General features: G+C 36.3%; 51 protein-coding genes and 1 tRNA gene (1 of these 52 running past the window's edge). 39 read left to right on the forward strand and 13 right to left on the reverse strand.

Features of this window, described 5'->3' with window-relative positions:
• The first annotated feature begins 372 nt into the window (after positions 1-372).
• Positions 373-831, forward strand: a complete 459-nt coding sequence (gene lysM / locus QWY87_RS04545) for a peptidoglycan-binding protein LysM (protein WP_290288772.1) — start codon at positions 373-375, stop codon at positions 829-831.
• A gap of 207 nt (positions 832-1038) precedes the next feature.
• Positions 1039-2127: an amidohydrolase family protein gene (locus QWY87_RS04550; protein ID WP_290288773.1), complete on the forward strand. Its 1089-nt coding sequence runs from the start codon at positions 1039-1041 to the stop codon at positions 2125-2127.
• A 10-nt stretch (positions 2128-2137) separates the two neighbouring features.
• Here the strand turns inward: QWY87_RS04550 and QWY87_RS04555 are convergent, their stop codons facing one another.
• Both QWY87_RS04555 and QWY87_RS04560 read right to left on the reverse strand, forming a co-directional pair.
• Complete coding sequence (locus QWY87_RS04555; RefSeq protein ID WP_290288777.1) at positions 2138-5509, reverse strand: T9SS type A sorting domain-containing protein; 3372 nt, start codon at positions 5507-5509, stop codon at positions 2138-2140.
• Positions 5510-5590: 81 nt separating this feature from the next.
• Positions 5591-6172, reverse strand: a complete 582-nt coding sequence (locus QWY87_RS04560) for a hypothetical protein (RefSeq protein WP_290288780.1) — start codon at positions 6170-6172, stop codon at positions 5591-5593.
• 114 nt (positions 6173-6286) lie between these two features.
• On the opposite strand from QWY87_RS04560, the gene QWY87_RS04565 reads away from it, so the two are divergent.
• The 3 genes from QWY87_RS04565 to QWY87_RS04575 are packed head-to-tail and all read left to right on the forward strand — an operon-like array spanning position 6287 to position 8350.
• Positions 6287-7228 carry an NAD-dependent epimerase/dehydratase family protein gene (locus QWY87_RS04565; RefSeq protein ID WP_290288782.1) on the forward strand — a complete coding sequence of 314 codons (942 nt, stop codon included), beginning with the start codon at positions 6287-6289 and terminating at the stop codon, positions 7226-7228.
• 47 nt (positions 7229-7275) lie between these two features.
• Positions 7276-7881, forward strand: coding sequence for a thioredoxin family protein (locus QWY87_RS04570; protein WP_290288784.1), 606 nt, complete (start codon positions 7276-7278; stop codon positions 7879-7881).
• Between the two features lies 1 nt (position 7882).
• Positions 7883-8350: an ABC transporter ATPase gene (locus QWY87_RS04575; RefSeq protein ID WP_290288786.1), complete on the forward strand. Its 468-nt coding sequence runs from the start codon at positions 7883-7885 to the stop codon at positions 8348-8350.
• Here QWY87_RS04575 and truB read toward each other — a convergent pair.
• The 5 genes from truB to mce all read right to left on the reverse strand — a co-directional run bounded on the left by truB (position 8347) and on the right by mce (position 11504).
• Positions 8347-9048, reverse strand: coding sequence for a tRNA pseudouridine(55) synthase TruB (truB, locus tag QWY87_RS04580; RefSeq protein ID WP_290288789.1), 702 nt, complete (start codon positions 9046-9048; stop codon positions 8347-8349). The two genes, QWY87_RS04575 and truB, sit on opposite strands and share 4 nt — an antisense overlap.
• Entirely contained in the window at positions 9048-9845 is a 798-nt protein-coding gene (gene uppP / locus QWY87_RS04585; protein ID WP_290288792.1) for an undecaprenyl-diphosphatase UppP, read from the reverse strand. The genes truB and uppP overlap by 1 nt, the downstream gene beginning before the upstream one ends.
• 32 nt (positions 9846-9877) lie before the next feature.
• A complete protein-coding gene (locus QWY87_RS04590) occupies positions 9878-10141 on the reverse strand; it encodes a DUF3098 domain-containing protein (RefSeq protein ID WP_290288795.1) in 264 nt (87 codons plus the stop codon).
• Between the two features lies 1 nt (position 10142).
• A complete protein-coding gene (locus tag QWY87_RS04595; protein ID WP_290288797.1) occupies positions 10143-11021 on the reverse strand; it encodes a cell division protein FtsX in 879 nt (292 codons plus the stop codon).
• A gap of 78 nt (positions 11022-11099) precedes the next feature.
• A complete protein-coding gene (mce, locus tag QWY87_RS04600; protein ID WP_290288799.1) occupies positions 11100-11504 on the reverse strand; it encodes a methylmalonyl-CoA epimerase in 405 nt (134 codons plus the stop codon).
• Positions 11505-11594: 90 nt separating this feature from the next.
• Here mce and rbfA point away from each other — a divergent pair, with 90 nt between their 5' ends.
• Complete coding sequence (gene rbfA / locus QWY87_RS04605) at positions 11595-11978, forward strand: 30S ribosome-binding factor RbfA (protein ID WP_290288801.1); 384 nt, start codon at positions 11595-11597, stop codon at positions 11976-11978.
• A 6-nt stretch (positions 11979-11984) separates the two neighbouring features.
• Complete coding sequence (locus tag QWY87_RS04610; protein ID WP_290288804.1) at positions 11985-13184, forward strand: ABC transporter permease; 1200 nt, start codon at positions 11985-11987, stop codon at positions 13182-13184.
• Between the two features lie 16 nt (positions 13185-13200).
• On the opposite strand, the gene dusB is transcribed toward QWY87_RS04610, so the two are convergent.
• Positions 13201-14184, reverse strand: a complete 984-nt coding sequence (gene dusB / locus QWY87_RS04615; RefSeq protein ID WP_290288806.1) for a tRNA dihydrouridine synthase DusB — start codon at positions 14182-14184, stop codon at positions 13201-13203.
• A gap of 163 nt (positions 14185-14347) precedes the next feature.
• On the opposite strand from dusB, the gene QWY87_RS04620 reads away from it, so the two are divergent.
• The 3 genes from QWY87_RS04620 to lepA all read left to right on the forward strand — a co-directional run bounded on the left by QWY87_RS04620 (position 14348) and on the right by lepA (position 18314).
• Entirely contained in the window at positions 14348-15454 is a 1107-nt protein-coding gene (locus tag QWY87_RS04620) for a TolB family protein (RefSeq protein WP_290288808.1), read from the forward strand.
• Between the two features lie 10 nt (positions 15455-15464).
• Positions 15465-16445 carry a Gfo/Idh/MocA family protein gene (locus QWY87_RS04625; RefSeq protein WP_290288810.1) on the forward strand — a complete coding sequence of 327 codons (981 nt, stop codon included), beginning with the start codon at positions 15465-15467 and terminating at the stop codon, positions 16443-16445.
• Between the two features lie 72 nt (positions 16446-16517).
• A complete protein-coding gene (gene lepA, locus QWY87_RS04630) occupies positions 16518-18314 on the forward strand; it encodes a translation elongation factor 4 (RefSeq protein WP_290288812.1) in 1797 nt (598 codons plus the stop codon).
• On the opposite strand, the gene QWY87_RS04635 is transcribed toward lepA, so the two are convergent.
• The 4 genes from QWY87_RS04635 to QWY87_RS04650 all read right to left on the reverse strand — a co-directional run bounded on the left by QWY87_RS04635 (position 18315) and on the right by QWY87_RS04650 (position 24707).
• Positions 18315-20078, reverse strand: a complete 1764-nt coding sequence (locus tag QWY87_RS04635) for a mechanosensitive ion channel family protein (protein WP_290288815.1) — start codon at positions 20076-20078, stop codon at positions 18315-18317.
• A 112-nt stretch (positions 20079-20190) separates the two neighbouring features.
• Complete coding sequence (locus QWY87_RS04640; protein ID WP_290288817.1) at positions 20191-20565, reverse strand: hypothetical protein; 375 nt, start codon at positions 20563-20565, stop codon at positions 20191-20193.
• A 60-nt stretch (positions 20566-20625) separates the two neighbouring features.
• Positions 20626-24156, reverse strand: a complete 3531-nt coding sequence (gene nifJ, locus QWY87_RS04645) for a pyruvate:ferredoxin (flavodoxin) oxidoreductase (protein WP_290288820.1) — start codon at positions 24154-24156, stop codon at positions 20626-20628.
• A gap of 200 nt (positions 24157-24356) precedes the next feature.
• Positions 24357-24707, reverse strand: a complete 351-nt coding sequence (locus tag QWY87_RS04650) for a 4Fe-4S dicluster domain-containing protein (protein ID WP_290288823.1) — start codon at positions 24705-24707, stop codon at positions 24357-24359.
• A 232-nt stretch (positions 24708-24939) separates the two neighbouring features.
• On the opposite strand from QWY87_RS04650, the gene QWY87_RS04655 reads away from it, so the two are divergent.
• From QWY87_RS04655 to QWY87_RS04765, 23 genes are all read left to right on the forward strand, one after another.
• Complete coding sequence (locus tag QWY87_RS04655; protein WP_290288825.1) at positions 24940-26805, forward strand: 2-oxoacid:acceptor oxidoreductase subunit alpha; 1866 nt, start codon at positions 24940-24942, stop codon at positions 26803-26805.
• Position 26806: 1 nt separating this feature from the next.
• Positions 26807-27820 carry a 2-oxoacid:ferredoxin oxidoreductase subunit beta gene (locus QWY87_RS04660; RefSeq protein ID WP_290288827.1) on the forward strand — a complete coding sequence of 338 codons (1014 nt, stop codon included), beginning with the start codon at positions 26807-26809 and terminating at the stop codon, positions 27818-27820.
• 87 nt (positions 27821-27907) lie between these two features.
• Positions 27908-28258, forward strand: a complete 351-nt coding sequence (locus QWY87_RS04665; protein ID WP_290288829.1) for an NADH-quinone oxidoreductase subunit A — start codon at positions 27908-27910, stop codon at positions 28256-28258.
• Complete coding sequence (locus QWY87_RS04670) at positions 28249-28848, forward strand: NADH-quinone oxidoreductase subunit B (RefSeq protein WP_290288831.1); 600 nt, start codon at positions 28249-28251, stop codon at positions 28846-28848. The genes QWY87_RS04665 and QWY87_RS04670 overlap by 10 nt, the downstream gene beginning before the upstream one ends.
• A 20-nt stretch (positions 28849-28868) precedes the next feature.
• Positions 28869-29330 carry an NADH-quinone oxidoreductase subunit C gene (locus QWY87_RS04675; RefSeq protein WP_290288834.1) on the forward strand — a complete coding sequence of 154 codons (462 nt, stop codon included), beginning with the start codon at positions 28869-28871 and terminating at the stop codon, positions 29328-29330.
• Between the two features lie 8 nt (positions 29331-29338).
• Complete coding sequence (locus QWY87_RS04680) at positions 29339-30460, forward strand: NADH-quinone oxidoreductase subunit D (protein WP_290288836.1); 1122 nt, start codon at positions 29339-29341, stop codon at positions 30458-30460.
• Between the two features lie 19 nt (positions 30461-30479).
• Positions 30480-31544, forward strand: coding sequence for an NADH-quinone oxidoreductase subunit NuoH (nuoH, locus tag QWY87_RS04685; protein ID WP_290288838.1), 1065 nt, complete (start codon positions 30480-30482; stop codon positions 31542-31544).
• Between the two features lie 19 nt (positions 31545-31563).
• Positions 31564-32040 (forward strand): 4Fe-4S binding protein, encoded by a 477-nt coding sequence (locus tag QWY87_RS04690; protein WP_290288840.1) that lies wholly within the window; start codon positions 31564-31566, stop codon positions 32038-32040.
• A gap of 4 nt (positions 32041-32044) precedes the next feature.
• The gene (locus QWY87_RS04695) at positions 32045-32551 is read left to right on the forward strand and encodes an NADH-quinone oxidoreductase subunit J family protein (protein WP_290288842.1); all 507 of its coding nucleotides are present in this window, start codon (positions 32045-32047) and stop codon (positions 32549-32551) included.
• A gap of 11 nt (positions 32552-32562) precedes the next feature.
• Positions 32563-32880, forward strand: coding sequence for an NADH-quinone oxidoreductase subunit NuoK (gene nuoK, locus QWY87_RS04700; protein ID WP_290288844.1), 318 nt, complete (start codon positions 32563-32565; stop codon positions 32878-32880).
• A 19-nt stretch (positions 32881-32899) separates the two neighbouring features.
• Entirely contained in the window at positions 32900-34819 is a 1920-nt protein-coding gene (gene nuoL / locus QWY87_RS04705; RefSeq protein WP_290288846.1) for an NADH-quinone oxidoreductase subunit L, read from the forward strand.
• A gap of 7 nt (positions 34820-34826) precedes the next feature.
• Complete coding sequence (locus QWY87_RS04710) at positions 34827-36314, forward strand: complex I subunit 4 family protein (protein ID WP_290288848.1); 1488 nt, start codon at positions 34827-34829, stop codon at positions 36312-36314.
• Positions 36315-36382: 68 nt separating this feature from the next.
• Positions 36383-37798, forward strand: a complete 1416-nt coding sequence (locus QWY87_RS04715; protein WP_290288851.1) for an NADH-quinone oxidoreductase subunit N — start codon at positions 36383-36385, stop codon at positions 37796-37798.
• Between the two features lie 4 nt (positions 37799-37802).
• A complete protein-coding gene (locus QWY87_RS04720) occupies positions 37803-38129 on the forward strand; it encodes a hypothetical protein (protein WP_290288853.1) in 327 nt (108 codons plus the stop codon).
• A 229-nt stretch (positions 38130-38358) separates the two neighbouring features.
• Positions 38359-40545: a prolyl oligopeptidase family serine peptidase gene (locus QWY87_RS04725; protein WP_290288855.1), complete on the forward strand. Its 2187-nt coding sequence runs from the start codon at positions 38359-38361 to the stop codon at positions 40543-40545.
• A gap of 260 nt (positions 40546-40805) precedes the next feature.
• Positions 40806-41609 (forward strand): glycogen synthase, encoded by an 804-nt coding sequence (locus QWY87_RS04730; protein WP_290288858.1) that lies wholly within the window; start codon positions 40806-40808, stop codon positions 41607-41609.
• Positions 41610-42812, forward strand: coding sequence for a glycogen synthase (gene glgA / locus QWY87_RS04735; protein ID WP_290288862.1), 1203 nt, complete (start codon positions 41610-41612; stop codon positions 42810-42812).
• Positions 42812-43465, forward strand: coding sequence for a glycogen synthase (locus QWY87_RS04740; protein WP_290288864.1), 654 nt, complete (start codon positions 42812-42814; stop codon positions 43463-43465). The genes glgA and QWY87_RS04740 overlap by 1 nt, the downstream gene beginning before the upstream one ends.
• 2 nt (positions 43466-43467) lie before the next feature.
• Positions 43468-44733, forward strand: coding sequence for a glucose-1-phosphate adenylyltransferase (locus tag QWY87_RS04745; protein ID WP_290288866.1), 1266 nt, complete (start codon positions 43468-43470; stop codon positions 44731-44733).
• Positions 44734-44750: 17 nt separating this feature from the next.
• A complete protein-coding gene (locus QWY87_RS04750) occupies positions 44751-46688 on the forward strand; it encodes an alpha-1,4-glucan--maltose-1-phosphate maltosyltransferase (protein WP_290288871.1) in 1938 nt (645 codons plus the stop codon).
• 3 nt (positions 46689-46691) lie between these two features.
• Positions 46692-48320, forward strand: a complete 1629-nt coding sequence (locus QWY87_RS04755; protein WP_290288873.1) for a trehalose synthase — start codon at positions 46692-46694, stop codon at positions 48318-48320.
• 4 nt (positions 48321-48324) lie between these two features.
• A complete protein-coding gene (gene glgB, locus QWY87_RS04760; protein ID WP_290288875.1) occupies positions 48325-50235 on the forward strand; it encodes a 1,4-alpha-glucan branching protein GlgB in 1911 nt (636 codons plus the stop codon).
• A gap of 161 nt (positions 50236-50396) precedes the next feature.
• Positions 50397-52802 carry a glycoside hydrolase family 31 protein gene (locus QWY87_RS04765; protein ID WP_290288878.1) on the forward strand — a complete coding sequence of 802 codons (2406 nt, stop codon included), beginning with the start codon at positions 50397-50399 and terminating at the stop codon, positions 52800-52802.
• Positions 52803-52969: 167 nt separating this feature from the next.
• Here the strand turns inward: QWY87_RS04765 and QWY87_RS04770 are convergent, their stop codons facing one another.
• Positions 52970-53308: a DUF6249 domain-containing protein gene (locus tag QWY87_RS04770; protein ID WP_290288880.1), complete on the reverse strand. Its 339-nt coding sequence runs from the start codon at positions 53306-53308 to the stop codon at positions 52970-52972.
• Between the two features lie 137 nt (positions 53309-53445).
• On the opposite strand from QWY87_RS04770, the gene QWY87_RS04775 reads away from it, so the two are divergent.
• The 6 genes from QWY87_RS04775 to QWY87_RS04800 form a co-directional block, all read left to right on the forward strand.
• Positions 53446-54021 (forward strand): RNA polymerase sigma factor, encoded by a 576-nt coding sequence (locus tag QWY87_RS04775; protein WP_290288883.1) that lies wholly within the window; start codon positions 53446-53448, stop codon positions 54019-54021.
• Complete coding sequence (locus QWY87_RS04780) at positions 54018-54509, forward strand: hypothetical protein (RefSeq protein ID WP_290288885.1); 492 nt, start codon at positions 54018-54020, stop codon at positions 54507-54509. The genes QWY87_RS04775 and QWY87_RS04780 overlap by 4 nt, the downstream gene beginning before the upstream one ends.
• Before the next feature lie 145 nt (positions 54510-54654).
• A tRNA-Asn gene (locus QWY87_RS04785) sits at positions 54655-54728 on the forward strand.
• Positions 54729-54980: 252 nt separating this feature from the next.
• Positions 54981-56009, forward strand: a complete 1029-nt coding sequence (locus QWY87_RS04790) for a sugar phosphate isomerase/epimerase family protein (protein ID WP_290288888.1) — start codon at positions 54981-54983, stop codon at positions 56007-56009.
• Positions 56010-56140: 131 nt separating this feature from the next.
• Entirely contained in the window at positions 56141-56908 is a 768-nt protein-coding gene (locus QWY87_RS04795; protein ID WP_290288891.1) for a DUF6174 domain-containing protein, read from the forward strand.
• A 410-nt stretch (positions 56909-57318) separates the two neighbouring features.
• On the forward strand, positions 57319-57671 hold the beginning of the coding sequence (locus QWY87_RS04800; protein WP_290288894.1) for a TPR end-of-group domain-containing protein. Its footprint extends 1222 nt past the window's final position; only the first 353 of its 1575 coding nucleotides appear in the window; its start codon is at positions 57319-57321; its stop codon lies off the right edge, out of view.

Consider the following 57671-nt stretch of genomic DNA (forward strand, 5'->3'; position numbering starts at 1 on the left):
GCTGATGGTACTGCCCCTGGGTGGGAGAGTAAGTCGTTGCCTTTCTTCTAAACCTCTAACATATATATGTTAGAGGTTTTTTTATGCCCTGAAGCCAAGAACCCTGAGGTGATCGCAGGTGAGGTGATGAGTTCCGATCACCTCACCTGCGAACGCCTCGCAAGTGAACCCTTCAGCTCCGAAGCCTTCACCTCCGAGCGGCTCGCAAGTGATTTACAAAAAAAAATATCAAATTGATTTTGTTTTATGTTAACTTTATGCTTGGTTTAAAATTCACCTTTATCAATAGGTTAAAGGAGTATTAACTACTAAAGCTCAAGGCCTATATTTAAGGTATCAGAGGCATAATTTATTAATTTAAAAAATATACAAATGGGATTAATTTCATTCTTAAAAGGAGCAGGAGAAAAAGTTTTTGGTAAAAGCGACGAGACCCTTGAAAAGGAAAAAGCTGAGGCAATTGTAAAGCATATTAATAAGTATGGTTTGAATGTAAAGGATTTAGCCGTTACAGTAGAAGGTGAAACGGTAACATTAAATGGAGAAGTTTCGAGTGTTTTGGAAAGAAATAGAGTTGTGGTGGTAACAGGGAATGTTGCGGGAATAAGTTCAGTGAATGATAACCTTGTTCTAAATGTGCCTGAACCTGAAGTGGTTGAGCCTGAAAAGCAGTATTACACTGTTGTAAGCGGAGATTATTTATCTAAAATATCAAAAAGGGTTTATGGTGATGCGATGAAATACAACATTATTTTTGAAGCAAATAAACCAATGCTCACAGACCCTGATAAAATATATCCAGGACAGGTTTTGGTTATTCCAGCATTATAAACTGGCTGAACTTTTATTTTTTTAATGAGAAGCTAAGTGAATTTATTTTTATGGTTTTAAGGAATCAAATAAAAATGAAATATACTAGGACTTCATTATTGCCTTATTTGAGTACAATCTAATTTGATTCATTAAGACACGTTCGATGGGAATTCTTTTCTGATCGGTGGTGTCTTATACTTTTGAAAGCCCAATAAAACAAACTTTATGCATTTTAAACACTCTATTTTTTTCTTTTTAGCACTAATCACCTTTAGTTCTTCTTGTGCTCAAGAACTGACTTTTGAAGAATACAACCCAACTTCTACTCTTGTAGTACCAGGAAACGTAATATTGAAAGCCAAGTTTCCCTTTATTGATATTCATGGACACCAATACAGAATGCCGGAGCAAGATCTTGGCCCGGTGGTAGCCGCTATGGATACATTGAACATGGGCATAATGGTGAACCTGAGCGGAAGATCAGGTGATCAGCTGATTCAGTCTGTCAAGAATATTAAGGATCATTACCCAAATCGATTTGTTGTTTTTGCTAATATTGATTTTGAAGGCGTTGGCACTGATAATTGGACAGAGAAAACAGTGAATCAATTAGAGAAGGACATTAATAATGGTGCCAGAGGCTTAAAAATTTATAAGAGCCTTGGAATGCGATATAAGGATACTGATGGAAATAGAGTGGCTATAGATGATAAAAGGTTAGATGCTATTTGGGCAAAATGTGGTGAAATGGGTGTGCCTGTTCTTATTCATGCAGCCGATCCAAAATCATTTTGGGATGACTTTGATGGTGATAACGAACGCTGGTTAGAATTAAAGACGCATCCAAGGAGAAAAAGAAGTGATTCAGATCCGGCCTCTTGGGAACAGATCATAAAAGAACAACATCAAATGTTTAAGAAACACCCGAAAACAATTTTTGTAAATGCCCACATGGGATGGTACGCCAATAATTTAGGAAAGCTAAGTGAATTGATGGACGACATGCCGAATATGAATGTTGAAATAGGAGCAATCATTGCTGAATTAGGAAGGCAACCAAGAGCAGCTAAGCGTTTTTTTGAAAAGTACCAGGATAGAATTCTATTTGGGAAAGATAGCTGGAAACCAGAAGAATTCCCAACTTACTTTAGAGTGTTAGAATCTGATGATGAATATTTTCCATATCATAAGAAGTATCATGCTTTTTGGGCGATGTATGGTTTAGATCTTTCAGATGAAGTTTTGAAAAAAGTGTATTATAAAAATGCCTTAAGAATTGTTCCAGGATTGGATAGTAGTTTGTTTCCTGAGTAATTTTAAAAGTCTATTGTTTTAAAATCGCAGTAGAAATAATTTTAGATCCTTCATTAATTTTTAAAAAATAAAGGCCGGATGGCTTCTTTGTAAGATCCAGCGCAAAGTTTGTAACAGTGATATCATCTACTTCATAAATTAACCTTCCTGTTACATCATACACACTAAGCTGCATAGAATCAAAACCAGGCCGTTGAATGTAGAAGACCGATGAAGATGGATTTGGATATAACTTGAAGTTGTTTTTGGCAAAATCATCTGTTGCCAGAATTGCACTGGCAGCTATGCTAAAATTATCAATAGCTACCCCTTCACCATTTTCTGCTTGATCTGAAGCAAACACAAATCTGAAAATGATATTAGGTTGATCACCCAATCCTTCCAGGTTAAAGCTGTATTCTTTAGCTGTTAAATCTGATCCGGTCCATTGTTTACCCACAGTAATCGTCCTTTGTGGATCTATGAAGTTACTGTTATACCAGTTAGGGTCATCTGCTGTCCCTAGAATTTGCCAGGTATGACCTTTGTCAATAGTGTATTCCATGTAAAGAACATCCCAGTTTAATTCAATGTCATAAACCATATCAAAAGTAAGCATCGGATTTTCAAGTCTGCTAAGGTCATAGCAAGGTGATATTAAATAGCTTGTTGTTTCATCTGAATAGTTTCCATTGGCATTGGTCACATAAACTTGATTAAATTTATCCTTAAATTTTTGACTGGTAGCTTCTGTTCTTTCCCAAAGCCCATTTGAATCGCCTAAAGTTATTTCAAGCCATTCATCTTCATTGACATCACCAAAGGTGTTTACATATTGACCTTCACCTAAATTATTGGAAGTAAAAGAGGCATAAAGTCTATTGTTGTCATTGAATGCATCATTTGTAACTGTCGTTTCAACGCTAAGGCTATGATTTCCTAAGCTCACTTGACTATTGTTTGGTAATTCAATTTCTTTGACTTCATCAGGCCCGATTTCTCCTTCAAATAAATATTCAAAGGGTGAATCATCAACCATATATGCAATTGAAACTGAGTTCAATGTATTAAGCCCATTGTTTTTGACGGTTACAACCGGGGTTATTCCGCCACATTGAACAGAATTATTTGTATTGATACTGAGTAAGCTGATATCAGTATTTGCCTTAGCGACTTCAATCGGAGATTGAAAGACCCCTCGGCCATAAGTTCCTACGCTTATTAATTTGTCCTCTATATTTATTTCAATGTCGTAAACAGGTGCATTAGGCAGGCCTTTATCAAAGGCTTCCCACTCGGTCATGTTATCATTCATATGATAAACGCCAATATTGGTACCTAAATAGATATCATTATGCAGGCTTTGGTTTTGATGCTTAATGACCAATTTAGAATCTTCGGGAAGGTTTGCAGAGATGTTTTCCCAGTTTATTCCTCCATCCTCAGATTTAAAGACACTTCCGTCGCTTCCGGCGGTTGTCAGGTAAATTATGTTTTCGTTCTGATGATTGATCTCCAGAGAACTGATTAAGGATGTAAAACTCACGGCTAATTTCTCAAATGAGACACCGTTGTCATCACTTTTATACAATTTGTTGACACGTGAAGCGAACATGATACTATTATTGGATGGAGCAATTGATAGATTGTCAAGATCACCGCCAAAATCATCCGAGGAAACGCTTTCCCACGAATTGTTCACGAGGCGATAAACTCGGGAGTATCCTGCATAAAGATTTCCTCTTCGGTCTGCAACCAAAGGAGTAACCCAATTCCCTCCGCTGTCATCATTTTCATTATCCACTTCTTCTTTTGGAGCCTCAGTGATCGTTCCTCCTTCTGTTTTACCTCCATTATAGGTGATATTTAAACTTCCTCCGTATTGGCTAAAGCCATAGAATACATTTTCATCGTTAGGGTCAACCACGCAATCCATACCATCTCCACTATGATATTGATGCCATGTTTCATCACTGTAGGCAAAACCTCCGTTGTCTTGGAGACCACCAACAATTCGACCTGCATTACTTCTTGCCGTTGATATCTTATAATATTGACTGATACTTAAACTTTCTGAAAGATCTGTAAACGAATTCGCGTCGTTTGAAGAGCTGTAAATACCACCATCAGTACCGGCAAATAACCGCCCGTTGAAGTATCTTAAAAAATGAATATCAGCATGGGTGTAAGCAGGATCCGAGGGGTCCCACCATCTGTTTTTTTGGATAAAGGTATCTCCTCCATCTCTTGATTTCCATATGTCAAGTGTTCCGACAATAACAATATTTTCATTTACAGGGCTGACCGTTAAAGCCATATCATACCAGGCTTGTTGACTTCCACCAAATATGTCTTCCAAGACGGCAGTTTTTTTAAAGCTTTCACCGGAATCGTCAGATTTGTATAATCCTTGAAAAGTATTATCAACATTTGCACTTAGGATATAAATGATTTCTGAATTCGCGTCGCTGACATCAATAGCAAATCGCCCGGAAGTTTGAGGGAGTTCGCTGCTAATTACCTCAAAGGTGTTACCTCCATTTGTCGATTTATAAAATTTAGAGCGACTCACGGCGTAAACCGTGTTTGGATCACCAGGTTTTAATTTGAAATCAACAATATTATTTGATAATTGCTTGGTCCAACTGACTGATGCATCAAGACTTTTAAACAAACCTTTGTTGGTACTTACCCAAATAATATCAGAATCTTCTGGATGAATGTAGATTTCATTGGCAACCGCATTGGTTTCTGAGAAATCTAATCCGGTTTTCGACCAAGACGATCCCTTGTCAACTGATTTTAATACGCCTACACTATAGGTGTCACGGGCATCGTCATCACCGGTTGCAATGTATATAATATCCGAATTGTTTTTATCAATGGCTATTCCCGAAACACCAATCTGCGGTATTTCATCTGAAAGAGGCGTCCAGTTTATTCCTGAATCTGTAGAGCGCCAAAGACCTCCAGCCGGAGCACCAACATAATAGGTTTCCGCATCATTTGGATCAATGATAAATGTGTTTACCCTTCCTTGTCCATATTTTACATTGGTTGTATAGGGGCCAATCGATTTCCAGTCGCTTATTTTACTTTGTGTCAAGTTATTTTTCTGTTTCCAGGAATTCCAAATCATTTGGGGCGTAACCAAGGACCCGTTTTTTGAAAGCTGATTTCGCCAATGGTTTTCCCATCTCTTGAATGGTTTAAATCCACTGCCTTTCTTATTACGGTCTTTTCCTACCCAATATGCGTTAAAAGATTCGCTTAAGTTTGCTAAAGAATTGTCTTGTGAAATTTTTCGTTGATCAGATACATCTATCCATGGAGCAGCCTCATTGTACTGTCCGGTGACATTATAAAAAACAAAAAGTAAAAAAAGGGAAGTTACTTTTCTCATTCAAGGGGAATTATAGCAGCATTTTGTTTTCCAAATATACAAAAATTTACCCGCTATGAATGGCCAGGTTAAGTGAGCATATTAGTCGATGCTATCTACTTTAACAATTGTGTCTGAGGAATCAATAGAAGGTGATTCAAGAACCTCATCAACAAACTTACTGATCTCACTATTTAGCGCATCTTGGAGATTCATATTGTTTATTTTTAAGTTTAATGCTGAAAAGGCATTGATCATATTATTATTCTCCTGCTTTACAGATTCTTCCGTAATAGTCGGTATGCTTGACATATCAGCCAAACGAAGCGTTTCACTATACAATACATTGAGTCTTATTTTAACTTCTGGAATATTCAGTTTTTCAACCCGGATAGAATCCTTTAGTTGTTGCGCGAGTACAGATAGTTCAACACTGTTCAAAAGCGCTTCACTTACTGTTATTTCCTGATATTGGGTAATCAGATCTTCAAAATTTTGATATTCAGGCCAGGTTGTAACCAGTTCTTTTGCCTTAGCGTTTAAAGCTATAATCGGTTTATCAGATTTGATTGTGATGAACCTTTCTTCCTTGATGGAAGTTTCATCTTGTTCACTTTTCTCTTTGTTATTACAGGAGATGAGTACAAGAATCAGCATAAAGTATCCGATGATAATCTTTGGCATATGACAAGTTTTGACAGCTCAAAAATAAGCATTAATCTTAAAGGATATCAAACAAGTTGCATAGTTTTTCTATTTCAGAACTCCTATCTTTGCCAAGGATTTTAATTAAGAATAATGGCTTCGAAAATTTTAATTATTGGGTCGAGTGGACAAATAGGAACCGAGCTGGTTTTAAAACTCCGCCAGATATATGGAAATGATAATGTAATCGCTTCAGATATCCGGAAAGGGAATTATGAAGTAATGGAATCTGGACCATTCGAGTTTCTCGATGTCACGAACAGGAGTGATATCAAAGAGGTTCTTGATAAGCACAAGATCACAGAAGTGTATTTAATGGTGGCTATTCTATCTGTAATTGCTGAACAGAATCCACAGAAAGCCTGGGAATTGAACATGGCGTCTCTTTTTAATATTTTGGAGCTTGCTAAAGATGGAATAATAAAAAAAGTATTTTGGCCAAGTTCTATAGCCGTATTTGGCCCTGATACGCCAAAAACAAACACACCTCAAGATACTATTATTAAGCCTTCAACTGTATATGGCATCAGTAAACTGGCAGGTGAGAACTGGTGTGCATACTATAAAAGTAAATATGGCGTAGATGTTAGAAGTCTTCGGTATCCGGGTTTGATAAGTTATAAAACTACACCTGGAGGAGGCACCACTGACTATGCTGTTGAGATCTTTTATGAGGCCATCAAGAGAAAATCATACACATGCTTCCTCGAAGAGGGTACGGTTTTACCAATGATGTATATGGATGATGCAATAAATGCCACCATATCACTTATGGAGGCTGCATTACGCGATGATTATATTTCTTACAATATTGGAGCTTTTAGTTTTTCTCCTAAAGAACTTGGAGCAGCAATTAAAAAACAAATTCCTGAATTTACAATGGGGTATAAGCCTGATTCACGCCAACAAATTGCTGAAACCTGGCCTGAAAGTATAGACGATACTCAGGCAAAAAAAGATTGGGGTTGGGAGGCTAAAACTGACCTTGATCAAATGGTGATTACAATGTTACAGGGGTTACACTATACTATCTAGTTAGGTTTTATATTTGTTACGTCTAAACAGACTTAAATAGAATAAGAATGAAGAAGATTATAGAACAAAGTTTAAAAACAGCACATAGCTATACGGCTTATAAAGAAATGATTCTGCAATTGCTGAAGGAAGGAAAATCTACAGGGATAAATCAAAATGACGACCTGTTTCATTTTACTAAGTTGAATAATCAAAGGATGAAACGCCTTGATAAGCAAACTAAACTGAATGAAGTTGCCTTTACAAAAGCACAGAAAATTAATAAGGACTTTACCTGGATGGTGTTAACTGAAAGCTGGTGTGGAGATGCCGCTCAAACCTTACCTGTCATAAACAAATTTGCAGAAGCAAATGATAAAATTGACTTAAAGGTGGTCTTGAGAGATGAGAATGAAGAACTAATGAATCAGTTTTTGACCAATGGAAATAAATCAATCCCAAAATTGATCGTTGTAGATAATGCTTCGAAGGAAGTTGTAGGCTCATGGGGCCCACGTTCGGCAAAAGCAGCAAAAATGGTAAGTGATTATAAGCAAGAACACGGAAAAATTGATGCCAAATTGAAGACTGATTTACAAAATTGGTATAATGAAGATAAAGGAATCCATATTGAAAAAGAAATGGTAGATCTTATTGAAGATTTGATAGGTTAATATGCTAGTAGCCAGTAAAGATTTAACTAGTGAAGCCAAGGTCATGATTTATCCGGGAAGCCGCAAATTCTTCGCGAATGAAATGCCAGTACTTAGAGAACAATTAGATTCGTTCTGTTCCAATTTAGAAGGAATTGATATTTGTTGTAAGATTGAATATGACAGGTTTTTAATTTTTATGATCTCTGAAGCAACCGCTCTGGATCTTGACAAGCAGAATTTACTTGTTGATTTTGTACTGAGTTTGGAGAAAAAATTTGAGATCACTTTATTGGATAAAGTAAATGTTTGTTTTAAACAAGGACAATATGTTCAGTTGAAAGAGATTCCAGCGTTTAAATTATTGATTAAAAACAAAGGTGTGTCTAAGAAAACGGTTGTTTTTGACAATATGATCAATACAAAATTTGAATATGATGAGTCATGGGAGGTTCCGGCAGGTGAAAGCTGGTTATCTCATTTTTTCTAGCTCATGGTTTCATTACCTAACTGCTCCAAAAAAGATTTCAATGTGGATGCTGACTCAATTTTGAAAGATCCGCTCTTCGTTCTTCTTAATGATGATAAATGACCTCCTGAGTTTAGTTTCTCACCAAAATCATTGGCAATTGATCTGATATAAGTCCCCTTGCTACATTCAATTCTAAAGCTAATTACGGGCATTGCAATATCAGTAATTTCAAAAGCAAAAATTTCAACTTCCCTTGCATTAATTTCGACCTGTTCTCCTTTACGAGCCAGGTGATAAAGGCGTACGCCATCTTTTTTTAGAGCAGAATACAGAGGTGGTTTTTGCTGAATCTTACCAACAAATGATGCTGCCGTTTCCAGAAGGTTTTGTTTAGTTATGTGTTCTGTTGGATAGGATTGGTCTATTTCAGTTTCAAGATCGAATGATGGTGTGGTGCCTCCCAGGGTAATCGTACCCGTATATTCTTTTCCTTCGGCCTGATATTCAATGATTTTTTTTGTTTGCTTTCCGGTACAAACAATTAATATGCCGGTGGCCAATGGATCTAAGGTTCCGGCATGACCCACTTTAATTTTCTTTATTTTAAATTTTTTACGAATCGCCCAGCGAATTTTATTGACAACTTGAAAGGAAGTCCAGTTAAGAGGTTTGTCAATAACGAGAACTTGCCCGTTTTTAAAATCTTCAATATTCATCACATATAGAAATAGGAATAGCCTATAGCCAGTGTACCAACTATAAAACAATAGGCTGAAAAATAGTATAATTTACTGTTCTTAACCAAAGAAATCATCCAATTGCAAGCTATAAGACCTGAAATAAATGCAGCAATAAATCCTACAATCATGACGCCGAAATTTTCATCACTAAAGTTGATGGCTCCTCCCATAATATCTTTAGCAACTTTGCCAAAGATCAAAGGAACTACCATTAAAAAAGAAAACCTTGCGGCCTTGGTGCGATCGACACCGAGAAGAACTGATGTTGAAATCGTTGCACCTGATCTTGAAATACCAGGAAGCATGGCTATAGCCTGTGATATTCCAATAATAAAAGCATTTTTATAGGAAACGTTTTTGTTTGTATTTTTTGCTTTGTCTGCTAAAAACAATAATAGACCCGTAATGAGTAACATGAAGCCTACCAGTAAAACATTGCCATTAAAAAAAGCTTCAAGTTCCTCTTCAAACAACAATCCAATTATAACTGCAGGAATCATTGAGATGATAATCTTTGCCGAGAATTCAAACTCATCATTATTTTTGAATTGTAACAGTCCTTTAAAAATATCAACTAAGTCTTTTCTAAAAATTACAAGCGTACTCAAAGCTGTGGCAAAGTGAAGCACAACAGTAAAAGTTAAGCTTTCCTGCGGAACAGTTTCATTGCCAAATATGACTTTAGCCAATTCAAGGTGTCCGCTAGATGATACAGGTAAAAATTCAGTAAGACCTTGAACAATACCAAGGATAATAGCTTCTATATAACTCATGTTTTATTGGAATGAATAAGAGTTGAACATTCTTACTTTTTTTCTTGTCCGGGATTGGCCATGATGGCGTAGACTTCAATGGCTAAACCGATAAGTACAACTGTTGGGGCCAACCTAATTCTTTGAAAATTGTAGATTTCTTCATTGAATACAGTTGGGTCATCACTTCCACCACCTAACATAAGAGCAAAACCAATCAATATTACCACAACTCCGGCGATCATAATCAGATAGTTCTTTTTCCCAAAAAGGAATTCTCCTTCTGTTTTGAGTTGATCTTTTTTCTTTGTGCCCATTTTAATAATATAATTCGTCTGTTCTTAAATTTAAAAATCTTTGTGTTGCCAAAAAGGTGCTTATCCAGGTAATCAATATGCCCATTCCAAAAATAATTCCAAACAAAGAGGCCATTTCAATTCGATCGTCAACCATACCAAATTCGGGGAATGTTTTATTCATATAGTACAGAAGAATAGCGAGTTGAAATATGGCAAAAATCGCGCCAATTATACCGAGTTTTACGCTGTTCCATATAAATGGTTTTCTTATAAATCGCTTCGAAGCGCCCACCATCTGCATGGTTTTTATCGTGAATCTTTTTGAATACACAGAAAGTCTTATCGAACTGTTGATCAAGACCACTACTACTAAAGTGGCTAATCCACAGAACACAAGAATGAATAGACTTATTCGTTTTACATTTTTTGTAAGCAAATCAATCAAGGGTTTGTCGTAAGAAACGGAAGAAACAAATTGATTTTTCTTATAAATACCCTCTATTTCCTGCATTTTTTCAGGGGAGACAAAGTCGGCTTTTACATAAATGTCTATGGAGTTTTCAAGCGGGTTATATCCTAGAAAATCCATAAAATCTTCACCATTTTCTTTTTTGTAAATCTCTGCCGCGTCTTCTTTAGATATAAATTTGGTGCTTTTTGTAAAGGCTTTTTCGTCAATTGAGACCTGAAGATTCAAGATTTTATCGCGAGACACCTCGTTTTTAAGATACAAGGTGATCGCCGCACTTTCTTTAAAATAATTAGATACTTTTTTTGTGTTCAAAACAAGAAGACCTAAAACACCAATTAAAAACAATACCAGTGAAATACTGATAACGACAGATACATAAGAATATCGAAGTCTTCTTTTCTGGTATTTCTCAAAGGATGTACTCATAAAATTTCCAAGCTTTTAGCGAATTGCAAGGTAATTATTTCTGAATAAAGGGCAAATAAAAATTAGAAGTCCTGAACATTATTTTTCTATTTCCTGACAGAGCTCTATCAACACTCCGTTACTGCTCTTAGGATGAAGAAAAGCGATGAGCTTGTTGTCAGCACCTTTTTTTGCTTTTTCATGAATCATTGTAAATCCTTCTTTTTTAAGCCTTAGAATTTCTTCTTCAATGTTTTCAACTTCAAAAGCTATATGATGAATTCCTTCTCCTTTTTTTTCAATAAATTTTGAAATTGGACTTTCTGTTGACAAGCCTTCAAGTAATTCGATTTTATTAGGACCAACTTTAAAAAATGACGTTTGAACGCCTTCACTTTCTACTGCCTCCATTTTATAAGGTGCTGCCCCCAATAGACTAGTGAAAAGTTTGTTGGATGCTTCAAGGTTTTTTACGGCAATTCCTATATGTTCTATTTTATTCATTTGAAAGGATCTTAGGTTCTCAAAAATAAAGATTTTATACTAATTAAGTTTTGATGCTCCATTAAGTCTAATAATACTATTTTTGTACCCATGGAAACAAACAGACAGAAAAAAATTGCAGGCGTAATCCAAAAAGACTTGGTTGACATTTTGCAAGGAGCAGCAAGAGATGGTATGAAAGGCGTTGTTATTTCAGTAACTAAAGTTCATGTAACTTCTGATTTGGGACAAGCCAAAGCTTATTTGAGTATTTTTCCATCCGATAAGAAGGAAGAAATCATGGAAGGAATTACAGCAAATACTGTTATGATCAGACATGCTTTAGCGTTAAGGACCAAGAATCAATTGAGAAGAATGCCAGAGATGATGTTTTTCATTGATGATTCTTTGGATTATATAGAAGACATTGATAAAGCACTTAAGGGAGAAGACAATCCTATCAAGGATAATATTAGCGGAAAAAAGAAAAAATAGATCATATTGAATTTTCCGCTTTACATAGCAAGACGTTACCTACTTTCAAAAAGCAGTAATAATGCTATAAATATTATTACTTTAATCGCAACTCTAGGTGTTATCGTTAGTACCATAGCCTTATTTGTGGTGCTCTCTGTTTTTTCAGGATTAAAAGATTTTAGTCTAAGTTTTATAAGAACATCAGATCCTGATTTGAAAATCACTTCAACCCGTGGTAAATCTTTTTATTTTAATGATTCAATCGAACAGGCTCTGGTAAAGGATAAAATTGCTGCTTATACAAAGGTAATTGAAGAAAGAGTGTTTTTGAGTTATGGAGAGAAATCTCATGTGGCCAGTATCAAAGGCGTGGATTCTAATTATTTAAATGTCAATCGCCTGGATACCGCAATTTATTATGGCAACTGGGTAAATTATGATCACAAATATACAGTAGTAGTCGGGAGTGCTATTTCAACTTCCCTGTCAATAGCATCATATGATTTTACAGAAACCTTAAAAATTTATGTTCCCAAGCCAGGAAAGGGATACATAACCAATCCGAAAACCGCTTTTAATCAGGTTGGGGCGCAAACCATTGGGATTTACAGACTCACAGATGATATTGATAAAAAGTATGTGTATAGCAACCTAAGTCTGGCCCAAGACCTTTTAAACTACAAGACTGATCAATTATCCGCTATTGAAATAAAAGTTAATCCTGATTATGATGTAAAAGAAGTACAGCAAGATTTGGAATTAAGTTTGGGAGAACGATTTGAAGTAAGAACAAGACAGCAATTAAACTCTGTTTTTTACAAAATGTTAAATACAGAAAACCTGGTGTCTTATTTGGTATTCACTTTGATTCTGGTTATTGCTTTATTCAATGTTATCGGTGCCATAGTCATGATGATCATTGACAAAAGAGAAAACCTAAAAACCTTATTTCATTTAGGGTCTTCAATAAGAGAAATCAGAAAAATATTTGTGTTTCAAGGCTTCTTGTTAACTGTATTTGGCTTGTTTGTGGGCTTATTGGTGTCTATTCCGTTTGTCTTATTACAGAAAAAATACGGCTTCATAATGATCACTCAATCCCTTGCATATCCAGTTGAATTCAGGCTTGTAAATGTGCTTGTCGTTATCATTACGCTCTTATTTTTAGGATTTCTGGCTGCTAAAATTGCCAGCGCAAGAATTTCAAAGAAATTGGTGGAGTAGGGATTTGAACCCCTCACTACTCATTACCAAACTTCTCTAACACCTCATCAAACACTTCAAAAACCTCTTCTTTGCTATCTCCGGTGACCATACGAAGTCTATAATCTTTAAAATGTGGAATTCCTTTAAAATAATTGGTGTAATGTCGGCGCGTTTCATAGAGTCCGGCGTGATCTCCGTTCCAGGCGATGGCCATTTCTAAATGTCTTCTAGCGGTTTTTACTCTTTCTGGAATTCCAGGTGAAGGCAAATGTTCACCAGTCTTAAAAAAATGCTTTACATCAGCAAAAAACCAAGGGTTTCCTATACTGGCTCTGCCGATCATGGCTCCGTCAAGACCGAATTTATCCCGCATCAACATGGCTTTTTCAGCAGAATTAACATCCCCGTTTCCGAACACAGGAATATGCATTCTGGGATTATTCTTGACTTCAGCAATAGGTTCCCAAATCGCGTCACCTTTGTACATCTGTGCCCTGGTTCTCCCATGAATAGCAATGGCCTGAATACCAACATCCTGCAATTTTTCAGCCACATCTTGTATATAAACACTTTCATCATCCCAGCCAAGACGCGTTTTAACAGTGATTGGAAGTTTTGTGTGTTTTACCATGGCCTCACTTAATGAAACCATTAAAGGAATATCCTTAAGAATACCCGCGCCTGCTCCTTTACTAACTACTTTTTTTACAGGGCAACCAAAATTTATATCGATAAAGTCGGGTTGAGACCTCTCAACAATTTCCACCGTTTTCAACATGGACTCGAGATTGGCACCAAATATTTGAATACCTACTGGCCGTTCTTTATCATAAATATCAAGTTTTTGCATGCTTTTGGCCGCATCTCTGATAAGCCCTTCGGACGAAATAAATTCGGTATAAACCACATCTGCTCCCTGTTCTTTGCACAAAGCGCGGAAAGGAGGATCACTCACATCTTCCATCGGGGCCAGTAAAAGTGGGAAATCTCCTAATTCAATGTTACCTATTTTTGCCAAACTTAATTTTTAGGCTGCAAAATTACATAAATTTTTAATCATTTAATGAGTAGTCTTGGTATTGCCCTTCATTTGAATTATCGATAAATTTTTATAGCAATTGTTGATTTTTGTTTGAAACTTTTTTAAAAAACGTAAATTTGAATTGACTTTAACCAATCCTATGAAAAACAGAATTTTTATACTTGTTATTTTTATGCTTGTTTTAGCATGTAAATCGTCTCATGACAACAGTAGCTATGATGGTAAATCTGGTGCTACCATTTGGGTAAACACCTTACACTATCCACAAGAAAAGCATTTGAAAAACATCAAACAAATTACATTTGGAGGTGATAATGCTGAAGCCTATTGGAGTTTTGACAGCTCGAAATTAGTTTTTCAAGCCAATAATAAAGTCTGGGGCCTGGAATGTGATCAAATTTTTGTGATGGATGCATCTAAACCTTTAGACAGTTTAGAGATCCCACAATTGATAAGTACCGGAACAGGGAGAACAACATGTAGTTATTTTTTACCAGGAAACGAAACAATAGTTTATTCATCAACTCATTTGGCTAGCAAGGATTGTCCTGAAGTGCCGAATAAAGAAGATTATGGCAATAAGTATATATGGCCAGTCTATAAAGGCTATGATATTTTTGTGGCTGATACAAAAGGAAATCAATTAGAGCAATTGACTTTTGGGGATGGCTATGATGCAGAACCCACGGTGTCACCAAATGGAGATAGAATTGTATTTACCTCAACGCGAACTGGTGATCTGGAATTATTTACTATGAATATTGATGGTAGTGATGTAAGGCAAGTCACTAATGAATTAGGATATGACGGAGGTGCGTTTTTCTCACCAGATGGGACTAAATTGATTTTTCGATCCTCTCGTCCAAAAACAGAAGAAGAGATTAAAGAATATAAAGATTTATTAGCTGAAGGATTGGTTCAACCCACAAATATGGAGTTATATGTCTGTAATGTTGACGGGAGTGACTTAACAAAAATTACGGATTTAGGAAATGCTAACTGGGCACCGTTTTTTCATCCTTCTGGTAAGAAAGTAATTTTTTCGAGTAACCATGCTTCGAAAAGAAGCTTCAATTTGTTTATGATCAACCTTGACGGATCAGGTCTAGAGCAAATAACTTATGACACGGTTTTTGACGCTTTCCCGATGTTTTCACCGGATGGTAAAAAGATCGTATTCTCTTCAAATAGAAATAATAATGGGACCCGTGATACAAATTTATTTGTAGCCGATTGGGTCGACTAAAACATTTATAATGGATAAAAAATATAACTGGGCTATTTTAGGTTGCGGAAAAATTGCTAGAAAATTTGTTGCTGATCTTTCTTTGTTGCCCAATGCAAATCTTTATGCCGCGGCTTCAAGAAGTTTGGATAATGCTAAAGAGTTTGCTGAAGAACTAGGTTTCGAGAAAGCTTATGGTTCGTATCAAGAAATGGTTGAAGATCCTAATGTAGATATTGTTTATATCGCTACCCCACATGCCAAGCATCTCGAACATAGCTTACTGTGCTTACATAACAAAAAAGCAGTGCTTTGTGAAAAAGCTTTTGCCATGAACACAAAGGAAGTAGATCAAATGATTGAGGCTTCAAAAAGCAATAACACTTTCTTGATGGAAGCTTTCTGGACCATTTTTTCAGCAAAATTCATTAAAGTTTTAGAATTGGCAAAAGATAAAGACTTGGGTCAATTGCGATTTGTGAAGTCTGATTTTATGTTCAAGGCTGACTTTGACCCAGATAAAAGGTTGTACAATATAGATTTAGGAGCAGGCTCTTTATTAGACATAGGGATTTATCCCATCTTCAGATCCTTGATGCTATTAGGAAAGCCTACATCCATAAAAACCATGGCGAATATTCGCTCAACAGGAGTAGAAGATAGTATTAGTATGCTTTTTGCCTATGAGAATGGCGCTATGGCTGTACTTACTTCAAGTTTTGAAAGCTCCTGTAATAATGAGACAGAACTCTGTTTTGAAAATGGGTTTATTAAATTTATTAGGGAACCTGAATTTCCGATTCTTATCGAAAAAAATGGTGTTCAAGAAGAAATCCATATAGAACAGCCAAAAGGAATGGGCTATGAGCTTGAAGCGATACATGTTATGGAATGCCTTGATCAAGGCCTTACTCAAAGTCCGTTATTACCTTTATCTACAAGCCGTGACTTAATGGAAATTTTAGACTGGGTTAGAAAGGATGCCGGCATCGTATTTCCTAAGCATGATTAATCGAAAAAATTAGGTTTTGCCAACCAACTAAATGGTTATATTTGCGGCATTATTGAAGATAGGTAGACAAGGATGAAGAACATACGAAACTTTTGTATTATTGCGCATATTGATCATGGTAAAAGTACCTTGGCGGATAGGTTGTTGGAATTTACCAACACCATCACTGATAGGGAAAAACAAGATCAGTTACTGGATAGTATGGATCTGGAAAGAGAGAGGGGTATCACTATTAAAAGTCATGCCATTCAAATGGATTATGAATTTGAGGGAGAGCAATATGTTCTTAATTTAATTGACACGCCTGGTCATGTTGATTTTTCGTACGAAGTGTCAAGATCTATTGCGTCTTGTGAAGGAGCCCTATTGATAGTTGATGCTGCTCAAAGTATACAGGCCCAGACTATTTCTAATTTATATCTGGCTCTTGATAATGACCTGGAGATTATACCGGTTTTAAACAAGGTTGACCTTCCAAGTGCCAATCCCGAAGAAGTTACTGATGATATTGTTGATCTTTTAGGCTGCGACCCGGAGGAAGTTATTCACGCCAGTGGTAAAACTGGTTTTGGGGTTGAAAGCATTTTAAAGGCTATTATTGATAGAGTTCCAGCACCGGGTGGAAATCCTGACGGACCGCTTCAGGCCTTGATCTTTGATTCTGTATACAATTCTTATAGAGGCGTGGAAACCTATTTTAGAGTTATTAACGGGGAAATAAAAAAAGGTCAAAGGATAAAGTTTGTAGCCACAGGAAACGAATATTTTGCGGATGAAGTAGGAACGCTGAAACTGACCCAGGAACCTAAGAAAAGCATAAAAGCAGGAGACGTTGGTTATTTGATCACTGGGATCAAAACAGCCAGTGAAGTTAAAGTGGGGGATACAATCACTGATGCATTGAATCCTACCCAAGAAATGATTGAAGGCTTCGAAGATGTAAAACCAATGGTTTTTGCAGGAATATATCCCGTAGATACAGATGAATACGAAGAATTAAGGTCTTCTATGGAGAAGTTGCAACTTAATGATGCTTCCTTGGTTTTTGTTCCTGAAAGTTCTGCAGCCTTAGGATTTGGTTTTAGATGTGGATTTTTAGGAATGTTACATTTAGAAATTATTCAGGAAAGACTTGAAAGAGAATTTGATATGACCGTGATCACTACGGTACCAAACGTATCTTATCATGCCTTTACAAATAAAAGACCGGATGACATGATCTTGGTAAACAACCCAACAGATCTGCCGGAACCTTCTACCTTGAATAGAGTAGAAGAGCCTTTTATCAAAGCAAGTATTATTACCAAATCAGATTTTGTAGGACCGGTAATGAGTCTTTGTATAGAAAAGCGTGGAGAAATAACAAACCAGACCTACCTGACCACAGAAAGAGTTGAATTAAGTTTTGACATGCCGCTTTCTGAAATCGTATTTGATTTTTATGACAGATTAAAGACTGTTTCAAAAGGATATGCTTCTTTTGATTACCATCCTATCGGATTCAGGTCTTCTAAACTTGTAAGGGTAGATATACTCTTGAACGGACAGCCTGTTGATGCATTATCTGCTCTATTACATGACAGTACAGCCTATGGAATAGGAAAGAAAATGTGTGAAAAGTTACGTCAACTGATTCCAAGACAACAATTTGACATTCCAATTCAGGCAGCTATTGGTGCGAAAATCATTGCAAGGGAAACGATCAAAGCCTTGAGAAAGGATGTTACCGCCAAGTGTTATGGTGGTGATATATCCCGAAAGAGAAAATTACTTGAAAAGCAGAAAAAAGGTAAAAAACGTATGCGCTTGGTGGGTAATGTTGAGATTCCACAACAAGCATTTATGGCAGTCTTAAAACTAAACGACTAATTAGTTGTTAAAAAGATCAGGATTTGAACCTTTCTTAGCATCTGAACCACTTTTCTTTACTGTTTTTTTCTGAACCTTTATGGCTTGATTTTGGCCGGTAAGATGGTCTACGATTTTATCCAGCGGACTTTTTGATTCAGGGTTTAACTGACTCGGAACAGTGGTTAAATTACCATCCCTTGCCGCAATATACTGCGGTGACAATATCTCTACTCCAGCTATGTTAAATACATCTTGTATGTTCTTGTGCATATCTGAATAGATCAAAGCCATTTTTTTGGCCTCCTTACTATAGGCATTTATTTCATAGGCTACATAATTGTCATCTAGACTTGTCTGTAAAACGAATGGAGCGGGTTCTTTTTCAATATGAAGACTCTTTAAAGCAGCTTCGATCAATAATTTTTCAACTTCCTCCCAGGGCACATCATATCCTATGGTTACAGAGGTATGCAATACAAGACCAGCTTTTTCCGCATTTGCCGAATAGTTTATTAAATGATTGTTAATGATATTGGCATTTGGGATGGTCACATCTTCGTTTTTGATGGTCCGTATTCTTGTAACGAGCAAAGTTTTCTCAACCACATCTCCAATAGTATCTTGAATTTTTACCCGATCACCAATTTGGTATGGGCGCATATACGTAATCACAACCCCTGCTATGATATTGGCGATTGCCGAAGTAGACCCAAAAGAAACAATGGCACCAATAAAAATAGAAACCCCTCTAAAAGCTGGAGAGGCTGAGCCAGGAAGGTGAGGATAAATCAAAACAAGTGCAAAGGCCCAGATTAATAAACTTATTATTTTTTGTGTTGTGCCCGCCCAGTCTTTGGGGAAGCCCTGAATAATGAATTTTTCAGCTTCTATATCTTCAACAATATCCCGTTGCACGCGAATCACATACCTTGTTATAAAAATAATAACAGTGATAAATATGAGATTCGGTAAAAAATCTATAAAACCAAAAATAACGAACTTCACAGGTTTTGAAATATATCCGTAAAATAAGTTGACAATATCTTCGGTCCATGGGAAAAAACTGAACATGAAGGGCAAATAAGTAAGTAGTAGAAAGAGGATTATGGTAAATCGCGAAACATTAGAAATAAAAACAAAGATATTGGCAGTTGTTTTCGGAATAAAGTACCTCAGAATATTTTTTTTCTTCTTGAGAAATTTCTTTTCAAACTTTGACAGATGAAGATTGAGTTTTCCATATGACCAGTTTATTAATTTTATAATTAGGATTAAGACCACTAGTGAAGCCAAAAAATAACCTATTCTAATGAGCCATTCGCGGGTTGATAAATTATATTTTTCGTCCTCTTTTAAAGCTTCCTTTAGTTTTTGTACTTGGCTGTCAGCCAATGCATTTAAAGAAACATTATTGGATCTGGCATCGTTCTCAGTTACAATAAAGGCAATTTCATCATTATACATTACACTGACGAATGATGCTTCTTTCTTTGTGTAAATTGTATCAACACCTTTCTCATAGCTCTTGGATAGTGACTCTAGTCGCTGGGAAATTTGTCCGGCCCGATAGCTGACAGGGTACTCCATAGGAGAGTGTCGAATTAAAAACAGGGTGTCGCCAGATAAAGTTACAGGTGCAAATTCATTAGATAACGTATCGCTCTTTTTTGTATTTAAGGGTTTGTCCTCAGAAATTAAAGAATCTGAAGTCTTAATTTGAGCAAGACTAAATGTAGTGTAAAGGCAAAATATGAGTGTAAATGCAATTTGAGGGGGACGCATAAAATTTCAGGTTTGATACGCTAATATACTAGAAAAAAATGTATTTACCTGAAGTCCTTTATTTTACAAAATGCAGATTGGATAAATGATGTGTTTAAAAATAAACAGCAGATTAAATGATGCCCATACCTCGCAATAGGTTATCGAGTTGATCGGCCTTCTCAAAACAGGAATTTACTTTTTTTGGGTCCTCACAAAATGTGTGATTCTGATGATCTGAACTGCAATCAATAACTGAAAGGTCGATCTGATTGAATCTTTTGTCTAAGAGGCGACACCTTTCAAGAAGTAAATCAAGTGATTCTTCATTTTTAGTTTCATATCCTCTATTAGACAAGTACCCTTTTAAATAATTTTCAATAGCTAACAGGGTATTTTTGCAAACCAAAAAGGAGACTATATCTTCCTGTGGCTTATAGAGCTCTTCATTCGCCTTTCTTAGCTGTCCATCTGCTTTTTCAAATTGATTTTTAGCTTTTTTATCCATGGTTTGAAAAATAAAAACCCCGTAGAATATTTAAATTTTACGGGGTTTGGTTTAACAAAATTATAAGCTTTTAAATAGTTCTAAACGTTCCCATTTAGATTCAACTTCTTCCTGTGCCTGAACCAATAACTCACCAGCCAAAGAAGCATTTTCTTTAACAACTCTCGTGAATCGAGCTTCATTGTACATGAAATCTTCCAATGGCGCTGAAGGCGCTTTTGAGTCAAGTCTGAATTTTTTACCTTTTGGTTTTGAAGGATCAAACCTGAACAATGGCCAATACCCAGTGTTAACAGCTTTAGTTTGCTGCGTAACACCATGTTTTAGATCATATCCGTGCTCACCACAATGTGAGTAAGCAACGATTAATGATGGTCCGTTAAATTCAGCTGCTTCTTTAATAGCTTTTAAAGTTTGAACATCTTTAGCACCCATTGCAATTTGTGCTACATAAACTGTACCGTATGAAATGGCTTGCATAGATAGACTCTTTTTAGGTGTTTTCTTACCAGCTATAGAGAATTTTGCGCTTGCCCCAAGAGGCGTTGCTTTAGATGTCTGACCACCGGTATTTGAATAAACTTCAGTATCCATCACAAGGATATTGATATTTTCACCTGAAGCCAGTACGTGATCTACACCACCGTATCCTATATCATAGGCCCAACCATCTCCACCAAAGATCCAAACAGCTTTTTTACGAAGGTATTCGGTAAGTTGGTTCAATTTTTTGGCCTCTTCATTATTGTCAAGGATGTTTAAAGTTGCTTTAAGTTTATCTATATCTGCAAATTTTTTGGCTTTTTCAGTCTCATCTGCCTCTGGATTTAATAATATATCTGACACCAATTCGCTGCCAACTAATAACTCCATTGATTTCAATAAGCCCACTGCGATCTCTTGTTTTTTGCTAAGAGCCAGTTGCATTCCTAAACCAAATTCTGCATTATCTTCGAATAAAGAATTCGCCCAGGCTGGACCTCTACCAAACTCATTGGTTCTGTAAGGCGTTGTAGGAAGGTTACCTCCATAAATTGAACTACAACCCGTAGCGTTTGCAATCATGATACTGTCACCGTATAATTGTGTGATCAGTTTTATATAAGGTGTTTCACCACAACCAGAGCAGGCTCCGGAAAATTCAAATAAAGGTTGTAAGAATTGAGCTCCTTTCACATTTGAAGTACTAAGCTCTGTTCTTGCATAATCAGGAAGATCAATAAAGAAATCCCAATTTGAATTTTCAACTACATCATGATCAAGTTTCTTACGCATATTGATCGATTTGAAACCAGGAACTAACTTGCTTTCAGCCGGACAAACCTCTACACATAGGTCACATCCCGTACAATCTTCTGGAGATACTTGAAGTACATAGGCATCATCTTTTGCAAATGGTCTACCCTTGGCACCAACATGTTTAAGTGTTAATGGCGCTTCGTAGAGTTCTTCTTTTGAAACTACTTTTGCTCTAATGGCAGCGTGAGGACAAATAGCAACACATTTATTACATTGTGTACAGATGTCTGCCTCATCCCAAATAGGGATAAAATGCGCAATACCACTTTTTTCATATTGAGTTGTTCCAGTTGGGAAAGTACCATCAACTGGGAAAGCACTAACTGGTAATTCATCACCTCTACCGGCTAGAATGGTTTCTAATACTTCTGTTACAAAGCCATCAGGAGCATTCGTCATAGCAGAAACAAATTGTTTGTCACTGGTAACTTGATCTGGGTATTCAACTTTTTGCAAGTTTTCCAGAGATTTATCAACAGCTTCAAAGTTCATTTGTACAATCTTATCTCCTTTATGAGAGTATGATTTTACAATGGCATCCTTAATCTTTTGAATGGCCTCTTTTTTAGGAAGAACACCTGATATAGCAAAGAAGCACGTCTGTAATATAGTATTTGTACGCTTACCTAAATTAGCATCTTGTGCTACTTTAGAAGCATCCACTATATAGAAGTTTACTTCATTCTCTATAAGGTGTTTTTGCATTTCTTCAGGAAGTTGTTCCCAGATTTCATCCTTTGAATAAGGAGAATTCAATAGGAAAGTTCCACCTTTTTTCAAATCATTGATCATATCATATTTTTCAATGAAGTTGAACTGATGACTTGCAATAAAATCAGCCTTTTCAATCAAGTAAGATGAATGAATTGGTTCAGGTCCAAATCTTAAATGCGATATGGTCTGAGCTCCGGCTTTTTTAGAATCATAAACAAAATATCCCTGAACAAAATTATCAGTTGTTTCTCCAATAATTTTAATCGAGTTTTTATTACCACCTACTGTACCATCAGATCCTAATCCGTAGAACATACAGTTAAAAGTGGTTCTTTTTACCTCAAAAATTGGGTCAGCCATTAAGCTGGTATGTGTTACATCATCAATAATACCAACAGTAAAGTGGTTTTTTGGTTTATCTTTTAATAGTTCATCATAGACTCCTTTAACCATTTTTGGAGTAAATTCCTTAGAAGATAGGCCATAACGTCCTCCAACAATACTTGGAATTTCGTTACCACTCTCCATATAAGCAGTTAGAACGTCCATGTATAGGGGTTCTCCGATGCTTCCAGGTTCTTTTGTTCTGTCTAAAACAGCAATTTTTTTAACCGTTTTTGGAATTTTATCGATAAAATCTTTTACAGAAAATGGTCTGTATAATCTAACGAACAGGGCACCTACTTTTTCACCTTCGGCTACCATTTTCTCCATAGCTTCATATACTGGTCCTTCACCAGATCCCATTATAACTGTAACTCTTTCTGCTTCAGGATGGCCTATATAGTTAAACAGGTCATATCGTCTGCCGGTATGGCTGTAGAATTCATCCATTACTTCCTGAACAATTTCAGGAACTTTGTCATAGAAAGTGTTAGCAGCTTCTCTAGCTTGAAAGAAAACATCAGGGTTCTGAGAAGTTCCTCTTATTACTGGATTATCAGGATCCAGTGAGTTTTTTTTATGCGCCATGATACGGTCTTCTGGCATCATTGCTTGAATGATATCATCAGGAATAGCATCAATTTTTGAGATTTCATGCGAAGTTCTAAACCCGTCAAAAATATTCATAAAAGGTATTCTTGATCTAAGGGTTGCCACTTGAGTGATAAGCGCAAAATCCTGAGCTTCTTGAACTGATCCTCCAAAAAGCATGGCAAAACCTGTTTGTCTTGCAGACATTACATCGCTATGATCACCAAAAATAGATAAGGCGTGGGTTGCAACTGTTCTCGCAGCTACATGAATCACTGTAGGTAGCAATTCACCGGCCATTTTATACATATTTGGAATCATCAAGAGGAGTCCTTGAGAAGCCGTAAACGTTGTGGTTAACGCACCAGCTTGTAAAGCTCCGTGAACTGCACCTGCAGCTCCACCTTCACTTTGCATTTCAACAATGCGAGGAATATTATTCCAGATATTTTTTTGCTCTTTAGAACTGTAGAGGTCTACATGTTCACCCATAGGTGATGCAGGAGTTATTGGATAAATCGCGCATACTTCATTGGTCTTATGTGCTACTCTGGCCACCGCCTCATTCGCATCACAAATTATTTTTTCGAATTGTTTTTTCATTTTATAGATAGTTTATAATATGAGATAAGTTTATTACTGCATTAATCATTATCAAGCGAATACGATTAACAGTGGTAAAATTATAGTTTAGCTAAGAATTAAATTATGATATAAGTCATAGGCCTATTTTGGCAAGTTTGGAGCAAAAAAAAAGAGTATTTGATATCAAATACTCTTTTAATTTTAAGAAATAAGTTTTTTTATTCTCCGTGCATCCAAACCTTTTTTTCAAGAAGCGCTTCTTCTGTCTCAACATGCTCCTCATCAGGAACACAACAGTCAACCGGGCAAACCGATGCACATTGTGGTTCATCATGAAAACCTTTACATTCTGTACATTTATCAGTAACGATAAAATAAAATTCATCACTAACTGCTTCATTTTCAGCATCTGCATCAACTGTTCTTCCATCAGGAGTAGTCACTTCACCACTTAAGGAGGTTTCATCTGAGTATGACCATTCACTATCTGGTTCATATATTGCGTTATTTGGGCATTCCGCAACGCAAGCATCACAGTTTATACATTCGTCTGTTATAATTATAGCCATTTTATTTAGATTTTAAAATTCTGCAACAAAGTTAAAGAAATAAAATTTTATAAAATTCAGTAGAACGAAAATTTAGAATTATTCCAAATAAGAGATTCTCAGAACGTTGAATGTAATAAAAATGACAGATTGATAAAAGTCATATTATAAAAGATCTAGGCTACTTACTTTTAGCCATTAAATAAATAGGGTAATCTAAAATTTTAGTAAATTTATCAAAAATATGCATAAGATGGCTGTTAATAAAATGGATGACGCAATACATGAAGTAGAATCATTAAGTGCGGTAGTAATCAGATTCGTTGGTGATTCTGGTGATGGAATGCAGTTAACTGGTACACAGTTTACTGACACGTCAGCCATGTTTGGCAATGACGTGGCAACTTTCCCCAATTATCCGGCAGAGATCAGGGCGCCTCAGGGAAGCCTTTACGGTGTTTCCGGATTTCAGGTTCATATAGGTAGTATTGAAATCAGTACACCTGGTGATGACCTCGATCTGCTGGTAGCTATGAACCCCGCTGGATTAAAAACAAATTTGCATGCATTGAAACCAGGACATACGCTTATTGTCGATGTTGATGCATTTTCAAAAAAGAACCTTCAAAAGGCTGAGTACGAAAGTAATCCATTAGAAGATGGAAGCCTTGAAAACTATAGAGTAATTGAAGTTTCTATGACCTCTATGACCAAGGAGTCTATTAAAGATTTGGGTCTTGATAATAAAAGTATTACAAGAAGTAAGAATATGTTCGCGTTGGGCATGGTTTACTGGATGTATAATCGTGAAATGAGTCATACCTTAAATTTCTTTGAGGAGAAGTTTAAGTATAAACCAGAGATTGCAGAAGCGAATACAAAGGTTCTGAAAGCAGGGTTTTATTATGCCGAAACGCTGGAATTGATTCCGAATGCATATCAAATCGCTCCATCGACAATGCCTAAAGGAACCTACCGTATTATAAACGGTAATATGGCCACTGCCTGGGGGTTTCTTGCAGCTGCGGAGAAGTCTGGACTTGAGTTATTTCTGGGGTCTTATCCAATTACACCGGCAACGGATATATTACATGAACTGGTTAAACACAAGAATTTTGGAGTTAAAGCCTTTCAGGCAGAAGATGAGATCGCTGGTGTTACTTCTTCAATTGGTGCCTCTTTTGCAGGTGACCTTGCCATTACCACTACTTCCGGACCGGGTCTTGCCCTTAAAGGAGAAGCTATCGGACTGGCATTGATGACAGAATTACCTTTGGTTATTGTGAACGTTCAGAGAGGTGGACCTTCAACAGGTTTACCAACCAAAACAGAACAATCAGATCTCTTACAAGCCATGTATGGCAGAAATGGGGAGTCACCGGTTATTGTTATCGCAGCAAGTACACCTTCTGATTGTTTTGATTATGCTTATATAGCAGCTAAATTGACCCTTGAGCATATGACACCGGTCATACTGCTTACTGACGGATACATTGCCAATGGTTCAGAACCTTGGCGGATCAAGTCTATCAGCGAGATGCCTGATATAAAAACAAGTTTAGTAAATAAAGGTTCCGATAGTTGGCATCCTTATGATCGTGACAACGAAACCTTATCGAGAAATTGGGCCATACCGGGTACCCCTGGTTTAGAACACAGGGTTGGTGGATTAGAGAAAGATAAGATCTCAGGAAATGTGTCTTATGTTCCTGATAATCATGAATATATGACTAATATCAGGGCTGAAAAAGTAAAACGGGTTGAAAATTATATTCCAGACTTAAAAGCGGAATACAATGAAGAAGGTGATCTTTTGGTGATCGGATGGGGTGGTACTTATGGAAGTTTGCACTCTGCTGTTCGAAAATTAGATGCCAAGGGTTTCAAAGTTGGGCATGCCCATTTTCATTATATCAATCCTTTCCCAAAAAACACGGCTGAGGTGTTATCTAAATTCAAGAAAATAGTAGTTTGTGAATTGAATAAAGGGCAATTATCGTTTGTGTTAAAAGGCAGATACCCTGAAAATGAATTTTTACAATACAATAAAGTGATGGGCTTACCATTTTCAGTGATCGATTTGGTAGAGAAATTCAAGAACATAATTAAAGAAGACTAAGATGCAAGATACTATAGAAAAAAAATATACATTCAAGGATTTTTCCAGTGACCAAGAGGTTAGATGGTGTCCTGGTTGCGATGATTATGTAATCTTAAGATCAATGCAAAAAGCACTTCCTGAGATGGGTGTAAATAAGGAAGATGTCGTTTTTATTTCAGGAATTGGGTGTTCATCCAGATTCCCTTATTATATAGATTCTTACGGAATGCATAGTATCCATGGAAGGGCAGCTGCCATATCCAGCGGGGTTAAATTAGCAAATCCGGACCTTAGTGTCTGGATGATTACAGGAGATGGTGATAGTTTGGCCATCGGAGGGAATCATTTTATACATGTGTTAAGAAGAAATCTGGACCTGAATATCATTTTGTTCAATAATGAAATTTACGGCTTGACAAAAGGGCAGTTTTCACCAACTTCTTTAATTGGTCAAAAGACAAAATCTTCTCCTTATGGGAATACTCAGCCTCCGTTTCATCCCGGTGAACTGGCTCTTGGAGCGCAAGCTAGGTTTTTTGCAAGATTGGGAGGTAACAGCCCTAAAGAAATGACCAGTCTTTTCATAGAGGCAGAGAAATTCAAAGGAACCTCATTGATTGAGATTCTACAAAATTGTGTCATTTTTAATGATGGTTGTTTTACTCAGTTTACAGATAAGAAGGTTAAGGAAGACAAACAGTTATTCCTGGAACACGGTAAACCGATGATTTTTGGAAAAGAAAAGGATAAGGGACTTGTTCTGAATGGCCTTAAGCTCGAAGTAGTAACAATAGGTGAGAATGGAGTTACTCAAGAGGATATTTTGGTTCATGATGCCAAATGTGAAGATAATACTTTACATCAGATGCTTGTTAAATTGCAATATCCTTTAGCTACCGGAATTATCAGAAGTTTTGAAGATACTACTTTTGAACAACGAGAAGAGATGCTCAACGCAGAGGTAAAATCAAAGTCGCAATTTTCGAAGGTTGACGAACTGTTTTTCTCCGGAGAAACCTATGAAGTAAAATAAATTAAAGTATTGTGTAAAGGGTGACATTGATCACCCTTTTTTTTTAAACCACGAGATACATTTGTGTACTAATTAAGAATATCAATTATGGGTTACGAAGCGATTTTAGTATTTTTTATTGCGGGCGTTTTTTTAATTGTGTTAGCTAATTTCTTATCAAATCTGATTTCTCATAAATCGGAAAATGCAGCAAAAAAAGAGCCTTATGAATGTGGAGTTGAAACAATAGGACCCACTTGGGTACAATTCAAGGTAGGATATTATTTATTCGCAATCCTTTTTCTATTGTTTGACATTGAGATCGCATTTCTGGTACCTTGGGCAGTGGTTTTTAAAGAAGTAGGAACAGTGGCCTTAGTTGAAATAATGGTGTTTTTATTTATTTTAGGTTTAGGACTTTTATATGCATACAAAAAAAGAGCCTTAAAATGGGAGTAGAAAAGAAAAGATATTTAAGTCAGTTAGAAGCTGAAGGTTTAAAAGAAGTTGTTCCGGATAGTTTTCCGGGCAAAGTTATCCCTGCGGGAAATGGAGGAAATATTGTGGTGACCACTCTAGATTCCGTTGTTAACTGGGGTCGATCCAATTCATTGTGGCCATTGTATTTTGGTACCAGTTGTTGTGCCATAGAGATGATGCAGACAGGAGCTCCAAAACACGATTTTTCGCGATTTGGCTTTGAAGTAGCCAGACCTTCCGCCAGACAAGCCGATCTAATCATCATTGCTGGAACTATTGTCAATAAAATGGGACCGGTATTAAGAAGATTGTATGATCAAATGGCTGAACCTAAATATGTTATTGCAATGGGAGCATGTGCCATTTCCGGTGGTCCGTTCTATTATAATTCCTATTCTGTAATTAAAGGTGCCGATCATGTAATTCCGGTAGATGTTTATGTACCTGGATGCCCACCAAGGCCGGAATCATTATTGGAAGGGATGATCATGTTACAGGAAAAAATCAAGAAAGAGAACATGAAGGAAAAGATCAATCCAATTGACGGTTTTGATGAAGGAAATATTTAGCATCTAAGCAAAGAGATACCATGAAAAACGAAGAATTACAAAATATTATTAATGGCTTAGGAGAAAATCTGGAATTCACGGAAGAAGGAACTGAATATTTAACGCTAACCGTTTCTAAAGAACAACTTCATGCCGTTTGCAGTAAATTAAAAACAGAACCCCAACTAAAATTTGATTATGCTTTTTGTATCACAGGAATGGACTGGGGTGAAGAATTAGGTGTTATTTATCACCTGGAGTCCACCGAGTTTAAACATGCGATGGTTGTAAAAGTGAAGACTGAAGACAGGGAGAATCCAACGCTGGATTCTGTTTGTGATATATGGAGAACAGCCGAATTTCACGAAATGGAAGTCTATGATTTTTTTGGTATAAAATTCAATAATCATCCAAAATTAAAACGCCTTTTCTTAACTCCGGATTGGGTGGGCTGGCCATTGAGAAAAGATTATGTAGATGAAGCTAATATGATTGTTAAATAAGGATTTTCATGACCAATCAAGAATTAAAAACCAAAATAAAAACGGAAGAATATTTCGTTAATATGGGTCCTCAACACCCTGCAGCTCATGGTGTTTTACGTTTGATATTAACCATTGATGGAGAAATAATCAAAAACGTTGAGCCGGACCTCGGTTATATACATCGCTCGATAGAGAAAATGTGCGAGAGAGATAGTTATCAGCAAATCGTTCACCTCACAGACAGGATGGATTATTTGTCTTCTCATATCAATAATGAAGCTGTTTGCTTGGCGGTAGAAAAAGGGTTGGAAATAGAGGTTCCTGATCGTGTAAAAGTGATTCGTACGATTATTGGTGAACTTACGCGTATCGCATCTCATTGTTTATGGTGGGGTGTTATGGGAATGGACCTAGGAGCATTAACTACCTATTTCTATGCTTTTAGAGATCGCGAGTTGATCAACGATATTTTTGAAGAAACCTGCGGTGCCAGACTGACCATGAATTACAATATTCCTGGTGGACTCATGTTTGATATTCATCCGAATTTTATAAATCGAACCAAAGAATTTATCAAGCATTTTAAAACTAAAATTCCTGAATACGACCGTTTGTTAACTGGAAATGTAATTTTTGAAAAAAGAACGAAAGGGGTTGGAATTCTAACAAAAGAAGATGCTATTTCATTTGGCGTATCAGGTCCGGTTGCCAGAGGATCCGGTTATTCAAATGATGTGAGAATACACCATCCATACAGCGCATATGACCGCGTTGAATTTAAAGAAGCATTATTGACATCAGGAGATACCTACGCGAGATATCAAGTAAGGATAATGGAAATGTGGGAGTCGATGTCAATTATTGAACAATTGATTGATAATATCCCGGAAGGAGAAACCAAAGTGACAACAAAAGCAGTAATTAAATTACCAAAAGGGGAATTTTATCAGCGTGTAGAAACAGCAAGAGGAGAATTAGGGGTTTATATAAACAGCACCGGAACTAAAAATCCGTACAGACTTAAATTCCGTTCACCGGGATTTTCAAATTTATCCGTTTTAAACCATATTTCAAAAGGAGGTAAAATAGCTGATTTAGTAGCTACTATGGCTTCATTTGATTTTGTAATCCCAGATATAGATCGCTAATAAGACTAATTTTTTAATGATGAATTTACCATTAAACATAACAACAACAGTAAGTGATTGGATTTACTCGATCATGCCTGAAAGTGCAGCGACGGTTACAATTTGGGTGTTAATTGCAGCAGCTTATCTAGCCTTATTTGCAGTGGCAGGATTGTATTTAGTATTGTTAGAACGCAAAGTAGCCGCTTGGTTTCAGTTGAGGTTAGGACCAAACAGAGTTGGACCCGGCGGTATGTTTCAAACCATGGCAGATGCCTTAAAACTGGTTTCTAAGGAATTAACAAGTACTGAAAGGGTTGACAAATTTCTATTCAATTTAGCTCCTTATTTTGTAATTGTTTCTTCCCTGATTGCAATAAGTGTTTTTCCTTTTTCAAGACAATTTCAAGCCTTTGATATCAATATTGGGGTGTTCTTTTTATTGGCAGTCTCTTCAATTGGTGTGATAGGAATTTTATTGGGAGGATGGGCAAGTAATAATAAATTTGCTTTGATAGGTGCCATGCGAAGTGGTTTGCAAACCATTAGTTACGAATTATCGGTAGGGATGTCAATATTAACTATGGTTTTATTGACAGGGTCTTTACAATTGTCTGAAATTATCGAGGTGCAAAGAACTGGTGGCTGGTTAATCGTACAGGGTCATATTCCTGCGATCATCGCTTTTATGGTTTTTATGATAGCCGGAACGGCCGAAACCAATAGAGCACCTTTTGATCTGGTAGAAGCAGAATCTGAATTAGGAGCAGGTTTTCACACAGAATATTCGGGGATGAAATTTGCCTATTTCTTTTTAGCAGAATTTATCAATATGTTTATTATTGCTTCAATAGCGGTCGTATTATTTTTTGGTGGATGGTTATCTCCTTTCGGAATCACAGATAATATTGCATGGTTCCCTGAATCTATTTGGTTTTTGATAAAAGTATTGATTATTATCTTTTTGATGATGTGGTTTAGGTGGACTTTCCCAAGATTGCGGGTAGACCAATTATTAACCCTGGAATGGAAGTATTTATTGCCAATAAACTTGGTGAATATAGTAATAATGGCAATTGTGATTTGGTTGAATTGGATAATTTAATAAATGATAAAGAACGATAATGAGTTACTTTTCAGATATATATAACGGAATAAAAACCTTACTAACCGGAATGAGTGTTACTGGAGGTTATTTTATTCGTGCACGAAAGGGTAGTATAACACAACAATATCCCGATAACAGAGATACATTGAAAATGTTCGATCGGTTTAGAGGTGAAGTTGTAATGCCACATGACGATAATAATGAACACTATTGCACCGGATGCCAGAAATGTGAAATAGCATGCCCTAACGGTACAATTGAGATAGTTTGGGACAGACAGGTTGATCCGGCAACGGGGAAAAAGAAAAAAATGATCGATAAGCACATCTACCATTTGTCTATGTGTACCATGTGTGGTTTATGTATCGAAGCTTGTCCGACCGATGCTATTGTATGGGCCCAGAATTACGAAAATTCTGTTTATGACAGAAGCAAGCTAACAAAAGTATTGAACCAACCTGGCTCAAAGGTACAAGCAGGAATCGAAGATTAATCTTATGGAAAGAATTATATTTTATCTTATAGCCTTGATCATGATCGTTTTCGCGATTAAAGCTGTTTCAAGTAGAAAAATGCTAAGAGCAGTGATCTACCTTTTATTCGTATTGATGGGAATTGCAGGCATCTATTTTATGGTAGATTATTCCTTTATGGCAGCAATACAACTTGCTGTATACGCGGGAGGTGTGATTGTTTTGATCATTTTCTCTGTATTGCTAGTGCATCATATCGAATTGAGACTTGAGGTTTCAAAATTATCCCAACGCATTTTGGCAGGATTGTTAAGCCTTTCGGGACTCACGCTCACTTTATATGCGGTTTTTACCTATGAATTCAAACCTGTTGAGAACTATAATAGCATTGAAGTACGTGATATAGGGCTTGGAATGCTGAGCTATAAGGAGGGCGGTTTTATACTTCCGTTTGAAGTAATCAGTGTATTAATTGTAGCTGTTATGATAGGTGCGATTGTTATTGCTAAAGGAAAAAGATTAGAACAGTAAAACGAAGCTAAATGATACAAGGAATAAGTATATATGAGATTTTAACTTTGACTTCCATCATATTTTTTATTGGATTGTACGGTTTTCTCACAAGAAAGAATCTGATCACGATGTTGCTGTCAATTGAATTGATTCTCAATGCCTCAGCCATCAATTTTGTAGTGATCAATACCTATTTATATCCTGATGTACTTCAGGGCGTATTCTTCTCGATTTTTATTGTGGCAGTTGCAGCAGCTGAAACTGCCCTGGCCGTTGCAATTATAATCAATCTTTACAAACTGATTACTTCCGTTGAAGTAGAAGACACGGAAACAATGAAATATTGAATAATGAAATAATGTAATTATGGATTTTAGCTATACAATTTTAATTCCACTTATTCCACTGGCAGTATTTTTGCTCCTGGGGATCAATTACAATAGAATAAAGCCTGCGGTATCCGGTTGGATAGGATCTTTGGGGCTTTTTACAACACTAGGTTTGTCATATTATACTGCTTATCAGTATTTCTTTGTGGTAGGAAAAGTTGGTGATGTGTACCAAACTTTTACTGAAAAATGGCGTTGGATGAACTTTACAGATACGCTCTACATAGATATGGGTGTCATGATTGATCAGATCTCCGTGATGATGCTTGTTGTTGTGTCAACGATTTCATTTATGGTGCACCTTTACAGCCGAGGATATATGAAAGGCGACCCGGGTTATACCAAGTTTTTCGCTTTTCTGTCACTGTTTACTTTTTCTATGATGGGATTGGTAATGGCTGTAAACCTATTTCAGATCTATATCTTTTGGGAATTAGTTGGGGTATCATCCTTTTTACTCATTGGCTATTATTATACAAAACCTTCAGCTGTTTCAGCAGCCAAGAAAGCTTTTATTGTGACGAGATTTGCCGATCTTGGATTTTTGATAGGAATTCTGATCATCGGGTATTATGGAGGATCTTATGATTTTGCAACCTTAAATGATCTTGAAGGTACTGTGATTACCAATTGGGCTTCAACCTCTTTTATGGGCTTGTCTGTTTTTACCTGGGGTTTACTTTTGATTTTTATGGGCGGTGCCGGGAAATCGGCCATGTTTCCTTTACATATCTGGCTTCCTGATGCTATGGAAGGGCCTACGCCCGTATCAGCGCTTATTCATGCGGCAACCATGGTTGTGGCAGGTGTATATCTTGTAGCGAGATTATTCCCATTATATTATTTTGTTGAAAACGGTTATGCTTTAAATGTCGTAGCTTGGGTAGGTGCGTTTTCAGCACTTTTTGCGGCCATTATCGCCCTGACTCAAAATGATATTAAGAGGGTACTGGCATTTTCAACCATGTCTCAGATCGGTTATATGATGCTGGCGCTTGGTGTTTCGGGCTACTATGGTCATGACGGCCTTGGTTATATGGCGTCTATGTTTCATTTGTTTACGCATGCCATGTTCAAAGGCTTACTTTTCTTAGGGGCCGGTTCCATTATTCATGCGATCCACAGTAATTATATTCAGGATATGGGAGGCTTGAGAAAATATATGCCTATTACCCATATTACTTTTTTGATAGCCGCATTGTCCATTTCCGGTTTTCCCGGTTTTGCAGGTTTCTTCAGTAAGGATGAAATATTGGTGGCTGCCTTCGAGCACAACAAGTTGATCTATGTGATTGGAGTCGTAGTTGCCGGATTGACTGCCTTCTATATGTTTAGATTATATTTTGGCATATTCTGGGGAAAGAACACCAAATACGAACATACACCTCATGAATCTCCTGTCTCTATGACATTTCCTTTGGTATTTCTGGCCATAATGAGTGTTGTTGCAGGTTATATTCATTTTAGTGACTATGTGACGGTAGATCATCAATCTTTTGAGGCTCATTTGAATTATCCTTTAGCTGCCATAGCGGTTGGTGTTGGAATGATAGGGATCTTGTTGGCCTATATTTTTTATAAAAAACCAAACGGTTTGCCTGATAAAGTGGCGACTTCCTTTGGGTCATTATATAGATGGGCCTTTGATAAATTCTATTTCGATGAGTTATACTTATTTGTCACCAAGGAGATTATTTTTAAAAGAATCTCGGCACCTTTTGCCTGGTTTGACAAGCATGTAGTAGATGGCACCATGAATCTCATTGGTAATTCTACGGTTACAGGTTCCGAAAAGATCAAGAAAATTCAAACAGGACGGTTGCAGGACTACGCCTTTGCTTTTATAGCAGGAATCGTAGTGTTAGCGATGATTTTTATTTATAAATGGATTATTTAGTTACAAGATGGATATACTAAGCTTATTTGTTGTCGTGCCGGTCATTACCATTTTGGTGTTGATTTTTTCCAAAAGTTTAAAACAAACCAGAGTGATTGCAGCTGTTGGGATGTTTGTGCAGTTCGCGATGTCTTTGAATTTGATCTTTGCCTATTTTAAGGAGAAACAGATCAATGATTCGATCATGGTTTTTACAAAGGATTTTCTTTGGTTTGAAAAATTTAACATTCATTATGCCATTGGCGTTGACGGAATTTCTGTGGCCATGATTACACTTGCCTCCATCGTAGTGCTTGCAGGCGTCTTTATTTCATGGAAAATGGAAGACTTGCACAAGGAATTCTTTATTTCTCTTATCGTACTGGCTACGGGAGTTTTTGGATTCTTTATTTCTTTAGATCTTTTTACCATGTTTTTGTTTTATGAAATAGCGGTGATCCCGATGTTTCTGCTCATTGGTATATGGGGATCCGGCCCTAAGGAATATTCTGCCATGAAATTAACCTTGATGTTAATGGGAGCCTCGGCTGTATTACTTGTCGGAATTCTCGGAATTTATTTCAATTCAAATGCGGATGGTGGTGCCTTGACATATAACATTCTGGAAATTGCTAAAGTGAACATACCTGTTGACGCTCAGAATTTATTTTTCCCTTTGACTTTTTTAGGGTTCGCAGTGCTTGGTGCTCTATTTCCATTTCACACCTGGTCACCTGACGGTCATGCTTCGGCGCCGACTGCTGTTTCGATGCTGCACGCAGGTGTTTTGATGAAACTTGGAGGCTATGGTGTATTTCGTGTCGCCATGTATTTGTTGCCCGAAGGCGCAATGACCTGGTCTAATTTCTTTATCGTTTTATCAGTTATTGGTGTCTTTTATGGCGCGCTGGCTGCTATCAAACAAACTGATTTAAAATATATCAATGCATACTCATCAGTAAGCCATTTAGGAATGGTATTATTCGCACTTTTAATGCTCAATAAAACGGCTTGGAATGGAGCGATACTTCAGTCGTTATCTCATGGTTTTATGACAGCACTTTTCTTTGCCTTGATCGGAATGATCTATGGAAGAACACATACACGTGATGTAACTAAAATGAGTGGATTGTTAAAAGTGATACCATTTATATCTGTGATGTATGTCATTGCAGGTCTGGCCTCTCTTGGTTTGCCGGGATTTAGTGGCTTTATGGCAGAAATGCAAATATTTGTTGGGGCTTTTCAACACCCTGATATGTTTCATCGTGTTGCTACTATTATTACCGTTTCTGCCATCGTGGTTACGGCAGTATACGTGTTGAGGGTAGTGGGAATGATGTTGATGGGACCGATTAGAAATAACGAATTTATGGAATTGGAAACGGCCACCTGGTATGAAAAAGTTGGGGTGATCTTATTGCTGATCCCGATCGTTTTTATGGGTATGACACCAATTTGGTTAAGTGATATGATCAGAGCAAGCATAAGCCCTTTTATAGAAAGAATGATGTAGTTTGAATTGGTGAATGAAGATGTGATCTTCAAAAAAGAATTGATTAAAAGAAAGAAAAATTTAAGCATATGGATTTAGGAGGATTTTTATTAATGAGACAAGAGTTGGTCCTGCTGGCTGTGATCCTGCTTCTTGTTATCTTGGAGATATTCATGAGCAATAAGAAAGCCCTTGTCAATATGGCTATTGCTTTTTTCACTATTCATACTGTAATAGGTTTTATTCCTCTTGAAGACGGTTCTCTTTTTGGAGGAATGTTCCATACAACCCAATTAATTCATCTGTTTAAGAATGTCTTGAATGTTGGTGTATTGATCATTTTGCTGCAATCAGCCGAATGGATCAAAAAAGAAATTGTGGCTCAACATAAATCTACCGAATTCTTTATGTTGATGCTTTCCTCACTTTTGGGAATGTATTATATGATCTCTTCGGGTGATTTTCTGATGTTTTATTTAGGACTTGAATTGTCTGCCTTGCCCATCGCGGCTTTAGTGGCTTTTGAAACCAGTAAACGGGTTTCTGCCGAGGCCGGGATCAAATTTATTTTGTCGGCAGCTTTGGCTTCGGGAACTTCAGTTTTTGGTGTTTCTCTAATTTATGCCACTACCGGGAGCATCTATTTTAGTGATGTAGCAGAATTATTGACCTATTCAAATTTAAGCCTGGTAGGATTTATCTTCTTCTTCTCAGGTTTGGCGTTTAAAATTTCTCTGGTTCCGTTTCATTTCTGGACAGCCGATGTATACGAAGGAGCTCCTATAGGTGTGACATCCTATCTTTCTGTTATCTCTAAAGGATCTGCGGTAATGATTCTAATGATCATTCTATTTACAGTAATGAAACCTTTTGAAGTGGTTACCAGTTCAATGTTGTACATCGTTTCAATTGGAACAATGTTTATAGGTAATTTATTTGCTTTGAGGCAACAGAACATGAAACGCTTTTTAGCCTTTTCATCAATTGCTCAGGCAGGTTTTATTTTACTGGGTCTTCTTTCGCATGATCAACTCGGTATCTCAACCGTCGTCTATTTTGTGTCGATCTATGTATTTACAAATCTGGCAGCTTTTGGTGTCATACAAGCCATCTCAACGCAAACAGGGAAAGAGAATATGGATGATTATAACGGGCTGTACAGAACAAATCCTAAACTAAGTCTGGTCATGATGCTGGCACTTTTCTCCCTTGCGGGGATACCTCCGGTGGCAGGCTTTTTCGGTAAATTCTTTTTATTTACGGCCGCTGCAAGTCAGGGTTTGTATTTTCTGGTATTTTTAGCGGTGGTTAATGTCACGATTTCATTGTACTATTACTTGCTCGTGATTCGGGCCATGTTCTTGCGCAAAAGTGACAATCCAATACCTTATTTTGAAAGTAAGTTTACGATGAAACTGGGATTGATACTGGCGGTTGTTGGCGTATTATTTATAGGTGTCTACAGTCCGATTTACGATTATATTTATCAACTAAGTATTTTTTAGCATTATGGGGTTAGCAGGAAAACATATGTTTGGATCAATAGGTGAACAGAGAGTCACCTTTGTAGAGAAAAAAATTACTGTTGAGCGGTTGGATTTTCTCAAAAAACTTTTGGAAGTAAATGGGTTTGAAGTTCTTGTTGATGAGGACAAACGAAAAAGTGAGGAAGACCCTCAATTATATACCATAGGTGTTACTGATATGGTGTTTAATCCAACAGTATATATTTTCCAACGCAGATTAAAAACACTGGATGGGAAGCATATCGTTAATCAGGAATATTGGAATCAAATATCGGAAGATCCCAAGCCACAATATTGGAAGAACTCTTAAGAGAAATAATCAAATACATTTCATTTTTATTATATAGCTATGCCTGAAGTTGTAATTCAGTACTTGTGAATTTCACCTTTACCGACATATTGGATAAAATCAGCTATATTTACAGTGCTTATTGAAAAAGAGCGAAATACATTAATTTACTGATTTAGAAAAAGTTATTGTTTTTTTTGAATGCTCATGCATTTATCTCCGGTTTAATTAATAACCAAAACCAAACCCAATGAAACGCTTTTTACTAGTATTATTACTGGCTGGTCATGTTGTGACTTTAGCCCAAACCCAACCTGTTGCTCCGGTTAAAATTGTTACCGACGAATACTTCGGACAAAAAATTGATGATCCTTATAGAAATTTAGAAGATTTAAAGAATCCTGATGTAGATCAATGGTATAAAGGCCAAGGTGATTATACAAGAGGGGTGTTAGATAAAATTAACGGGCGAGATCAATTAGTGGCCAAGTTTAAGGAATTTGATAAAAGACAGTCATATTCGGTTTACAATTTAAGGATCACAGAAAACGATCTATATTTTTACCTTAAGGAAACTCCAGATGATGAAACCGGCAAACTATACTATAGAAATGGTTTCAAAGGAGAGGAAAAGTTGCTTTTTGATCCTGAAAAATTCAGAGTAGAGGAGAAAGTTCACTATACGATTTCTTCGATTTCTCCAAACAATGATGGTAGTAAAATCGGGATAAGTGTTTCTGCCAACGGAGCTGAAAATGCAACCATTATGGTCATGGACGTCAGCAAAGAAACAATGCTTAAGGACCAATTATATCCTTGCTGGACCTCTTTTATGAATTGGCTGCCTGATGGGAACTCGTTTTTCTATGGCAAGTATAATTCTGATGATGTTCATGTAAAAGAAGCGACTCATGATACGCAAACATATCTTCACAAAGTTGGCGACGCACAAAGTGCTGATAAAGAAATGCTTTCAAGAAGGATGAATCCTGAATTAAAAATCTTACCAGAAGAATATCCTGTCATGGTTTATGATAAAGACAGTGATTTATTGTATGCTTTTATTTCTACTGTTGAAAATAATATGAAAGTATTTTATGCTAGTTTCAATGAATTGGAAAAGAAAAAAGTGACCTGGAAAAAATTGATTTCAAGAAAAGATAAGATTGAAGATTTTTATTCAGATTCGAAAAGCTTTTATTTTAGGTCAACCATGGATGCACCAAATTACAAAATCCTAAAAACATCGATAGAAAAACCAGATTTGAAAAATGCTGAAGTTTTAGTAGCTGAGAAGAGTGATGAAGTATTAAGAGATTTTGTCATCACAAGTGATGGTTATTATTATACAACCATGAAAAATGGCGTTGAGGGAAAAGTCTATACGGCAGATACAGATGGAAAGAATTTTGAAGAGATACCATTGCCCTATGCGGCGGGAAGAGTTAGTATTAGTAATAAAGATATGAATCACAATGATGTTTGGATCAGTATGTCAGGCTGGACCCAAGATAATCATCGATTTAAATACTCAAAAAGTAAAGGCACATTTAATGATGAGACACTATCATTTAATGCTAAATATCCTGAATTTGAAGATTTGGTTGTTGAAGAAATTATGATTCCTTCACATGATGGGGTTATGGTGCCAGTATCTATAGTTTATAAGAAGTCTTTGGTGAGAAACGGTGATAATTCTTTAATGCTCTATGGTTATGGGTCTTATGGAAATGAAATTAGACCTTTCTTTTGGCCGGTCTTTCTATCCTGGGTAGATGAGGGCGGCATTTTTGTAGTGTCACACGTACGTGGAGGTGGAGAGCTCGGAGATCAATGGCATAAGGCTGGATTCAAAAGTACCAAGCCAAATACTTGGAAAGACTTCATTGCAACAGCAGAGTATTTGCACGAAAACAAATACAGTTCACCCGAAAAGACAGCAATATTTGGAGGTAGTGCTGGCGGTATATTAGTTGGTAGAGCCATGACAGATAGGCCCGATTTGTTTGCAGTGGCTATTCCTTCTGTTGGATGTATGAATCCTGTTAGAATGGAGAATTCGCCTAATGGCCCGGTCAACGCTCCTGAGTTTGGAACAGTAGCGATTGAGGAAGAATTTAAGGCCTTATATGAAATGGATGCCTACTTACACATTCAAGATGGGGTTGAGTATCCCGCAACCATGGCAACTGCTGGTATGAATGACCCACGTGTAATCGCTTGGCAGCCTGGTAAATTTGCAGCAAGATTACAAGCAGCCAATGCTTCGGATAATCCGATTCTTTTCAGAGTAGATTATGAATCTGGTCATGGAATAGGTGATTCAAAATCTAAAACTTTTGAAGAGTTTGCTGACATATTTGGTTTTGCTTTTTGGCAGACAGGTCATCCTTCTTATCAGTCTATTAGAACTGATGAAGCTCCTCTTGCAAAATAGAAGTTCGTCATATAATAAAAGAACATATTACCCATTGTAATATGTTTTTTTATGCGCAATAAACAGGTTTTATTAAATCGAGAATTATTATCTCTAAAAAGAGAACATTCACAAGAATTGTTTTTAATTTTTATGTTGAATTAATATAAGCGTCTAATTTTTTTCGAATAACATAATTATTTTATATATTAAAAAATTCAAACTCAAAATAGTATACCGCTGATTTTAAGCGGTATACATTTTTATTGTATCTAATTATCATGGAGATATTGAATGTCAGTGCGGAGTGTTTTCCGGTTGCAAAAGTAGGAGGGCTAGCAGATGTTGTTGGTGCCTTGCCTAAATACCAGAAAAAACTTGGTGTTGAATCAAAGGTTATCATGCCTTTTTATGATAATGACTTTAAAAAAAACAACAAGTTTAAAGTTGTCAATACAGGTAATTTAAAGCTGGGTAAGCTTAGGTATGAATATGAAATTCTAAGACCAATCATACCCTTAGACTTTACAATACTTCTTGTTGATATACCAGGCTTGTTTGATCGTTCTGATGTCTATTCTTACGAAGATGATGTGGAGCGATTTTTGGCTTTTCAATTGGCCGTGCTCGATTGGTTAAACAGGAAAACTAATAAACCATCGGTTATTCATTGTCATGATCATCAGGCAGGATTCATACCTTTTTTAATGTCACACGGGCTTAAGTATAGCAGTTTGAAAGAAATACCAACTGTTTTTACAATTCACAATGCACAATATCAAGGCCAGTTCGGATACGATAAACTCAAATATTTTCCTGAATTTGATTTAAAGAAAATGGGCCTCATTGATTGGGATGGTTCTATTAACCCTTTGGCAACTGCAATTAAAAGCTCATGGAGAGTAACGACTGTGTCGCCCGGCTATCTGGAAGAATTAAAAGCGAACGCAAATGGATTGGAAGAGTTGATCAATCAGGAGAGTGAAAAATTTTCGGGGATCTTAAACGGTATTGATACAAATGTTTGGAATCCGGAAACGGATGAACACTTAGTTAAAAATTATTCAAATAAAAGCATCAAATAAATGAAAGCATTATTTTACACAAGAGAGTTTCCACCCTATGTATACGGAGGAGCCGGAGTGCATGTTGAATATTTAGCAGGAGAACTATCTAAATTAATGGAAATTGATGTCAGATGCTTTGGAGATCAGGACGATAAGGATGGAAATTTATCTGTTAAAGGGTTTCCGTTTGATAATGTTGATTTTGATAATTCGAATGACAAACTTAAGGCGGTTTTTAAAACCTTGAGTACCTGTATACATATGAATGCTGACGAAGTGGATGCTGATATTGTGCATTGCCATACTTGGTACGCGCAATTTGCTGGTATTGTAGCCAAACTTTGTTATGGAATTCCATTAGTGATTACAACCCACTCATTGGAGCCTTTAAGGCCTTGGAAAAGAGAGCAACTTGGAAGAGGTTATGATGCCTCTTCTTGGGTTGAAAAAACAGCTATTGAAATGGCAGATGCCATTATTGCGGTTTCTGAGGAAACAAAAGTAGACGTGCTGAATAATTTCAATGTAGATCCTGAAAAGGTTAAGGTAATTTATAATGGAATTAACCTAACGGAATATGTGGTTACAGATAAAGTTTCGACCTTAGAAAAGTACGGTATTGATCAATCTAAACCTTTTGTATTATTTGTAGGCAGAATTACGAGGCAAAAAGGAATTATACATCTGGTCAATGCAGTTAAATATATAGATCCCGATACGCAGATTGTGCTTTGTGCCGGTGCACCGGATACACCCGAAATCGCAAAAGAGATGGAGGATAGCGTTGCTGAGGTTAAGAAAGACAGAGATAATGTGATTTGGATCGATGTGATGTTAGAAAAAGAAGAGGTAATTCAGTTGTATTCTCACGCAGATGTATTTTGCTGCCCTTCTATTTATGAGCCTTTTGGTATAATTAATATTGAAGCTATGGCATGTGAAACGGCTGTTGTTGCCAGTGCCGTTGGCGGAATAAAAGAAGTTGTGGTTCATGGTGAAACGGGCTTGTTGGTTCAGTTAGAGCAACAAGAAGAAGCACCTTTTGAACCAAAAGACCCTGATAAATTTTCACGAGACCTTGCCGAAGGAGTAAACCAATTGATTAACGATAAGGAGCTCACTAGAAAGATGGCTAAGAATGGAAGAAGAAGGGTGGAAGACACCTTTGATTGGATCGCAATAGCTAAGCAAGTAGAAGATTTATATAAATCGCTGATTTAATGAAGCAGGAATTATTGGACAAAACCCGTGAAATTACAGATTTCACATCTGGGAAGCAGGCCAATAAGTCAGACCTTTGTAAAAGATTCGGGCTTGACGAATCCTTGCCATTATTTGTCTTTATCGGAAGGTTGGTTAATGAAAAGGGTGCTGATTTGTTTCCGGCGGTATTGTACAAGTCATTGCTAAAAAAGGATTGCTCTCTGTTTATTCTAGGAGAAGGAAAGGATTCAATAGAGTCAGAGTTGAAATCATTGCGGTTTCATTTTAATAAAAATTATGCAAGCGTCATTGGTTTTGATGAGGCCTTAGCTCATAAGCTGTATGCTGCAGCTGATTTTCTTTTGATGCCTTCGAGGGTTGAGCCTTGTGGATTGAATCAAATGTATGCTTTGAGATATGGTACCATCCCGATTGTAAGAAGAACGGGAGGCTTAAATGATTCAGTTATCGATATTGGAGACGGTGGATTTGGATTCTGCCATGTGCAGGCATCTGTAAAAGATGTTTGTGATTCAATGTTGAGAGCCAAGGAATTATATAAAAATAAAAAAGAATTAAAACGAATAATAAAAAAATGCATGAGAATTGATCATTCTTGGGATATATCAGCCCAAGAATATTTAACTTTATACAAATCTTTAACCCCATAAATATGTTCAGTAAAAAAGTATTAGGAATCATACTAGGAGGAGGACAAGGTTCTCGATTATATCCTTTAACAGAAAGCAGGTCAAAACCCGCAGTGCCAATTGCCGGGAAGTACCGATTGGTGGATATTCCAATCTCCAATTGTATTAATTCTGAGATAAAGAGAATGTATGTATTGACGCAGTTCAATTCAGCGTCCTTGAATCGACATATAAAAAACACCTATCATTTTAGTTTCTTTAGCCAGGCCTTTGTAGATGTGCTTGCAGCTGAACAGACTCCTATGAGTGATACCTGGTTTCAAGGTACAGCGGATGCTGTCAGACAGAGTATGCATCATTTTCTAAGACATGATTTTGAATATGCCTTGATACTTTCTGGGGATCAACTATATCAAATGGATTATAACCTGATGGTTGAACAACATGTCAAGACTGGTGCAGAAATTTCAATAGCTACAATTCCGGTAAATGCCAAGGATGCTACTTCATTTGGAATCCTAAAATCAGATGACAAAAATGAAGTGACTTCCTTTATAGAAAAGCCAGAGAAAAAACTTTTACCAGACTGGACTTCTGAGGTGAGTGATACGATGAAATCTGAAGGAAGGAATTATCTTGCTTCCATGGGTATTTACATATTTAATAGAGAACTGCTCATTGAATTAATGAAGAACCCTGACACAAATGATTTCGGTAAAGAAATTATTCCTCAGGCATTGAGTAAGCATAAAATCGCAAGTTATCAATATGAAGGATATTGGACGGATATTGGAAATATTGAATCTTTCTTTGAAGCCAATCTCGGTTTAACAGATGATATTCCATCTTTTGATCTTTATGACAGGAATAAAAGAATTTATACCAGGGCCAGAATGTTACCAACTTCAAAAATTTCTGGAACTACTTTAAACCGAAGTGTAATCGGAGAGGGTTGTATCGTGCATGCTGCGAAAATTGACCGCTCAGTAATTGGAATTCGATCTAGGATAGGAAATGAATCTACGGTAATCAATACCTATATGATGGGGAATGATTCTTACGAAACCTTAGAAGAAATTGACAAGAACAAGACCAAAATTTTAATGGGTATTGGAGAGCGTTGTTTTATTAAGAATGCGATTATTGATAAGAATTGCCGAATAGGTGATGATGTAAGAATCAATGGTGGTTCGCATTTGAAAGATAAAGAAACAGATACTTACTGTGTTAGAGAAGGTATTGTTGTGATTAAAAAAGGAGCTATTATCCCGAAAGGATACGTTATCTAAGAAAAAATTATAAGCGCATGCAAAAGCAGCAAAGAGTGGTTATTGATCATGTTTCGCCACAGATCAATGGAGGAGAGTTGTCTATTAAAAGAGTAGTAGGCCAATTGGTAAATATTTCTGCTGATATATTGGCTGATGGGCATGATCTCTTGGCAGCCTCTATTTTATATAAGCATCAAAACGAGAAAAAATGGTCTGAAGTGAGGATGGCTCCCGGTCATAACGATGATTGGTTTGGTGCTATTAAAGTTGAGAAGCAAGGAGTCTATAATTATAAGATTGAAGCTTGGGTTGATTATGCTTTGAATTGGCAATATGGAATTGGTCGAAAAATAGCTGACAACCAGCATGTAAATTCTGAATTGGAAGAAGGAGTCCTTTACCTCAAATCTGTTAGAAAAAAAGCTAATGAAACCGAGAAGTCCTATCTTAAAAAGTTAATAGACCTCTTTGTAAATGAGCATGCTTATGATGAGGCAGTGCGAGAAGCCGTTGGTGACAAACTAAAACTTATTTTTGAAAAATATCCAGAGAAATTTCTGGCAAATACTTCTGAACAATTTCCTGTTTATGTTGATAGGAAAAAGGCATTATTTAGCACCTGGTATGAGTTTTTTCCAAGATCGTCTAGTAAAAAAGAAGGCGAGCACGGTACCTTCAAAGAATGCATTCCTTTATTAGATAGGGTTGCTGAGATGGGATTTGACACTTTGTATTTTCCTCCCGTACACCCAATTGGTGAAGTAAATCGCAAAGGAAAAAATAATACGACCACTGCAGAAGAAGGAGATGTTGGTTCATGTTGGGGTATTGGGTCACGTCAAGGCGGACATAAAGACATTCATCCTGATCTAGGCACCTTAGATGATTTTAAAGACTTAATAAAAAAAGCAAAAGAATTTGATATTGAAATAGCGATGGACTATGCCCTTCAGGCAGCTCCTGATCATCCTTGGGTGAAAGACCATCCATCATGGTTTAAGTGGAGACCAGACGGGACTGTTCAATACGCTGAAAATCCTCCAAAAAAATACCAGGATATTCTTCCCATTTATTTTGAATCGGAAGATTTTAAAGGATTATGGAAGGAATGCCTTGATGTGTTGAATTTTTGGATAGATTGTGGTATTAAAATTTTCCGAGTAGATAACCCGCACACAAAGCCTTTTTATTTTTGGAACTGGATTATCAACGAAGTTAAAAAGAATCACCCTGATATTATTTTTCTGGCGGAAGCCTTTACAAGACCAAAAGTTATGCAGGAATTGGCCAAACAAGGCTATTCACAATCTTACACTTATTTTACCTGGAGAGATAATAAGCATGAATTGATAAGCTATGTTGAAGAATTGACTAAGACGGAGCAATCAGAATATATGCGGCCTAATTTCTGGCCTAACACACCTGATATTAATCCTTTCCATCTGCAAGGTGCCAATGAATCAAAGCATATTCAACGTTATGTGTTGGCAGCAACTTTAAGTTCGAATATTGGTATTTATGGACCTGTATTTGAACAAATGCTCAGTCAGGCATTACCTGGTAAGGAAGAGTATTTGAATTCAGAAAAGTTTCAGATCCAACATTATGACTGGACTGCTGAGAATTGGTTAATTAAACTGATTTCAGGAATTAACAAGGCAAGAAAAGAATGCGAAGCTTTGCAACAAACCAATAATATTAGGTTTTGTCATATTGATAATGATCAGTTAATAGCTTTTTATAAATGGAATGATGAGAAGACAAGCGAAGTACTGGTAGTAATTAGCCTTGACCATCATCATGCCCAACGTGGTACGGTACAATTGCCCATTCAGGATTTGGGTATTAGTGGCAATGAGCAATTAAAGATCAGAGATATATTACCAGATATTGAGTACACTTGGAATGGTGAATGGAATTTTGTAGAATTACATCCTAATATGCCGTTTCATATTTTCGAAATAATTAAATAATCTATGCCAGATAAGGCCACCAATACGGAATTACAATCCACTTTTGAATTTGAAGGTGTTTGGGAAGAACTGCTCGAAAATAAAGATTTTATTGAGATATTCTTGTCAGAGGTTCTTGAAGATTATATCATTAAACAGAGATGGTACGGTGGAAAGGCCAGTAAGTTAAAGTATATTGAACTCAGTGAATATTTTAGAATTCAACAACATGGGGAGGTCTATTTTGGGCTCCTTTTAGAAATAGATTTTTTTGAAGCTTTTTTCCATCATTATTTTTTACCGATTGCTTTTGTTACGGATGTGAATTTCGCAAAAAGTGATCGTATTTTGCCCATTAAGATTCAAGGACAGCAGGGCTTTATAATTGATGCTATTAATTTAGAAGCTTTTAGAAAACTTGTCTTTGAGAGAATATTAGGTGCTGCTCCTTTTGACAGGACAAAGGTGCAATACCACAGGAGTGAATCCTTTAAGGATGTTGTATATGAATCTTCAAGATTCATGGGTTTGGAGCAAAGCAATACTTCGATCATTTATAATGAAAAGTATGTTTTAAAGTTCTTTAGACGCATTTTTGCTGACAAGAATCCTGATTATGAAATGAGCAGATTTCTAACTGAGATCAAAGATTTTAAGAACACACCATCTTACCAAGGGAGCTTAAATATCATTGATTCTGAAGAGGTTAATGTCACGATAGCATTGATGCAAAAACTGGTTCCCAATGAAGGAGATGCCTGGGATTACATGCTCAAAGAATTGAAATGTGTTTTTGAAAATTTAGAGACCAAACATATCAACATTGGAAATTTGCCAATAGCAGATAGGTTTGAAAGGATGCAAATCAATGAGGTAAAACCTGAAATCATTGATTGGATAGGCCTTAATTTGTTACTTAAGATACAACAGCTCGCTGTAAGAACAGCTGAAATGCACGTTGTGTTGGGCTCGGAATTTGAGGATACAGCTTTTACACCAAATCACTTTAACGGAGATTATGAGGTGTGGTTAAAGAACAGGCTTTTATATCAATTTCAGAACAGACTCAATATTGTTGAGAATGGAATGCATAAGCTTGAAGGCATGGCGCTTGACCTTGCAAAGGAATTTTTAGAGAAAAAGACGCTGATAAGAAAACGGATCACTAATTTTGATTGGACAGCTTTGAAAGGTGAACGAATCAGGGTGCATGGTGATTACCATCTTGGACAGATTCTTGTAACCAATAATGACTTCTATATCCTGGATTTTGAAGGAGAACCTGAAAGTACTATTCGTGATAGAAAAGTAAAACAGCCTCCATTAAAAGATGTAGCAGGCTTGTTTAGGTCTTTTCATTATGCGATATATGCGACAATCTTTAATAACCCGGATTCATTTAAACGGCCCCAGGAGGAGCTTTTTGAAGCGGCAGAGATACTATACAGTTATTTTACAAGTGTGTTTTTGGGCACTTATACAGATGAAATACAAAATGCCAATTTGAATATTGGCTATAACCAGGAGCGAATATTTATTCTTAAATATTGTCTGCTTGAAAAAGCAGTTTATGAAATAGGATATGAATTTAATTCACGTCCTCAATGGGCTTTGATTCCTTTAAAAGGAATTTCTAATATTATAAATCATTAATGACATGGCAGAAGTAATCAATTATAGTCTTTTTACTGAATTTGATGTAGATCTATTCAAATCAGGAAAGCATTACCGACTTTATGAAAAGTTCGGATCTCACCCAATGACTCTTGATGGAGTTGAAGGGACTTACTTTGCGGTATGGGCGCCATCTGCAAAATCAGTATCGGTCATTGGAGATTTTAATTTTTGGAACGAAAAACAACATCGATTAAAAGTAAGATGGGACGCCTCAGGTATTTGGGAAGGGTTTATTCCTGATGCCAAAGAGGGTATGAGGTATAAATACAAGATTAAGTCAAATCATAATGACATCGTTACAGAAAAGTCTGATCCTTATGCTTTTGCCTACGAAAAGCCGCCAAATACAGCTTCTATTATTTCAAGTGTCGATGGCTATGATTGGAAGGATAAAGCTTGGATGGGCTATAGAAAAGATAAAAATGGTTTGGATAAACCTTATGCGGTATATGAGGCACATTTGGGTTCTTGGATGCGAAATGCCGATGACAATAGTTTTTTAAGTTACGAGCAATTAGCTGATAAATTAGTGACTTATTTGAAGCAGATGAATTTTACACATGTAGAGTTTATGCCGATAATGGAGTATCCTTATGATCCTTCATGGGGTTACCAGCTTATAGGGTACTTTGCCCCAACTTCAAGATTTGGTACTGCCCAGGGTTTTATGCATTTATGTGATAAATTACATCAAAATGATATTGGAATCATCCTTGATTGGGTGCCTTCTCATTTCCCTTCAGATGATCATGGTCTAGGCTTTTTTGATGGTACTCATTTATATGAACACCCTGACCCGCGAAGAGGGTACCACCAAGACTGGAAGAGTTTGATTTTTAATTATGGTAGAAATGAAGTGAAATCATTTTTAATAAGTAATGCATTTTACTGGTTTGACAAATACCATATTGATGGATTGCGAGTTGATGCTGTTGCATCAATGCTTTATCTTGATTATTCACGTGAAGATGGTGAATGGGAACCAAATATCTATGGAGAAAGAGAGAACCTCGAAGCCATTGATTTCTTGAAAGACTTTAACCGTGAGGTATATGCAAATTTCGATGGAATTCAGACTATTGCTGAAGAATCAACTGCTTTTACCGGAGTGACCAATGATGTCGCTTTTGGAGGTTTAGGTTTTGGTATGAAATGGATGATGGGATGGATGCATGACACATTAGAATATTTTTCAAAAGATCCTGTTTACAGGAAGCATCATCAAAATGAAATAACCTTTAGTTTGGCTTACGCCTTTTCAGAAAAATTTATGTTACCCTTATCCCACGATGAAGTGGTATATGGCAAGCAATCACTTTTAGGTAAGATGCCGGGTGACGAATGGCAGCGATTTGCAAATTTAAGGTTACTTTATGCTTATATGTATACGCATCCAGGAACCAAATTGATGTTCCAGGGAGGTGAATTTGGACAGTCTGAAGAATGGAATTTCTCACAGAGCCTAGATTGGCACTTATTGGAATTTAAACCACATAAAGGCTTGCAGACCTTTGTTAAGGATCTTAATTCATTTTACAAAACAACTCCTGCTTTATATGAAAAAGCTTTTAGTGGAGAAGGATTTGAATGGATTAATTATGGAGATCATGAAAACTCCGTAATCTCATATATCCGTAAAGGACATGATGAAAAGGACGATGTTATAGTGCTATGTAATTTCAATCCAGTGGTTCGAAAGAATTATGAAATTGGCTTACCTCGCAAAGGGAAATTAAAACAGGTTATGAATAGCGATTTTAAAAAGTATTTTGGCAGCGGTATCAGCAATTCAAAAGAAATTGCTATTAAAAAAGAAAGCAGAGATGGCAGGCCTTTTTCTGCATCGATTACCTTGCCTCCTTTAAGTCTGGTCGCCTTTAAGATAATATAGTATAGAAATTAGGTTTTAAAGAGAAATACCCCGTTATTTTTTTATTCTTCATAAAAATGACGGGGTATTTTTAGGATATCCACATTGATTGAATTAGCGAATTTCATTAGGTTTGTAGGCTGTGAAATATGCTGCTCCTCAGGGAGATAAAATGATGATTTATGATTTTAAATACGGAGTTAGAAAACAAAGGGAATTTATTCCCATCTAAAATAATTTCTTACCGAAAAGACGTTGATACCTTTTATTTTACAACCGAAAACTTTGTAGTATTACAGGTGACGGTTCGCAGAGATAGCGTACTAAGATTCAGGTATAGTACAAAAACGATATTCGACAATGATTTTTCATATGCTATTACCAAATATGCAAGTGAGGGCTATAACCATTTAGATCTAACCGAAGATAAAACGCATTATATTATTACAACTTCTAAATTGATCTGTAAGATCGCAAAAGAAGACATGCGTAAGTCAATATTTGATGCGAAAGACGGGAAACTTATTTGCGAGGATGAGATTGGATTTCACTGGGAAGAGAGTTATGAGTTTGGAGGAGATATTGTTAAGATGTCTAAAGTTTCACAGGATAGTGAAGCCTATTATGGACTAGGTGATAAGCCAGTTGATATCAATTTAAAAGGGAAGCGATTTGAGAATTGGGTAACTGATTCTTATGCCTATGGCAGGGATACAGATCCTATTTATAAATCTATACCTTTTTATATCGGTTTGCATCACACCAAGGCATATGGAATATTTTTTGACAACACCTTTAGATCTTTTTTTGATTTTTGTGCTGAACGTAGAAATATTACCAGTTACTGGGCTCAGGGCGGAGAAATGAACTATTATTTCATTTACGGACCAGATATGACAGATGTTGTGGCGTCTTATACAGATCTAACCGGGAAGCCGCACGAAATGCCTCCTTTATGGGCTTTGGGATACCATCAATGTAAATGGAGTTATTATCCGGAAGCAAATGTTAAGGCTGTTACCAAAAAGTTTAGAGACCTAAAGATACCATGTGATGCCATTTATTTGGACATTGATTATATGGATGGTTTTAGATGTTTTACATGGAACAAGGAGCATTTTCCTGATCCAAAAGGAATGGTCAAGGAATTAGAAGATGATGGATTTAAAACCATTGCGATTATAGATCCAGGGATCAAAATCGATATGGATTATAATATATTCAGAGAGGCCCTTGAAAAGGATTATTTCTGTAAACGAGCAGATGGCCCTTATATGAAAGGTAAAGTTTGGCCCGGAGAATGTTTCTTTCCTGATTTTACTGATCCAAAAGTTCGTGAATGGTGGTCTGGCTTATATAAAGAATTAATTGAAGAAATAGGCGTTAAGGGAGTCTGGAACGACATGAACGAACCTGCTGTAATGGACGTTCCTGGAAAGACATTTCCTAACGATGTAAGACATAATTATGACGGGAACCGTTGTAGTCATAGGAAGGCGCATAATGTATATGGAATGCAAATGGCCAGAGCAACCTATCAAGGGTTAAAGAAGTTCTCATATCCCAAACGACCTTTTGTAATTACTAGAGCGGCTTATGCAGGAACTCAACGTTATACATCAACATGGACGGGTGACAATGTTGCCACCTGGGATCATTTAAACATAGCGAATATACAAGCACAACGATTAAGTATGTCAGGATTCTCTTTTGTAGGATCAGACATCGGAGGATTTGCTGAACAGCCTAATGGAGAACTCTATGCACGTTGGATACAACTAGGGATGTTTCATCCTTTCTTTAGAACACATTCATCCGGAGATCACGGAGATCAGGAGCCTTGGGCATTTGGATCAAACATAACCGATATCGTTAGAAAATTTATTGAGATCAGGTATGAATTATTACCTTATATGTATACTGCTTTTTGGAGGTATGCAGAGGAAGGAATTCCGATTTTAAAATCCTTAGTATTGTTTGATCAGGAAGATCCGCATACGCATTATAGAAATGATGAATTTATCTGTGGAGAAAAAATTCTTGCTTGCCCAATTGCTGAACCAAATGCTAAAGGAAGAAGAATGTTTATCCCTAATGGAGAATGGTATAATTTCTGGGATAATGAAGTAGTGCAAGGAGGAGAAGAAGTGTGGGTGGATGCTGATCTTGATTTCATGCCAATTTTTATAAAAGCTGGGTCGATTATTCCAAAATACCCTGTGCAACAGTATGTTGGTGAGAAGACGATTGATCAGTTAATTCTCGATGTTTATTTCAAAGAAGGAAAAGAAAAATCTCAGGTGTATGAAGACGCACATGATGGTTATGATTATAAAAAAGGAAGGTTTAGTTTAAGGGATTTTAAATTGATTGGAAAGAAAAAGTCATTGGTTATCCAGCAGTTTAAATCAGGAAAGTATATGACTCCTTATGAGACTTTTCAAATCAATTTGAAAGGACTACCTTTTAAAATAGCGAAAATTGAAATTGATAATGAAGAATTAGATCTTAAAAAATTAAAGATCAATGGTGAGAATTCATTTGTAGTGACCAAAGATTTTAACAGACTATATATAACAGCCAAGTAAAATTGGAATTGTAAGAAACAAAAAAAGCTGTCAGTGTTGACAGCTTTTTTTTATCGAGCCCCTCACTTAAGTGAGGGGCTCGCTAGTGTCTCGAAGTATCAAAAGTAAACTACATTCTTTTGAATACTTTTTGACTCTGATTTTTTTTACTTTTGGTTTTTCCAGATTTACTCTTGGTCAACCCTGTCCTTCTTTTCTATCATTGCATTTGCTACCAAGAACATACCTCCGAATAAAAAGATCATTGACGGATAAGCCACTTCTTCATCTAATACTGTGTAGCTTTCGAGTAGTGAGGCAATTAAAATACCAATTCCTATACCTACTGCCAACATCCCAAATTTTAGGGTAAGATTTGAACGATGGTTTTTTTTGGTTGCGAAAAGAGAGGCATCTGCTCCTTTTTCAATTAATGATAATCTTTCTTTGTTTCTCGTATTTAGAAATACATAAGCGATTCCGAATATTGATGAGAATACTATTAAGGGGATTAGAACTTCTGTCATAATTTAGTTATTTAAGTTATACATGTTGCTTTCTAAATAAGACGCTGCATTCAAAAACCAGGTTACATTTTTTATTAAATAAAATTTTTTGCTTTAACTTGTAACCTCAAGATCAGCTAAAGTGTCTAATACTATAGATGGATATGAATTCAGATCAAATATATATTGATAAAGTATTATCAGGCGACACAAATGCTTTTGCTTATTTAATTAATAAGTATAAGGATATGACCTATACAATAGCGATAAAAATTGTTAAAAGCCATGAGGATGCTGAAGAGGTGGCTCAGGATAGTTTTTTAAAGGCTTATGAGAAATTGAATACTTTTAAAGGAAATGCCAAGTTCTCTACCTGGTTGTATACTATTGTGTATCGGAATTCTATTACGAAAATTAGGAAGAAAAAGGTAGACACATCTGATATAGATGATTATGTGATCGACAATCATAGTGAAGGAGATGAATTTCCTCAAATTGAGGCGATGAAAAATGAAGAACAGCAAAAGTATGTAAGAGAGGCTATTGATAAATTGCCGGAGAAAGATGCATTATTGATTACCTTGTTTTACATGAATGATAGTTCAATAGAAGAGATCGAACAAATTACAGGTTTGACCCAATCGAATATAAAGGTGAAATTGTTTAGAGCAAGAAAAAAATTGAATCAGGAATTATCGCTATTATTGAAGGAAGAATTAAAAACAATATTATGAACGATGATGGAAAAATAGACAAGCTATTACGTGAAAGCCTTAGAATGGAGCAGCCATCTATTGACTTTACGGATAAGATCATGGGGCAAATAGAAGCCATGGATACCAAGGAGGAGAAAGCGCTAAGTAGTGTGTTAAAGAGAAATGCATTACAGAGCCCGTCGTTGAACTTTACTGACAGAGTGATGGGGCAAATCGAAAAGTCTTCTATAGCCATTGTAAATAAGCCAATTATAGGTAAGAAGGCTTGGGCTTTTATTGGAATCTGTTTGACTTTGATAGTTGTCTATGTATTGGCAGCGCCGAGTCAAGAAACCGCTACTTCTTTATATCTGGATAATGCGATGGCTAAATATGATGGGATGCTTTCATTTGATCTTCCTGGTATATTAAGTTCTCCTTTATTCGCGATTAGCGTATTTGCTTTAAGCTCTCTTTTATTTCTTGATTATTTTCTTAGAAACAGATCACTATCATTGAAAATCTGATACTTACATATATCATAAATCACCCTCTTGACTTCTTAAATGATTGTTTAATGTCAAGAGGGTATTTTTTTTGAAAAATTTTTTGGAAAACGCTTGCTGAAATTCGAAAAACAATTATATTTGCACACCTTAAAAAGGAAAACATTCCTCCTTAGCTCAGTTGGTTAGAGCATCTGACTGTTAATCAGAGGGTCCAAGGTTCGAGTCCTTGAGGAGGAGCAAAAAACGTCAGCATTAGCTGGCGTTTTTTTTGTTTATTATATTCTTGAGGAGCTTAAATCATCCATTAATCCTATGACTTAGAGGATTCGTATAATACTCAAGACAAAATTTGACTCTTTTCTTACACTTTTCTCGAGGATCTTCTGAATAACTTTGTACGCTCTTTTTTTGTAAATATTTTATACCTTTATCCGTGAATTTTCAATATGGAAATTCGAACTTCATATTAATAATTAAAATTATCAAAAAATGAAAATTTCTTTTCAACTATCAAAAATCATGATGATGGTTTTTGCATCAGTTCTTTTTTTAAATTGTAATTCTGGGCCCAAATCTTCTGAGCAAGATGAAGCTAAAGAAAATCTTGAGGTAAAATCAGTTGAAAAAGAAGCTGATTTTAAAATTTCACTGGCCCAATGGTCTTTACACAAGACTTATTTTGGCGGACCAATAACTGATTGGAGTGGATTTGCAAGGTTGATCAAAGAATCACCGGATTCAGTGTTAAAAGGCGATGCCGATCCAAAGGATTTCCCGGTATTGGCAGCTGGTTATGGTATTCACTCCATTGAATTGGTGAATACCTTTTATTTTACAAAAGTTGATGATATGGCTTACTGGACAGCCTTTAAAGAGCAATGTGATAAATCTGGCGTTTCAGTTGGATTAATTATGTGTGATTTGGTTGGTAATTTGGCGGATGCCGATGCAAACGTGCGTTTGAAAGCTGTTGAAGACCATTATAAATGGGTAGATATAGCCAGTTTTCTAGGCGCTCGCTCTATTCGCGTAAATGCAGGTGGGGAAGGCACCGCAGAAGAGGTGGCAACAAATGCAGTTGACGGTCTTTCAAAATTAGGCGCTTATGGTGCTTCAAAAGGAGTCAATATCATAGTAGAAAATCATGGGGGCTATTCTTCTGATGGATCTTGGCTTTCGGGAGTGATGAAAAAGGTTGGAATGGAAAATGTTGGAACCCTTCCTGATTTTGGAAATTTCTGTATGCAACGCGGACCAGAAGGATGTGAGAAAGAGTATGACAAGTATAAAGGTATCGCTGAGTTGATGCCCTATGCAAAAGGAGTTAGTGCCAAATCAAATAAATTTGATGAAAACGGCAATGAAACAAAGTCTGATTATTTAAGAATTATGAAAATAGTTAAGGAGTCTGGTTTCAAAGGATATGTTGGAATCGAATATGAGGGCACGGAGCTTTCAGAAGATGATGGAATAAAAGCGACAAAGACCCTTCTCGAAAAGGTGTTTGCAGAACTTTAGAGGATGAAAAAGCACCTGTGAAAGCAGGTGCTTTTTTCTTTAAGTAAAAAAATAAAGGGTATTCGCAATGTTTTAAGTGGCATGATTTATGCTCAAAACATGGCAAGTATTTAAGAGAAAAAATTAAATTTATGAAACCTTTATTGTTGGTTCTTGTTTCCCTAATAATTCTATCCTGTGATACGGAGGGTAAAATCCTTTCCGATCGTGAAATACAATTGGAATCGTTAAAGAAAAACAGAGATTTATGGAAGAGTCAAAATATTGATCATTATAAGTTTAATCAATCTAAAATATGTTTCTGCTTGTTCGAAAATGATGAATTCGATTGGAGTATTGAAGTTAAGAAAGGTCAAGATGCCTTTGTCAGATATAACAATAACTTAATTGATGCACTGCCAGATTACGCCTTATCAATAGATCAATTATTTAATCAAATAGAAAGTGAATTAAATCGCAATCCATATCCTCATAAAATAGTGGTTAAATACAATTCAGAATATGGTTTTCCTGAGATGTTTTCAATTGATATCGATGAGCTGATAGCAGATGAAGAATATAGCTTTATCAATTCTGAATTCAAAATAATAGAATGTGAATCAAAGTCTTTTACTGGTAAATTGGTTTTGAAAGGAATATGTATGAATTATGTTATTGAAGTACTTGATGGAGATATGGACCAAAATTTAATCGAGAATGAATGGACAAACGAATTAACGAATGTTTCTTATGATAATGTTTTTGCATTGGGCAGCTATTGTAGTTTCCCTGAAAACATTAAAGAAGGTGATACTTTTCAATTTTCCATTGAAACTAATGATATTAATCAAACTTGTGCGGTTTGTGAGGCTTACAGTCCTACTCCCAATAAGTCATTAAAGATAAAAGTATGTGAATAAATCTCATAAGACTTAATTGCTAACACTATATTTTTATTCAAATATTATTAGAAAAATAAATTCAAAAAGCACCTGCTTTTGCAGGTGCTTTTTTTGATTGTATTGTTCCCTTAAAGACTCCATAAAGTTTTCTTGACAATCTATATTTTTTCGATCTGATAGTTTTGATAAATTTTATTTGACTCGTTACAATTCTTCCAAAATTTCTCCTTGTTTTAGTAAATATTATATAAAATCAGAAGTTTTACATTCTTAATTTGTATATAAAAGATAGTTGTTTAATGCTAAAAGAGAAATATAAGTAATAACTTTAAGCTCAGTGTTTAAGACACCAATTAATAAGAAAACCTACAAATTTTTAAATACAGGATAAATATGTGTCATTAAACAGAAACTAACTTTGAAATAAAGTGAATATAAAAAGATACATAGCAGAACTCAAAAGGCGTAATGTATTTAAACCGGCAATAGCTTATTTGCTGGTGGCGTGGTTAATTGTTCAGGTGGCTGATATAGTTCTTTCAACTTTTGAGGCACCACCTTATTTCATGAAAACCTTGATGTTTTTCTTAATTATTGGCTTTCCCTTGAATTTAATTTTTACTTGGATATACGATTTCACGCCTAAAGGATTTAAGAAAACTGAACAAGCTGAAGAAGAGGTGACGTTTACATCAAAATCCAATCAACAATTTGATAAAAATATTAAAAAACTTGCTGTATTGCCGTTTCGCAACATCGGTTCGGAAAAAGACAGTGATTA

The sequence above is a fragment of the Lutimonas halocynthiae genome (assembly GCF_030409835.1).
In the GTDB taxonomy this organism is placed as follows: domain Bacteria; phylum Bacteroidota; class Bacteroidia; order Flavobacteriales; family Flavobacteriaceae; genus Lutimonas; species Lutimonas halocynthiae.

Excerpts from the sequence above, each read along its gene's own strand:
- QWY87_RS04795 (WP_290288891.1), top strand. The coding sequence starts at position 56,141 with ATGAAACCTTTATTGTTGGTTCTTGTTTCCCTAATAATTCTATCCTGT.
- lysM (WP_290288772.1), top strand. The coding sequence starts at position 373 with ATGGGATTAATTTCATTCTTAAAAGGAGCAGGAGAAAAAGTTTTTGGT.
- QWY87_RS04560 (WP_290288780.1), bottom strand. The coding sequence starts at position 6,172 with ATGCCAAAGATTATCATCGGATACTTTATGCTGATTCTTGTACTCATC.
- QWY87_RS04770 (WP_290288880.1), bottom strand. The coding sequence starts at position 53,308 with ATGACAGAAGTTCTAATCCCCTTAATAGTATTCTCATCAATATTCGGA.
- truB (WP_290288789.1), bottom strand. The coding sequence starts at position 9,048 with ATGAATATTGAAGATTTTAAAAACGGGCAAGTTCTCGTTATTGACAAA.
- QWY87_RS04690 (WP_290288840.1), top strand. The coding sequence starts at position 31,564 with ATGAGTTACTTTTCAGATATATATAACGGAATAAAAACCTTACTAACC.
- QWY87_RS04790 (WP_290288888.1), top strand. The coding sequence starts at position 54,981 with ATGAAAATTTCTTTTCAACTATCAAAAATCATGATGATGGTTTTTGCA.
- QWY87_RS04660 (WP_290288827.1), top strand. The coding sequence starts at position 26,807 with ATGCAAGATACTATAGAAAAAAAATATACATTCAAGGATTTTTCCAGT.
- QWY87_RS04670 (WP_290288831.1), top strand. The coding sequence starts at position 28,249 with ATGGGAGTAGAAAAGAAAAGATATTTAAGTCAGTTAGAAGCTGAAGGT.
- QWY87_RS04695 (WP_290288842.1), top strand. The coding sequence starts at position 32,045 with ATGGAAAGAATTATATTTTATCTTATAGCCTTGATCATGATCGTTTTC.
- QWY87_RS04620 (WP_290288808.1), top strand. The coding sequence starts at position 14,348 with ATGAAAAACAGAATTTTTATACTTGTTATTTTTATGCTTGTTTTAGCA.
- uppP (WP_290288792.1), bottom strand. The coding sequence starts at position 9,845 with ATGAGTTATATAGAAGCTATTATCCTTGGTATTGTTCAAGGTCTTACT.
- QWY87_RS04570 (WP_290288784.1), top strand. The coding sequence starts at position 7,276 with ATGAAGAAGATTATAGAACAAAGTTTAAAAACAGCACATAGCTATACG.
- glgB (WP_290288875.1), top strand. The coding sequence starts at position 48,325 with ATGGCAGAAGTAATCAATTATAGTCTTTTTACTGAATTTGATGTAGAT.
- nuoH (WP_290288838.1), top strand. The coding sequence starts at position 30,480 with ATGAATTTACCATTAAACATAACAACAACAGTAAGTGATTGGATTTAC.
- QWY87_RS04780 (WP_290288885.1), top strand. The coding sequence starts at position 54,018 with ATGAACGATGATGGAAAAATAGACAAGCTATTACGTGAAAGCCTTAGA.
- glgA (WP_290288862.1), top strand. The coding sequence starts at position 41,610 with ATGAAAGCATTATTTTACACAAGAGAGTTTCCACCCTATGTATACGGA.
- rbfA (WP_290288801.1), top strand. The coding sequence starts at position 11,595 with ATGGAAACAAACAGACAGAAAAAAATTGCAGGCGTAATCCAAAAAGAC.
- QWY87_RS04635 (WP_290288815.1), bottom strand. The coding sequence starts at position 20,078 with ATGCGTCCCCCTCAAATTGCATTTACACTCATATTTTGCCTTTACACT.
- QWY87_RS04650 (WP_290288823.1), bottom strand. The coding sequence starts at position 24,707 with ATGGCTATAATTATAACAGACGAATGTATAAACTGTGATGCTTGCGTT.
- QWY87_RS04750 (WP_290288871.1), top strand. The coding sequence starts at position 44,751 with ATGCAAAAGCAGCAAAGAGTGGTTATTGATCATGTTTCGCCACAGATC.
- QWY87_RS04740 (WP_290288864.1), top strand. The coding sequence starts at position 42,812 with ATGAAGCAGGAATTATTGGACAAAACCCGTGAAATTACAGATTTCACA.
- nuoK (WP_290288844.1), top strand. The coding sequence starts at position 32,563 with ATGATACAAGGAATAAGTATATATGAGATTTTAACTTTGACTTCCATC.
- QWY87_RS04550 (WP_290288773.1), top strand. The coding sequence starts at position 1,039 with ATGCATTTTAAACACTCTATTTTTTTCTTTTTAGCACTAATCACCTTT.
- QWY87_RS04765 (WP_290288878.1), top strand. The coding sequence starts at position 50,397 with ATGATTTTAAATACGGAGTTAGAAAACAAAGGGAATTTATTCCCATCT.
- QWY87_RS04720 (WP_290288853.1), top strand. The coding sequence starts at position 37,803 with ATGGGGTTAGCAGGAAAACATATGTTTGGATCAATAGGTGAACAGAGA.
- nifJ (WP_290288820.1), bottom strand. The coding sequence starts at position 24,156 with ATGAAAAAACAATTCGAAAAAATAATTTGTGATGCGAATGAGGCGGTG.
- QWY87_RS04725 (WP_290288855.1), top strand. The coding sequence starts at position 38,359 with ATGAAACGCTTTTTACTAGTATTATTACTGGCTGGTCATGTTGTGACT.
- QWY87_RS04680 (WP_290288836.1), top strand. The coding sequence starts at position 29,339 with ATGACCAATCAAGAATTAAAAACCAAAATAAAAACGGAAGAATATTTC.
- QWY87_RS04775 (WP_290288883.1), top strand. The coding sequence starts at position 53,446 with ATGGATATGAATTCAGATCAAATATATATTGATAAAGTATTATCAGGC.
- QWY87_RS04655 (WP_290288825.1), top strand. The coding sequence starts at position 24,940 with ATGGCTGTTAATAAAATGGATGACGCAATACATGAAGTAGAATCATTA.
- QWY87_RS04665 (WP_290288829.1), top strand. The coding sequence starts at position 27,908 with ATGGGTTACGAAGCGATTTTAGTATTTTTTATTGCGGGCGTTTTTTTA.
- QWY87_RS04590 (WP_290288795.1), bottom strand. The coding sequence starts at position 10,141 with ATGGGCACAAAGAAAAAAGATCAACTCAAAACAGAAGGAGAATTCCTT.
- QWY87_RS04675 (WP_290288834.1), top strand. The coding sequence starts at position 28,869 with ATGAAAAACGAAGAATTACAAAATATTATTAATGGCTTAGGAGAAAAT.
- QWY87_RS04625 (WP_290288810.1), top strand. The coding sequence starts at position 15,465 with ATGGATAAAAAATATAACTGGGCTATTTTAGGTTGCGGAAAAATTGCT.
- QWY87_RS04715 (WP_290288851.1), top strand. The coding sequence starts at position 36,383 with ATGGATTTAGGAGGATTTTTATTAATGAGACAAGAGTTGGTCCTGCTG.
- QWY87_RS04755 (WP_290288873.1), top strand. The coding sequence starts at position 46,692 with ATGCCAGATAAGGCCACCAATACGGAATTACAATCCACTTTTGAATTT.
- QWY87_RS04640 (WP_290288817.1), bottom strand. The coding sequence starts at position 20,565 with ATGGATAAAAAAGCTAAAAATCAATTTGAAAAAGCAGATGGACAGCTA.
- QWY87_RS04595 (WP_290288797.1), bottom strand. The coding sequence starts at position 11,021 with ATGAGTACATCCTTTGAGAAATACCAGAAAAGAAGACTTCGATATTCT.
- QWY87_RS04730 (WP_290288858.1), top strand. The coding sequence starts at position 40,806 with ATGGAGATATTGAATGTCAGTGCGGAGTGTTTTCCGGTTGCAAAAGTA.
- QWY87_RS04575 (WP_290288786.1), top strand. The coding sequence starts at position 7,883 with ATGCTAGTAGCCAGTAAAGATTTAACTAGTGAAGCCAAGGTCATGATT.
- QWY87_RS04565 (WP_290288782.1), top strand. The coding sequence starts at position 6,287 with ATGGCTTCGAAAATTTTAATTATTGGGTCGAGTGGACAAATAGGAACC.
- nuoL (WP_290288846.1), top strand. The coding sequence starts at position 32,900 with ATGGATTTTAGCTATACAATTTTAATTCCACTTATTCCACTGGCAGTA.
- QWY87_RS04710 (WP_290288848.1), top strand. The coding sequence starts at position 34,827 with ATGGATATACTAAGCTTATTTGTTGTCGTGCCGGTCATTACCATTTTG.
- lepA (WP_290288812.1), top strand. The coding sequence starts at position 16,518 with ATGAAGAACATACGAAACTTTTGTATTATTGCGCATATTGATCATGGT.
- mce (WP_290288799.1), bottom strand. The coding sequence starts at position 11,504 with ATGAATAAAATAGAACATATAGGAATTGCCGTAAAAAACCTTGAAGCA.
- QWY87_RS04745 (WP_290288866.1), top strand. The coding sequence starts at position 43,468 with ATGTTCAGTAAAAAAGTATTAGGAATCATACTAGGAGGAGGACAAGGT.
- QWY87_RS04555 (WP_290288777.1), bottom strand. The coding sequence starts at position 5,509 with ATGAGAAAAGTAACTTCCCTTTTTTTACTTTTTGTTTTTTATAATGTC.